The 56863-nt window shown below is 37.2% G+C and carries 60 protein-coding genes (1 of these 60 cut by a window edge); 33 read left to right on the top strand and 27 right to left on the bottom strand.

The features are described from left to right. Nucleotides 1–522: the 3' portion of a PorP/SprF family type IX secretion system membrane protein gene (locus EYS08_RS17910; RefSeq protein ID WP_131031391.1), read on the top strand. Its footprint begins 489 nt before the window's first position; 522 of the gene's 1011 nt are visible here — the last part of the coding sequence; the start codon falls outside the window, past its left edge; its stop codon occupies nt 520–522. A gap of 414 nt (nt 523–936) precedes the next feature. Here the strand turns inward: EYS08_RS17910 and rpoN are convergent, their stop codons facing one another. After that, complete coding sequence (gene rpoN / locus EYS08_RS17905) at nt 937–2409, bottom strand: RNA polymerase factor sigma-54 (RefSeq protein WP_029280404.1); 1473 nt, start codon at nt 2407–2409, stop codon at nt 937–939. Between the two features lie 167 nt (nt 2410–2576). Here rpoN and mscL point away from each other — a divergent pair, with 167 nt between their 5' ends. Further along, nucleotides 2577–2960, top strand: a complete 384-nt coding sequence (gene mscL / locus EYS08_RS17900; RefSeq protein ID WP_131031390.1) for a large-conductance mechanosensitive channel protein MscL — start codon at nt 2577–2579, stop codon at nt 2958–2960. A 186-nt stretch (nt 2961–3146) separates the two neighbouring features. Here the strand turns inward: mscL and EYS08_RS17895 are convergent, their stop codons facing one another. Next, entirely contained in the window at nt 3147–4019 is an 873-nt protein-coding gene (locus EYS08_RS17895; RefSeq protein WP_131031389.1) for a ChaN family lipoprotein, read from the bottom strand. A gap of 131 nt (nt 4020–4150) precedes the next feature. On the opposite strand from EYS08_RS17895, the gene EYS08_RS17890 reads away from it, so the two are divergent. The 8 genes from EYS08_RS17890 (at nt 4151) to tsaB (ending at nt 9905) form a co-directional block, all read left to right on the top strand. After that, on the top strand, nt 4151–4915 hold the full coding sequence (locus EYS08_RS17890) for a LiaF transmembrane domain-containing protein (protein WP_131031388.1): 765 nt from the start codon (nt 4151–4153) through the stop codon (nt 4913–4915). Nucleotides 4916–4938: 23 nt separating this feature from the next. Further along, entirely contained in the window at nt 4939–5286 is a 348-nt protein-coding gene (locus tag EYS08_RS17885) for a DUF4288 domain-containing protein (protein WP_131031387.1), read from the top strand. After that, nucleotides 5276–6337, top strand: a complete 1062-nt coding sequence (locus tag EYS08_RS17880; protein ID WP_244215989.1) for a sensor histidine kinase — start codon at nt 5276–5278, stop codon at nt 6335–6337. The genes EYS08_RS17885 and EYS08_RS17880 overlap by 11 nt, the downstream gene beginning before the upstream one ends. Further along, a complete protein-coding gene (locus EYS08_RS17875) occupies nt 6315–7049 on the top strand; it encodes a LytR/AlgR family response regulator transcription factor (RefSeq protein ID WP_131031386.1) in 735 nt (244 codons plus the stop codon). The genes EYS08_RS17880 and EYS08_RS17875 overlap by 23 nt, the downstream gene beginning before the upstream one ends. Before the next feature lie 1038 nt (nt 7050–8087). Then, on the top strand, nt 8088–8246 hold the full coding sequence (gene rpmH / locus EYS08_RS17870; RefSeq protein WP_010601723.1) for a 50S ribosomal protein L34: 159 nt from the start codon (nt 8088–8090) through the stop codon (nt 8244–8246). Between the two features lie 67 nt (nt 8247–8313). Further along, complete coding sequence (locus tag EYS08_RS17865) at nt 8314–8712, top strand: ribonuclease P protein component (protein ID WP_131031385.1); 399 nt, start codon at nt 8314–8316, stop codon at nt 8710–8712. Further along, a complete protein-coding gene (yidD, locus tag EYS08_RS17860) occupies nt 8696–8926 on the top strand; it encodes a membrane protein insertion efficiency factor YidD (protein ID WP_029280774.1) in 231 nt (76 codons plus the stop codon). Before EYS08_RS17865 ends, yidD begins: the two co-directional genes overlap by 17 nt. 283 nt (nt 8927–9209) lie before the next feature. Continuing rightward, nucleotides 9210–9905: a tRNA (adenosine(37)-N6)-threonylcarbamoyltransferase complex dimerization subunit type 1 TsaB gene (gene tsaB / locus EYS08_RS17855; RefSeq protein WP_131031384.1), complete on the top strand. Its 696-nt coding sequence runs from the start codon at nt 9210–9212 to the stop codon at nt 9903–9905. A 5-nt stretch (nt 9906–9910) separates the two neighbouring features. Here tsaB and EYS08_RS17850 read toward each other — a convergent pair whose 3' ends face one another. Beyond that, nucleotides 9911–11317 (bottom strand): DUF5723 family protein, encoded by a 1407-nt coding sequence (locus EYS08_RS17850; RefSeq protein ID WP_131031383.1) that lies wholly within the window; start codon nt 11315–11317, stop codon nt 9911–9913. Between the two features lie 30 nt (nt 11318–11347). Continuing rightward, nucleotides 11348–12916: a hypothetical protein gene (locus EYS08_RS17845; protein ID WP_131031382.1), complete on the bottom strand. Its 1569-nt coding sequence runs from the start codon at nt 12914–12916 to the stop codon at nt 11348–11350. Between the two features lie 90 nt (nt 12917–13006). Between EYS08_RS17845 and EYS08_RS17840 the strand changes: the two genes are divergently transcribed. From EYS08_RS17840 to EYS08_RS17830, 3 genes are all read left to right on the top strand, one after another. After that, entirely contained in the window at nt 13007–13393 is a 387-nt protein-coding gene (locus tag EYS08_RS17840; RefSeq protein WP_029279875.1) for a DUF423 domain-containing protein, read from the top strand. Next, nucleotides 13393–15873 (top strand): replication restart helicase PriA, encoded by a 2481-nt coding sequence (gene priA / locus EYS08_RS17835; RefSeq protein WP_131031381.1) that lies wholly within the window; start codon nt 13393–13395, stop codon nt 15871–15873. The genes EYS08_RS17840 and priA overlap by 1 nt, the downstream gene beginning before the upstream one ends. 92 nt (nt 15874–15965) lie before the next feature. Beyond that, the gene (locus EYS08_RS17830) at nt 15966–16622 is read left to right on the top strand and encodes a protein-L-isoaspartate(D-aspartate) O-methyltransferase (RefSeq protein ID WP_131031380.1); all 657 of its coding nucleotides are present in this window, start codon (nt 15966–15968) and stop codon (nt 16620–16622) included. Nucleotides 16623–16847: 225 nt separating this feature from the next. On the opposite strand, the gene smpB is transcribed toward EYS08_RS17830, so the two are convergent. Further along, nucleotides 16848–17297, bottom strand: a complete 450-nt coding sequence (smpB, locus tag EYS08_RS17825; RefSeq protein ID WP_208745894.1) for an SsrA-binding protein — start codon at nt 17295–17297, stop codon at nt 16848–16850. Nucleotides 17298–17903: 606 nt separating this feature from the next. Here smpB and EYS08_RS17820 point away from each other — a divergent pair. After that, nucleotides 17904–18383, top strand: a complete 480-nt coding sequence (locus tag EYS08_RS17820; protein ID WP_131031378.1) for a TlpA family protein disulfide reductase — start codon at nt 17904–17906, stop codon at nt 18381–18383. A 105-nt stretch (nt 18384–18488) separates the two neighbouring features. Here the strand turns inward: EYS08_RS17820 and EYS08_RS17815 are convergent, their stop codons facing one another. Together EYS08_RS17815 and EYS08_RS17810 are read right to left on the bottom strand one after the other, a co-directional pair. Then, nucleotides 18489–20354 (bottom strand): Nramp family divalent metal transporter, encoded by a 1866-nt coding sequence (locus EYS08_RS17815; RefSeq protein WP_131031377.1) that lies wholly within the window; start codon nt 20352–20354, stop codon nt 18489–18491. Further along, on the bottom strand, nt 20341–21003 hold the full coding sequence (locus EYS08_RS17810) for a metal-dependent transcriptional regulator (RefSeq protein WP_131031376.1): 663 nt from the start codon (nt 21001–21003) through the stop codon (nt 20341–20343). Before EYS08_RS17810 ends, EYS08_RS17815 begins: the two co-directional genes overlap by 14 nt. Before the next feature lie 127 nt (nt 21004–21130). Between EYS08_RS17810 and EYS08_RS17805 the strand changes: the two genes are divergently transcribed. Further along, a complete protein-coding gene (locus tag EYS08_RS17805) occupies nt 21131–21601 on the top strand; it encodes an Lrp/AsnC family transcriptional regulator (RefSeq protein WP_025142637.1) in 471 nt (156 codons plus the stop codon). Nucleotides 21602–21732: 131 nt separating this feature from the next. Here the strand turns inward: EYS08_RS17805 and EYS08_RS17800 are convergent, their stop codons facing one another. The 3 genes from EYS08_RS17800 to EYS08_RS17790 all read right to left on the bottom strand — a co-directional run bounded on the left by EYS08_RS17800 (nt 21733) and on the right by EYS08_RS17790 (nt 23723). Further along, a complete protein-coding gene (locus tag EYS08_RS17800; protein WP_131031375.1) occupies nt 21733–22398 on the bottom strand; it encodes an alpha/beta hydrolase in 666 nt (221 codons plus the stop codon). Then, on the bottom strand, nt 22398–23078 hold the full coding sequence (gene ung, locus EYS08_RS17795) for a uracil-DNA glycosylase (RefSeq protein ID WP_131031374.1): 681 nt from the start codon (nt 23076–23078) through the stop codon (nt 22398–22400). The genes EYS08_RS17800 and ung overlap by 1 nt, the downstream gene beginning before the upstream one ends. A 126-nt stretch (nt 23079–23204) precedes the next feature. Further along, complete coding sequence (locus EYS08_RS17790; protein WP_131031373.1) at nt 23205–23723, bottom strand: thioredoxin family protein; 519 nt, start codon at nt 23721–23723, stop codon at nt 23205–23207. Nucleotides 23724–23838: 115 nt separating this feature from the next. Between EYS08_RS17790 and EYS08_RS17785 the strand changes: the two genes are divergently transcribed. Continuing rightward, nucleotides 23839–24378, top strand: coding sequence for a DUF2892 domain-containing protein (locus EYS08_RS17785; RefSeq protein ID WP_029280631.1), 540 nt, complete (start codon nt 23839–23841; stop codon nt 24376–24378). 115 nt (nt 24379–24493) lie between these two features. After that, nucleotides 24494–26515, top strand: a complete 2022-nt coding sequence (locus EYS08_RS17780; RefSeq protein ID WP_131031370.1) for a M3 family metallopeptidase — start codon at nt 24494–24496, stop codon at nt 26513–26515. 99 nt (nt 26516–26614) lie between these two features. Here EYS08_RS17780 and EYS08_RS17775 read toward each other — a convergent pair whose 3' ends face one another. Next, entirely contained in the window at nt 26615–27112 is a 498-nt protein-coding gene (locus EYS08_RS17775) for a YdeI/OmpD-associated family protein (RefSeq protein ID WP_131031368.1), read from the bottom strand. Between the two features lie 156 nt (nt 27113–27268). Here EYS08_RS17775 and EYS08_RS17770 point away from each other — a divergent pair, with 156 nt between their 5' ends. Continuing rightward, nucleotides 27269–27823 (top strand): pyridoxamine 5'-phosphate oxidase family protein, encoded by a 555-nt coding sequence (locus EYS08_RS17770; protein WP_131031366.1) that lies wholly within the window; start codon nt 27269–27271, stop codon nt 27821–27823. A gap of 79 nt (nt 27824–27902) precedes the next feature. Here the strand turns inward: EYS08_RS17770 and EYS08_RS17765 are convergent, their stop codons facing one another. The 3 genes from EYS08_RS17765 to EYS08_RS17755 all read right to left on the bottom strand — a co-directional run bounded on the left by EYS08_RS17765 (nt 27903) and on the right by EYS08_RS17755 (nt 30568). Next, nucleotides 27903–28115, bottom strand: a complete 213-nt coding sequence (locus EYS08_RS17765; protein WP_029275714.1) for a hypothetical protein — start codon at nt 28113–28115, stop codon at nt 27903–27905. 138 nt (nt 28116–28253) lie between these two features. Continuing rightward, nucleotides 28254–29963 (bottom strand): lysine--tRNA ligase, encoded by a 1710-nt coding sequence (gene lysS / locus EYS08_RS17760; RefSeq protein WP_131031336.1) that lies wholly within the window; start codon nt 29961–29963, stop codon nt 28254–28256. A 278-nt stretch (nt 29964–30241) separates the two neighbouring features. Beyond that, the gene (locus tag EYS08_RS17755; protein WP_131031334.1) at nt 30242–30568 is read right to left on the bottom strand and encodes an MGMT family protein; all 327 of its coding nucleotides are present in this window, start codon (nt 30566–30568) and stop codon (nt 30242–30244) included. 230 nt (nt 30569–30798) lie between these two features. Here EYS08_RS17755 and EYS08_RS17750 point away from each other — a divergent pair, with 230 nt between their 5' ends. After that, entirely contained in the window at nt 30799–31488 is a 690-nt protein-coding gene (locus EYS08_RS17750; protein ID WP_131031332.1) for a DUF2461 domain-containing protein, read from the top strand. Nucleotides 31489–31512: 24 nt separating this feature from the next. Here EYS08_RS17750 and EYS08_RS17745 read toward each other — a convergent pair whose 3' ends face one another. The 4 genes from EYS08_RS17745 to EYS08_RS17730 form a co-directional block, all read right to left on the bottom strand. Next, a complete protein-coding gene (locus tag EYS08_RS17745; RefSeq protein WP_131031330.1) occupies nt 31513–33429 on the bottom strand; it encodes an AMP-dependent synthetase/ligase in 1917 nt (638 codons plus the stop codon). 110 nt (nt 33430–33539) lie between these two features. After that, on the bottom strand, nt 33540–33866 hold the full coding sequence (locus tag EYS08_RS17740; RefSeq protein ID WP_025142623.1) for a HesB/IscA family protein: 327 nt from the start codon (nt 33864–33866) through the stop codon (nt 33540–33542). Between the two features lie 79 nt (nt 33867–33945). After that, nucleotides 33946–34359: a Fe-S cluster assembly scaffold IscU gene (gene iscU, locus EYS08_RS17735; RefSeq protein ID WP_025142622.1), complete on the bottom strand. Its 414-nt coding sequence runs from the start codon at nt 34357–34359 to the stop codon at nt 33946–33948. Between the two features lie 105 nt (nt 34360–34464). Then, nucleotides 34465–35676, bottom strand: a complete 1212-nt coding sequence (locus tag EYS08_RS17730) for an IscS subfamily cysteine desulfurase (RefSeq protein WP_029275719.1) — start codon at nt 35674–35676, stop codon at nt 34465–34467. 117 nt (nt 35677–35793) lie between these two features. On the opposite strand from EYS08_RS17730, the gene mce reads away from it, so the two are divergent. Beyond that, nucleotides 35794–36201, top strand: a complete 408-nt coding sequence (gene mce, locus EYS08_RS17725) for a methylmalonyl-CoA epimerase (RefSeq protein ID WP_131031328.1) — start codon at nt 35794–35796, stop codon at nt 36199–36201. Between the two features lie 278 nt (nt 36202–36479). Then, complete coding sequence (locus tag EYS08_RS17720; protein WP_131031326.1) at nt 36480–36764, top strand: hypothetical protein; 285 nt, start codon at nt 36480–36482, stop codon at nt 36762–36764. A 10-nt stretch (nt 36765–36774) separates the two neighbouring features. Here EYS08_RS17720 and EYS08_RS17715 read toward each other — a convergent pair whose 3' ends face one another. After that, nucleotides 36775–37464 carry a hypothetical protein gene (locus tag EYS08_RS17715; protein WP_131031324.1) on the bottom strand — a complete coding sequence of 230 codons (690 nt, stop codon included), beginning with the start codon at nt 37462–37464 and terminating at the stop codon, nt 36775–36777. Nucleotides 37465–37473: 9 nt separating this feature from the next. Further along, nucleotides 37474–37641, bottom strand: a complete 168-nt coding sequence (locus tag EYS08_RS25810; protein WP_165456496.1) for a hypothetical protein — start codon at nt 37639–37641, stop codon at nt 37474–37476. Nucleotides 37642–37961: 320 nt separating this feature from the next. Between EYS08_RS25810 and EYS08_RS17710 the strand changes: the two genes are divergently transcribed. The 8 genes from EYS08_RS17710 (at nt 37962) to EYS08_RS17675 (ending at nt 44501) form a co-directional block, all read left to right on the top strand. After that, on the top strand, nt 37962–38210 hold the full coding sequence (locus EYS08_RS17710) for a type B 50S ribosomal protein L31 (RefSeq protein ID WP_025142617.1): 249 nt from the start codon (nt 37962–37964) through the stop codon (nt 38208–38210). Between the two features lie 73 nt (nt 38211–38283). Then, nucleotides 38284–39450, top strand: coding sequence for a putative sugar nucleotidyl transferase (locus tag EYS08_RS17705; RefSeq protein ID WP_131031322.1), 1167 nt, complete (start codon nt 38284–38286; stop codon nt 39448–39450). A 48-nt stretch (nt 39451–39498) separates the two neighbouring features. Further along, nucleotides 39499–40260, top strand: coding sequence for a triose-phosphate isomerase (gene tpiA, locus EYS08_RS17700; RefSeq protein WP_131031320.1), 762 nt, complete (start codon nt 39499–39501; stop codon nt 40258–40260). Continuing rightward, nucleotides 40261–41100, top strand: coding sequence for a 50S ribosomal protein L11 methyltransferase (prmA, locus tag EYS08_RS17695; protein ID WP_131031318.1), 840 nt, complete (start codon nt 40261–40263; stop codon nt 41098–41100). 88 nt (nt 41101–41188) lie between these two features. Further along, nucleotides 41189–42541 carry a UDP-N-acetylmuramate--L-alanine ligase gene (locus EYS08_RS17690; RefSeq protein ID WP_131031316.1) on the top strand — a complete coding sequence of 451 codons (1353 nt, stop codon included), beginning with the start codon at nt 41189–41191 and terminating at the stop codon, nt 42539–42541. Between the two features lie 103 nt (nt 42542–42644). After that, nucleotides 42645–42965 (top strand): helix-turn-helix domain-containing protein, encoded by a 321-nt coding sequence (locus EYS08_RS17685; RefSeq protein WP_131031314.1) that lies wholly within the window; start codon nt 42645–42647, stop codon nt 42963–42965. 119 nt (nt 42966–43084) lie between these two features. Continuing rightward, on the top strand, nt 43085–43564 hold the full coding sequence (locus tag EYS08_RS17680) for an Lrp/AsnC family transcriptional regulator (protein WP_131031312.1): 480 nt from the start codon (nt 43085–43087) through the stop codon (nt 43562–43564). A gap of 4 nt (nt 43565–43568) precedes the next feature. Continuing rightward, nucleotides 43569–44501 (top strand): EamA family transporter, encoded by a 933-nt coding sequence (locus EYS08_RS17675; protein ID WP_208745893.1) that lies wholly within the window; start codon nt 43569–43571, stop codon nt 44499–44501. Nucleotides 44502–44620: 119 nt separating this feature from the next. Here EYS08_RS17675 and EYS08_RS17670 read toward each other — a convergent pair whose 3' ends face one another. The 5 genes from EYS08_RS17670 to EYS08_RS17650 all read right to left on the bottom strand — a co-directional run bounded on the left by EYS08_RS17670 (nt 44621) and on the right by EYS08_RS17650 (nt 50689). Next, entirely contained in the window at nt 44621–45739 is a 1119-nt protein-coding gene (locus EYS08_RS17670) for a GNAT family N-acetyltransferase (RefSeq protein WP_131031310.1), read from the bottom strand. 72 nt (nt 45740–45811) lie between these two features. Next, nucleotides 45812–46003 carry a hypothetical protein gene (locus EYS08_RS17665; protein WP_057935224.1) on the bottom strand — a complete coding sequence of 64 codons (192 nt, stop codon included), beginning with the start codon at nt 46001–46003 and terminating at the stop codon, nt 45812–45814. An 87-nt stretch (nt 46004–46090) separates the two neighbouring features. Next, the gene (scpB, locus tag EYS08_RS17660; RefSeq protein ID WP_131031308.1) at nt 46091–46657 is read right to left on the bottom strand and encodes an SMC-Scp complex subunit ScpB; all 567 of its coding nucleotides are present in this window, start codon (nt 46655–46657) and stop codon (nt 46091–46093) included. Nucleotides 46658–46908: 251 nt separating this feature from the next. Beyond that, a complete protein-coding gene (locus EYS08_RS17655; protein WP_131031307.1) occupies nt 46909–49914 on the bottom strand; it encodes a ligand-binding sensor domain-containing protein in 3006 nt (1001 codons plus the stop codon). Beyond that, a complete protein-coding gene (locus EYS08_RS17650; RefSeq protein WP_131031305.1) occupies nt 49904–50689 on the bottom strand; it encodes a LytR/AlgR family response regulator transcription factor in 786 nt (261 codons plus the stop codon). Before EYS08_RS17650 ends, EYS08_RS17655 begins: the two co-directional genes overlap by 11 nt. A gap of 124 nt (nt 50690–50813) precedes the next feature. Here EYS08_RS17650 and EYS08_RS17645 point away from each other — a divergent pair, with 124 nt between their 5' ends. Continuing rightward, on the top strand, nt 50814–51539 hold the full coding sequence (locus tag EYS08_RS17645) for a ferritin-like domain-containing protein (RefSeq protein WP_131031303.1): 726 nt from the start codon (nt 50814–50816) through the stop codon (nt 51537–51539). A 19-nt stretch (nt 51540–51558) separates the two neighbouring features. Beyond that, nucleotides 51559–52455 carry a ferritin-like domain-containing protein gene (locus EYS08_RS17640; RefSeq protein WP_131031301.1) on the top strand — a complete coding sequence of 299 codons (897 nt, stop codon included), beginning with the start codon at nt 51559–51561 and terminating at the stop codon, nt 52453–52455. A 179-nt stretch (nt 52456–52634) separates the two neighbouring features. Here EYS08_RS17640 and EYS08_RS17635 read toward each other — a convergent pair whose 3' ends face one another. After that, nucleotides 52635–53759, bottom strand: a complete 1125-nt coding sequence (locus tag EYS08_RS17635) for a CofH family radical SAM protein (protein ID WP_131031299.1) — start codon at nt 53757–53759, stop codon at nt 52635–52637. A 245-nt stretch (nt 53760–54004) separates the two neighbouring features. Here EYS08_RS17635 and EYS08_RS17630 point away from each other — a divergent pair, with 245 nt between their 5' ends. Both EYS08_RS17630 and EYS08_RS17625 read left to right on the top strand, forming a co-directional pair. Continuing rightward, nucleotides 54005–55249 carry a M16 family metallopeptidase gene (locus EYS08_RS17630; protein WP_131031297.1) on the top strand — a complete coding sequence of 415 codons (1245 nt, stop codon included), beginning with the start codon at nt 54005–54007 and terminating at the stop codon, nt 55247–55249. After that, nucleotides 55242–56513 carry a M16 family metallopeptidase gene (locus EYS08_RS17625; protein ID WP_131031296.1) on the top strand — a complete coding sequence of 424 codons (1272 nt, stop codon included), beginning with the start codon at nt 55242–55244 and terminating at the stop codon, nt 56511–56513. Before EYS08_RS17630 ends, EYS08_RS17625 begins: the two co-directional genes overlap by 8 nt. Nucleotides 56514–56581: 68 nt before the next feature. Here the strand turns inward: EYS08_RS17625 and EYS08_RS26095 are convergent. Beyond that, nucleotides 56582–56863: hypothetical protein (locus EYS08_RS26095; RefSeq protein ID WP_208745856.1), on the bottom strand; the 282-nt coding region annotated here is incomplete at its 5' end.

Raw genomic sequence — 56863 nt, 5'->3', positions numbered from 1 at the left:
TTCGATACGCCGATAGATCCGGTTATGAATAGGGCATTGATTAACCAGGTAAAACCCGATTTGAGTATTGGTTTATGGTTATATAGCTCTAGGATGTTTGCAGGTTTATCTGTACAGCAAATTTTACCTCAGAAGTTAAGTTTCACCGGTGATAATAACTATAATCTGGGTAAAGAAGTCCCGCATTATTTTGCTACGGCAGGATATAAGTTTTTCTTAGATGATGAAATTGCCGCTGTACCATCGGTAATGGTAAAGTATGTATCACCTGCGCCGGTTTCTGTTGATGTAAACCTGAAACTGGCTTTTAAAGATAAAATCTGGTTCGGGGGGAGTTATCGTAAAGACGATTCGTTCGCAGCAATGGCGGGTTTCAATGTCGGAAAAATGGTTAATTTAACTTACTCGTACGATTTTACAACTTCACAACTAAATCAGGTGAGTAACGGCAGCCATGAAATTGTATTGGGCCTATTGCTGAATAATATCTATAAGGTGCCGTCGTATATTAAAATGTGGTAATATGCTGGCATTAAGGTTGTTGTGGTGTAATAGCTCATAGAGATCGGAGCGCAAAACCTGTATAAAACAGGAAGTTTCCTCCCGTCTTTCGCTTTTACGCTTCGCTTCCTCGTACCTCGTTGCTGCAGGGTAATGCTTCAGCCGGGGCTAAATGGCCAAGGCAGTTTTTTATTTTTGAGGTTGCAGGGTGCACAAACTTTGTGCTTAAACCCGATTGCAATGCAAAGCCCGTAAGCGAGGAACGAGTGCGGACTTGGAATGGAAAGCGGGCCTGCAAACCGCCAAGCACGCAGAACTGCTCATTTCCCAATCACAATGAATACACTACTTATATTTGGAACGCAACACTTTCTTTGGCAATTTACAATTCTATACTTTAGATAAGTAACTGTAAACTAATAACTGCCAACTGATCTAAAGTTCTTTTCTTAACCTTGCCACAGGGATATTCATCTGCTCACGATATTTCGCAACAGTTCTTCTGGCAATGTTATAACCTCTTTCTTTTAAAATTTCAGTTAATTTTTCATCCGCCAAAGGTTTGCGTTTATCTTCGTTGCCAATACAGTCTTCCAATATTTTTTTAACCTCTTTATTCGAAACTTCTTCACCGTTTTCTGTTTGGATAGCTTCTGAGAAGAATGATTTTAATAAGAAAGTACCGAATTCAGTCTGAACATATTTAGAGTTTGCCACCCTTGATACGGTTGAAATATCCATATCGATTTTATCGGCAATATCTTTTAAGATCATTGGGCGCATTTTACGCTCATCGGCCGTTAAAAAATATTCATATTGATAGTGCATAATGGCGTTCATCGTTTTTAACAAAGTCTGTTGTCTTTGTTTAATCGCATCGATAAACCATCGTGCAGAATCTAATTTCTGCTTCACAAACTGCACGGCTTCTTTCAGCTTTTTATCTTTTGATGAAGCTTTATCGTAATGTTCAAACATCTCCTGGTAAGATCTGCTTACCTTTAGTTCTGGGGCATTTTTCGAGTTTAGCGTCAAAATCAATACGCCATCATTATTACTGATGTGGAAATCAGGAATAATCTGCATTTGTTTGGTGGTAACCTGATTGGCATCACCTGGTTTCGGGTTTAAACGCAAAATTTCGTTTACAACCTCTTTAAGTTCTTCACTATCTAAACCTAAACTTTTTTCTAATTTATCGTAATGCTTACGCGTAAACTCATCCAGATAGTTTTCTACAACATTCATTGCTTTAACTATAATCGGATTGTTCGGGTCTTTCCTTTTTAATTGGATCAGTAAACATTCTTTCAGGTCTCTTGCACCAATGCCTGGAGGATCGAAACTTTGGATCAGTTTTAACATTTCCAATACATCCTCCTCCTCAACCATAACATTCTGAGAAAAGGCAAGGTCATCAATCATAGAGCCTAGCGGACGGCGTAAATAACCATCATCATCTAAACTACCGATAATCTGTTTGCCAATAATAAAATCCTGATCGGATAAGGGAATAAGGTCTAATTGCTCCTGTAAACTCTCAAAAAAAGTACTTTCAATGGCAATCGGAGTTTCTTTTTTCTCCTCGTCATCATCACCATTATTGTAGTTGGTACTATAATCGTTGGTAGAATCGTCCTGTAAATAATCATCTACATTAAATTCATCCATGCTGGTATCTTCTGATGATTGTTCGTAATCTTCAGGCCCATCGTTTAAATCATCATATTCGCTTTTTGGCTCATCCTGAGTCATTAAGCTTGGGTCTTCAAGTGCTGGGTTTTCTTCGAGCTCCTCTTTTACGCGGGTATCTAAAGCAACGGTTGGCACCTGCAACAGCTTAATAAACTGTATTTGTTGTGGTGATAACTTTTGTAATAATTTTTGTTGTAAGTGTTGCTTTAGCATAGTAAATATAAAAGAATAGCGCAAAAATAAACAATAGATTTCAGATATTCTGCTGATTTGACCTAAATGCTATCGATATGTTTGGTTTTAAAAATTTTTGCTAAACATTTGTATTGAGTTTTAATGTTTGCTACTTTAGTAATAAAAAAACTAAAACTTAATGAAATATGGGCATTATAAAAGAATTTAAAGAATTTGCAGTTAAGGGAAATGTACTCGATTTAGCTGTGGGTGTTATTGTTGGAGCTGCCTTTGGTAAAATTGTAAGCTCGCTGGTCGAAGATATCATCACTCCATTGTTATTAAATCCAGCTTTGAAAGCCGCTGGAGCCGAAAATATTGCAACACTTACATGGAATGGCGTTAAGTATGGTAGCTTTATTGCAGCTGTAATTAATTTCATATGTATTGCCTTTGTTCTTTTCTTAATTATTAAAGGTGCCAATAATTTAAAAAAGAAAGAAGAAGCTGCGCCTTCAGCTCCTCCCGCACCTACAAAAGAAGAAGTGCTTTTAACCGAAATCAGAGATTTATTAAAAGCAAAAGCATAATATATCAATAGCCGTCTCGATGTAAAATTTGGACGGCTTTTTTGTTTTAATAACTTCTTTTTCAGGAACTTTCGTCATGCTGAATTTATTTCAGCATCTTTCTTCTTGCAAAATAGACCCTGAAATAAATCCAGGGTGACGACTCGAGTAATAATTATCTGCTGAACATCTTTTAACTGATTCAGATTAATAACTTCTTTTTACACTTGGATCGGTTATAATGATATAATCGCCGAGTTTTTTAAATTGCTGCCAATTCGGATTTGTAAAACTTTCATCAGAAAATGACGAAATGTTAAGGATTTTTAATCTTGGATTGGCCTGAGCCAGTTTCGCCAATGTTCCAAGTCTTTCGTCGCTGTGGAAACGGCCATTAAGCTGAAAAACCTTAAAGCCTCTGTTTGCCTTAAGAAACTTACTTATTGACCATGACATGGTCGCATCCCATAAATTTTGGGTATGGTAAATCTTCATCGAACCCATGTTGTGGCCACCCAAAGTTTCTGTGAATTTTTCATAATACCTACCCTGAGCCGTATCAATAGGTAAGGGAGGTAAAAAATTAAATGATGTTTTTGGGAAATTTTCTAAAACTTTAAGCCCTCCCATGGTAACAGCATTGCTGTAGCGAGTTGCCGCGTTTGAGGCAATAACTTTTAATTTGTTTTGTTTGGCGTACTCTATTAAAGGCTTATAATCTTTGTAATTACCCCAGGCTCTGCCTTCTTTAACAAAGTTCTTTTCTGAGATTAATCCTGCCAGGTATTCATCTAACTCAGGTTGTACATCGGTATGGAACATTTCTAAAGACAGCGCTGTTTTTAACGGATATTTTAAATGAAGCCTTTTAAAAAGCTCCGCTTCCAGGTAATGACCTACAGAATCGTTGTGGTCTTCGCCAAAGAATAAAACATCTGCTTGGTTCATATCAGCAACAATGTCGTCTATTGATACGGATTTCTGTTTTTTTACATCGTAAATCTTGTAATGGCTACTTATTTCCTGCGCATACAAGCCAGTAGAAATAGTAAGAACAAACATTAATAGGGGAAATTTCATGCCATCAAAATAACAAAATAATTTTCACCGATAAAATAAGGGTACTTACCGCCTTTTACCGGGTTTTTGCAAGCCAGGTCTATTATGCCCCAGTGCTTATCAATACTTTTGAGTATTAAATATAAACACAAATGGAAAATATTAATAATAACGATAACAACCAGCTTAAAAACTCAGGAAGGGTTTGGAGCGGTTTCATCATAGTCATCATCGGATTTGCATTTCTATTGAACAATATGGGATTAGATATTCCTAGATGGATATTCAGTTGGTCTAATTTTTTAATTGTATTAGGTGTATTTATCGGCGTTCGTCGTAACTTTAAAGGCATAGCCTGGCTGATCCTGATTTTGATCGGTGCTTACAATACATTAGATAATATACCAGGGTTAGATCTTGATTTATCTAAATACGCTTTAGGTATTGGTTTGGTTATAGTAGGCGGCTTTTTAATCTTTAGACCAAAGGATGCCTTGGGTTTTAAGAAAAAACGTAAAGATAAAAACAAAGCCGATTTTGATTTTGACGCAACTATCGATAATAAGACTGTAAATAATAATGATGTTATTGAGGTAGTGGCCGTTTTTGGAGGAAGTAACCAAACCGTCTACTCTAAAAACTTTCAGGGGGGAGATATTACCGCAGTATTTGGCGGAGCAGATATTGTAATGACCCAGGCTGATTTTCCTGAAACAGCGTCGCTTGATGTAACAGCAGTTTTTGGAGGGATTAAATTAATTGTACCGCAAAACTGGGCAATAAAATCGAACGTAACGGCATTATTTGGTAGCGTTGAAGATAAAAGATCGCATGTAATGCCAGTAGCAGAGATGAAAAAAACATTGATTTTAGATGGAACGGCTTTATTTGGAGGGATCGAGATTAAAAGTTTCTAAACATTTATTATAAAACATCGCCTATGAAATGGTTTGCAGTAAATTGTATCTATCAGGTAATTTGTGGTGAGGGAAAACATGCGCCTCAGTTTAATGAACAAACGCGTTTAATCCAGGCAGGTGGGATTGCGCAGGCTTTAGACAAAGCTAAATTGAATGCTGTACATTTTAACCCTTCTTTTGATAATTGTAACGGCGATAAAGTTGTATGGAAGTTTGTAGGTGTAGGTGGAATATCGGCAGTGGAAGAACTTGCTGATGGTGTAGAAGTAAGTTCGAAGATTGTTGAGCCTAAATCGGTTACGCAATACCTGGAAAAGCTATCGCACCGCAATAAATCATTAACTAATCAAAACCATTTTGACAACTAGACCTTTATCCGTTCCGCAAATACAGAAAATATCGTTCACCATTGCAATAGTGTGGACGGTATTGTGTGGTGCAGGATTACATTATGTAGTTAATTTTTCTTGGTGGATATCAATAACCGACAGCTTAACCAATAATTTTTTATTGGCTTTGGCCTGCATTGGTATCAGTAACATGCTTGGGTATTACCAGCCAAAAAATGAGCGGATATTGTACGTACTGATCATCACCCTTGCGCTAACTTTTGTGATTATTTTTGCATCAAAATATGTTGTGCTCTATATTTTTTCTGATTATAAGGAGTATAAAGATTTTTACAACTTCTCTTTTGCCTTCAGAGGCTTAATTTCTTTTATGTGTTTAGCCTGGTGTGCTTTAGCTAATATTTTATGGTATAGATTAGAAGAACAATCAGAAACACACGAAAGACTATCGGCAGCCAAAAGTTTAGCCAAAGAGGCCGAGTTAAATAAGTTAAGGCACCAATTACAGCCGCATTTTCTTTTCAATAGCTTAAACTCGGTATTTGCACTTACCATGGTTAATCCGAAAGAGGCAGGCGTAATGATAATGAAATTAGCTTCTTTTCTTCGTGGAACCTTAAAACGCGATGACGAATTGTGGGTTTCGGTAGAAGAAGAAATGGAGTATATTCAATTGTATCTTGATATTGAGAAGGTGAGGTTTAGCCACAGGTTAAATATCGAAGTTAATGTGGCTGAAGATACTTTAAGCCTTTGTTTGCCAGGTACCTTGTTGCAGCCCATTGTAGAAAACGCCATTAAATTCGGACTTTATAATACTTCAGCAGGTATTACCATCAAGATAGATGTTACTGTTGAATATAATATTTTGCAATTGCGTGTGCAAAATCCTTTCGACCCGGAAATGAAGGCTGCCGGAGGGACAGGATTTGGTTTAAGTGCCATTAAACGCAGGTTATATCTGTTATTTGCGAATACCCATCTGTTACAAACCGATATTGAGGCAAATAATTTATATATTACCACCCTAAAAATTCCACAAAAAAATGATCAGAACAATACTAATTGATGATGAGCCTTTAGCAAGAGATATTGTAAAATATTACCTTTCAGATCATGCAGAAATAGAGATTGTAGCCGAATGTGGTGATGGGTTTGAAGGTTTGAAAGCCATTACCTTGCATAAGCCTGATTTAATTTTTCTGGATATCCAAATGCCTAAAATAAGCGGCTTCGAAATGCTCGAACTGGTTGAAGATAAACCTGCAGTAATTTTTACTACAGCTTTTGATGAATATGCCATTAAAGCTTTTGAGGTTAATGCAGTAGATTATCTGCTTAAACCCATCGATAAATCGCGCTTTGATGCGGCCATTAAAAAACTACCTAACAAATTAAATCAAATCGAAAATACGGAGGCTGTTTTGGATGCAGCAGCTTTAAGTCCGGCACAAAATAATAGGGTAGTGGTTAAAAAAGATGGCGTAATTAAAATTATTCCTGTTGCCGATATCAATTATTTAGAGGCAGATGATGATTATGTGAAATTAAGTACCGTTGATGGTGCTTTCTATAAGAACAAAACCATGGCTTATTTCGAACAAACACTCGATGTGAGCCAGTTTATCCGTATCCACAGGTCTTACATCATTAACCTGGCCCAGGTGACCAAAATAGAGCTAAAAGAGAAAGATAGTTATGTAGTGCTGTTAAAATCTGATATCTGGTTGCCGGTGAGTAAAACAGGTTACGTAAAATTGAAGGCCGCGCTGGGCTTGTAAAAAGTAATGTTTTATAACTGGCGTCACCCTGGATTTATTTCAGGGTCTTCATTGCAAGGAAGATGTTAGCTCACTAAGTAGTCATTTGTTTTTTTGGAAAGCAATTGAGTGCTAACATTATTGTTAGCCCTGCTTTCCGTTACAATCTTTTTGCCCTTCGGCTACGCTCTCCGTAGGAGTCCTTTGGACAGGGTGACAAAAAGGATTTCCACTCCAATCAGGTTTGTTCTACGGCTGTCGTTGCTGCTATTTGGGGCATTTCCCTTCTACCGTTTCACGATACTAATTTAGGTACCTCTCTCTTCCATTGGGGGTAATATCGTTTAGTTAAGCGTACGTTTGTCAGTCTGATCCTGTCGAAGACATTTAGTTGAAAACAAAAACATTTTCCCTTCCGACTACGCTATCACCGACGTTATTCTGTAGTCATTAAATATATACGCTTTATGCCGATTTCGTATTTCCGTCCAGCTAGGCCGTAGCACTATATCCCCGTTTTACTTAAATCCGGCCTAACAAATTTTTCGGGCTGCACTACCCAAGCTAACCTACTAGCTTCAAAAGAAAAATTTTCAGCCGGTGTTTTTTGTTTTTTCATAGGTCCTTATATTTTCAACGGCATTCAAGCTAGCTGTGCTGGTCTTTTTGACACCAAAAAGAAAGAGCCCATCGGCGGCGGCGAGCCGAGGAAAGCATGGGCTGTTGGGGGGATAATCAATTATATACATCATTTATATTGATTTTTATACAATAAATTAACCCTCAGGATGACAATGTTTTTTGTTCTTCTTAACTTAATGACATTGCATCGGATGGATTATGGGTGGAAAAACTAGTTATATTTTCGTTTCGCAGCAACGTTTGGTGAAACAATAAAACATACAAACAGATATTTATAAATATCCATAGGGCATCTTTTTCAAAAGAATTATTACATTTGCATTTAAATAGAAAAAATAATAATTAATCACTCTTGCATTTGTAGAGAAATCGCTTTATATTTGCACCTCTTAATTTTACAATAGATAATATACAGTCATGAAAAGAACATACCAACCTTCGCAAAGAAAGAGAAGAAACAAACACGGCTTCCGCGAAAGAATGGCAACAGCTAACGGCAGACGAGTATTAGCATCACGTCGTGCTAAAGGAAGAAAAAGATTAACAGTTTCTGACGAACGCAAGCATAAAGCATAATTTTTGATTGCTTTTCCGTTAATTCGGGATCGGCAGATCAAAATCTGCAGTTATCAATCAAAAATATATGTACACATTCAGGAAAGAAGAACGGTTATGCAGCAGGAAACATTTAGACCTGTTGTTTAAAAACGGTTCTTCTTTTTTATTATACCCTTTTCGGATTTCCTATCTTTTTGTCGATCAACCAGCTGATGTGCAAGCACAGGTGGTAATCAACGTTCCTAAAAAAAGATATAAACGGGCGGTAGACCGTAATCTGCTCAAGCGCCGCATACGCGAAGCTTATCGCCTCAATAAACAAGATAAATTATACATGCCTTTACCTATCGACAGGGGATTGCTTTTGATTTCTATTCAGTTTGTGGGTAAAGAAAAATATGATTTTACCTTTATCGAGAAAAAACTGATTGCTACTTTTAAGCGTTTTCAAAATTTAATCCAGCCAAATGAAATTCATCAATAAAATTTTCGGATGGTTTTTTTTAGGTTTAATCAAGGTGTATCAATATGCCATTTCGCCAATGCTGGGCGCAAATTGTAGGTTTACCCCAACTTGCTCGCAGTATGGGATAGAAGCCATTAAAAAGTATGGACCATTTAAAGGTGGTTGGCTCGCGCTGAAACGCATTGGCCGTTGTCATCCATGGGGCAAACATGGTCACGATCCTGTTCCTTAGAGGGGTTTATTAGTTCGTTTGTTCATTAGTCATAGTTCATACTACATTCGTCGTTTCGAGGTAGGGGAAGTTGAGCGAGTGCAAGAATCTTTTGGATTGGATTGATGCCGAATTTCAAGCTAATTCAATCAAAAATCGAGTAAAGATCCTTCGACTACGCTTAGGATGACATGTCACGAGGAATAATTGCACCAGTTAATTGCTTAAATCGGTTAATTGACTCCAAACGCCAAACTCTCAACTCCAAACTTATCTTCTCTTTCATTTTACTTATCTTTGCGCAATGGCTAAAATACTTCAAATAGAAACTGCTACTTCAATTTGTTCGGTAGCGTTGTCTATCAATGGCGAAACGATTTCATTTAAAGAAGAAAAAGGACAAAACCTGCATGCTGCTAATTTAACCCTGTTCATTGATGAGGTGCTTAAAACGGCAGGTGTAAGTTATCAGGAATTGGATGCTGTTGCGGTAAGTAAAGGGCCAGGGTCTTACACGGGGCTTCGTATTGGTGTTTCTACAGCTAAAGGCCTCTGTTATGCACTAGATAAGCCATTAATCGCTATTGAAACGCTTGAGATGATGGCTGCAGGTTTCTTAACGAAAAACTCGGATTACTCTGGTTTAATCTGTCCAATGATCGATGCACGTAGAATGGAAGTATATACCTCAATTTTCGACCGTTCTTTAAACGTCATCACGCCAACTGAAGCAAAAATTATTGATGAAACAAGTTTTACTGATTATCTCGCACAGCAAACTGTTACTTTTTTAGGTGATGGGGCTGCCAAGTGCGCTGAAGTTTTAACACATCAAAATGCAAAGTTTGATGAGGCCAATTTCAATGCTGCAACATACATGTCGCGGTTAGCTTACGAAGCTTTCAGCAACAATAAATTTGAAGATGTAGCTTATTTCGAACCTTTTTACCTGAAAGATTTTGTCGTTACGCAATCTAAAAAACAACAAGCACAGGGTTAAACCGTTTATTTTCTCTTAAAGATCGAAAACAAACTTTTAAAGAAACTCCCACCTTTATTATCATTTATGCCGGGTATTACATCGGCAAACTGCGGATGATTAACCACGTTGCCGAATTTAATACCTACACCCATATAAAAAGAAGCGCCATTGGGGCCATTGCCTACAGTAGCATTTTTTTTAATTAGTCCATAAGTTTGGAAACTGGTAGCCACTAAATTATCGGTACCCATAAACAACTCGAAATTTGGAGTCTGGTATTTCCCTTGCAACCCGACCATAAAAACACCATTTAAGTTATACAATGGAGTAACACTGCCAGAAAAATCGTTGGCAATAAAAGTATTTACAAAAGCAACATCTCCGCCTTTGTAAAACAGGTTTTTCGAAACGGCTAATCCTGGTTTGTAAAATCCATACCGTTTGGATAGGTAAACATCCAGTTTGGCATTTGTTGGTGCCAAAAACTTTTTACTTTGCTCTGAAAGCAGAAAAATATCCTTTATTTCCTGGTTGGTATTAGATCGGTCCTCTAAATTTTCAATTATTTTAGATTGATCTATAGTAGTGCGCTGTGTGTTGCTCCGCCACCAGATAAAACCTAAATCTTTAATATTGGCCATCAAAAACAGGCCTTTTTTAGTGGTGTAATTTGTTCCAAAACTTAATGATAAGCCAGGATTTTTAAAGTTGGGAAAGAAGTTTTTCTTACTTACCTCGTCAAAATCCGAGAAATTGCTGGAGTAGGTGCCATTAAGCCCGATCAATAATGCAGAAGCATCTGGATCTATATATAAATAAGAATCAGCTATGTCGAGTTTGTTGTATAATATCCCGCTCAATAAACTGGCTTTTAGTCCAAAAGCAAGTCTTTTATTCCAGTTTTCCCTGTAGGTAAAGCTAAACTGATGGTAACTTTGTTCATACCCTTTAGAATCGAATATTCCTGTATATTGCTGTCCTTTGTTAAATCTTTCAAAAGAATCGAAAATAGCAAGGCTTTCATTCGTGTAATCGATATGTGCATCAGACCTGATCTGCCATGAAAAACCCATCTCCTTTTGATACTTATAAGATTTGAAAAGTCTGAATGCAGCTACATAAATATTGCTGTTTTCGAAAAAATGGTTCACTTCTCCAGTACCAATCGGTAAACTTCTTGTATCAAAAACACCTTCCTGTGTTAATTTTCTTATGGCAAACTTAGAGCTTCCTTTATTAATGGCATTTGTTCCAAAATAGGGTAGAAAAAAATTGGAAGAAAATCTTCGTGATGAATCTAAGGTGAAAGATTTTTGAGATGGATTTTCGAAGGCATCAAACATTGTTTTGGTGCCAAAAAGTGCATATTGTTGCGCATTTGCAACCCCGAAGCTGGCTAATACCAGTAACGCAAGTAAAAGTTTCTTCATGTAAAATAGTTTTCTGGGCTTATTTCCTTATTAACGGTTACTTAACGAATCTGGTATTTCCGGCTTTAAATATTTGTTTAAAAGCAAGTTAGTGATAAACTTGTTTTTGTCTGCACTCATCTGGTAATAAAAAGTGTCGAAACTTTTTAAACCGCTATCGGCCCTCAAATGTTTATAAAATGGAAGCTGAATATTGTTCCTGAAAATATCTGTCGAATTTTTGGTGTTGATGTAATAACTCACATTCGAAGTAGTTGAAATCTGATTTACTGCATCTAAATATTGTGGGGTCTGTATTAAGAGCCTGTTATGTTTATAATCATTTAGAAATGATTGCACTGTGCTTGCATTATTGGCCACAATCAAATTATTATCTACAATGGTATAATATGGCCTGCCGAATTTTTTAAATGGTTCGCCAAAGTAACTATACAGGATATCAGATGATTTAAAGAGCTTAATGTCTTCATTGTAATCTGCACTTACATCAAGCAACAACTGTTTTACTTTTTCTCCATTTGATAATGAAATTGCACCTAGTTTTTCGCTGGTACTTAACTGAAAAAGAATAAATTGATTTTTTGTATAAATGGTGAATATCGAATTTAAATCTGTTCTGTATTCATCTTTTACCTTTTTTATTACCGCATTATTTTTTGAAAGTATTTTTGTCTGTTCCTGCCAGCTATTCAACTTTTTAAGCCATTTGCCGTAATCATCATAAGCATAAAGTGCATAGTTTGCTGTATTATCAGGTAGGATATTTTGGATGGATGTATTTTGAGCAGCAATGTTTTCGAACAGTTTAAGGTAATTATACTGATCTTTTAACTCTGTATTGCCGCTGAAAAGGATTTTTTCTCTGCTAAAATTATAATTAAGTACAGCAAAACTGTTCTGCTTATTAAAAATGGCAATTTCTCCGTTAATGTTACCTGCAATAATATTTTTGAGCAATAAGGGTGCCTGGTTAAAATTGATATAAACATGGGTGAGCACATTTTTAATTTGACGGTTATTCTCCTTAATATACTCGGTAAAGGGATTTTCTGTTAAACGTACATTGGCATCATTGATCAGTTTGAGCGATGTTGAAGCTGTTAATACCTGGTCATGTATGCCTAAATAAACCAATAAGCTGTCATTGAGCTTCACCGTGTACAGGTCTTTAGCATTTTCGCTGATTGCTTTTTTAAGTTTTAACTGTTCATAGAATTTTTTGATGTCATTGTCACGTTGTATCTGTACGGTAATTAAGAAGTTCAGGGTTTTATTCGAGTCGGGCAGCACACTAATATAAACCTGCTGATCTTTCAGGTATCGGTTTAGGAGATTATCATCGATGATACTTGTTTTTAACTGTTTTAAAAGGTTCATTTTATCCTTCCCTAAAACCTGTTGGATAAGCTGTTGCCCTTCAATGATATCGTAAAAACCTTTGTCGTTCTGAAAAGAAAATACCAATGCGGCATTATTGGTTGCCGATTGTAGCGCCAGGTCTTTCGCATCATTATCAATTCCCAATTTCGAAAAATAGACATAGGCCATAAAGGCTACACCTAAAAATAATGCACTTGTTAGAATTACGATTTTTTTCATCTGCTGTGCAACAAATTTAATTTATTACATTGATTAGTGAGAAGTTCTTTGTCAATTTATTAATTTAGCGATTGCTACTAGCAAATAACTATGAATAAACGAATAATTCTTACTGCTTCTTTTTTTGGTGCTGTTGCTGTTTTGCTGGGCGCATTTGGTGCCCATGGACTAAAGGCCTTAATTGATGGACCATCATTAGAAATTTGGCAAAAGGGTGTTGATTATCAGTTCTATCATACATTTGCATTATTGTACCTTTCTACCTTTGCACGTTACAGAAACAAGCTCATTAATATCGCTTATTTCTGCTTTACTTTCGGTATCATTCTTTTTTCAGGGTCGTTATATTTGTTGGCTACCCGAAGCATATCGCATTTAGGATTTACTGAATTTATTGGCCCAATAACGCCAATTGGTGGGCTTTTATTTGTATTGGGATGGATAATGCTCTTTTTTGCGGCATTTAAAGATAAATAATGAATACTTTCGAAAACGATATTTTTGCAGAAAGAGAAACACTTTTTGTTGAAGTTATTTTGCCATTATCTTTGGCTAAAAACTATACTTATCGGGTACCTTTCGATTTAAACGATCAGGTTGCCGTCGGAAAACGTGTGGTTGTCCAGTTTGGAAAGCATAAAATTTATACGGCTTTAATCAGTGGCATCAGCACCGTGCCACCAACGGTTTATGAAGCAAAATATATTATCGATGTAGTAGATACTGAGCCTGTAATTACACCCATGCAGCTTAAATTCTGGACATGGATGACCAATTATTACATGTGCAATGAAGGTGATGTAATGGCGGCTGCTTTGCCTGCAAGTTTAAAGCTGGCCAGCGAAACGATCTTGATTCTTCGTGAAGATTACAATGAAGATACGGAACTTACCGATAAGGAAGAAATCATTATTAATGCACTGAAACAGCAGCAGAAACTTACTGTTAATGATGTTTCCAAGCTCCTTGGGCAGAAAACCGTATATCCGATTATCAATCATTTGCTCGATAAAGAATTGATTCTGGTAGCCGAGGAGGTGGTGCAGAAATATAAACCATTGCTTAAATCGTTCATCATATTAAATGATTTTTATAGCGATGAAGAAAATCTGAAACAGCTTTTTAATGTTTTGGATAGGGCACCTAAACAATTAGACGCTTTACTGGCTTACCTGAAATTACAAAAATCAAATCTGCCGATCTCTAAAGAACAGCTTTTAGAAGAAAGTAATTGTGGACCAGCGGCATTAAAAGCTTTAACCGACAAAGATATTTTTGTGGTGATGAAAAGGCCGGTTAGCCGTTTGGCGGCTCACGATGAAGAATTCAGTGTGGATTTCGAACTGAACGAAGGGCAGCAGAAAGCATTAGGCCAGATTAATCAATATTTTGAAGAGAAGGAGGTGGTTTTGCTGCATGGTGTTACCGCATCTGGAAAAACACAGGTTTATATTAAGCTGATTGAAAAAATCATTCAAAATACAGATGATCAGGTATTGTTCTTGCTGCCCGAAATTGCCTTAACGACACAGATTGTAGAACGGATTAAACGCTATTTTGGTAATTCAATAGGGGTATACCACTCTAAATTCAACAATAGCGAAAGGGTAGAAATCTGGAATAAGGTACGAACAGGTGCGTATAAGGTAATTCTTGGTGCACGATCGGCCGTTTTTCTTCCTTTTCAACACCTTAAATTAATTGTTGTTGATGAGGAGCACGAACCATCTTACAAACAGTACGACCCGGCGCCACGCTACCAGGCAAGAGATGCAGCCATTTATTTAGGTTATCTGCATCAGGCCAAAGTGGTTTTAGGCTCTGCCACACCATCACTTGAAAGTTATTATAATGCCTTACAAGGTAAGTATGGGCTTGTAGAGATGAAAGAGCGTTTCGGTGGTGTTCAGCTTCCAAACCAGCAGGTGGTGAGTATTTCGGAAGAAACGAAGAAAAAAACAATGAGCTCGTATTTTTCGAGTGTATTGATCAAAGATATCGATCTGGCCCTTTCTAAAAAGGAACAGATTGTGTTATTTCAGAACAGAAGAGGGTACGCTACTATTCTAATCTGTGCTACCTGTGGTTATACCCCAAAATGTGTAAACTGCGATGTAAGTTTAACCTATCATAAAAGCAGTGGCAAATTACATTGCCATTATTGTGGCTATCAACAAAGTAGCATAAATATCTGTCCGGCATGTGGTTCGGTGCATGTAGAGCAAAAAGGATTTGGTACCGAGCGTATTGAAGAAGAACTCAGGTTACTTTACCCAGAAGTTACCATTGCCCGGTTGGACATGGATAGTACAAGGACAAAAAATGGGCTTCAACAGATCTTAAACGACTTTCAAGAGAAGAAAACCGATATTTTAATCGGCACACAAATGGTAGCCAAAGGATTGGATTTCGATAACCTGAATCTTATTGGTGTAATTAATGCCGATACACTTTTGGGCTATCCCGATTTTCGTGCTTACGAAAGAAGTTTCCAGCTACTGGCTCAGGTTGCCGGTAGAGCAGGTAGAAGGGCTGATCAGGGTAATGTCTGCATTCAGACTTACGATGCCGAAAATCGAATCATAAAACAAGTAGTAAATAATGATTACGAGGGGATGTATAGCGATGAAATTGTTGAACGCGAGAAATTTCTTTATCCGCCGTTTTCGCGAATGATATTTTTGTACATCAAACATAAAGATTCACATGTTCTGGATCACGCCGCATTTACTTTGGCCAATATCCTTAAAGGAAAATTTGGTAAACGGGTTTTAGGTCCAGAGCAACCTCTAGTAAGTCGCGTTCGCAATCTTTATATCAAACAGATCATTATCAAAGCTGATAAGCATACTGCCATTCAAAAAGTTAAAGACGCATTAAGAGAAACCCTTACCCAATTTAATGCTACCAAAGAATTTAAAGGCATTTTTACACAAATTGATGTAGATCCGTATTAATTACTAATTTAAGTTTTGATTTAGTGTTACTTACACTAATGTGGATTTCTTTATCTTGTTTCACCGTTTAAGAAACGCTAATTTTGAAGCTCATGGCGTATAAATTTGTTGATAATTACCGAGAACGTGGAGCGAGAAAAAAACTGGTTGAGTTGTTAAAATCTCGCGGAATTGAAGATGAAAATGTGTTAACAGCCATAGGTAAAGTTCCACGTCATTTCTTTTTTGATGAAACTTTTTGGAATCAAGCCTACAAAGATATTGCTTTTCCAATAGGTGATGGCCAAACCATATCCCAACCTTACACCGTTGCTTACCAAAGTGAGCTTTTGCACATTAAAAAAGGAGATAAGGTACTCGAGATCGGAACGGGTTCGGGCTATCAAACCTGTATTTTAATAGAACTAGGCGCAAATGTTTTTACCATCGAAAGACAAGAGAATATCTACAATAGAACCATTCAGGTTTTACCCGGAATGGGTTACCGGCCTACTTTTTATTGTGGCGATGGCTCGAAAGGAATTGCTGCACACGCGCCGTACGACAAAATAATAGTTACTGCAGGTGCCCCTTTGGTTCCGGAGATATTATTAAAACAATTAAAAATCGGCGGTATTCTGGTCATTCCGGTAGGAGATGAGAAAACCCAGAAAATGGTTACTGTTATTCGAGTAAGCGAAACAGACTACGAAAAAATTGTGTTGGATACCTTTAGGTTTGTGCCTTTGGTGGGCGACCAAGCCTGGTAAACGAGTTGTGAGTTTGGAGATCGGAGTTTTGAGTAAAAAATTCAACTCCTAATTTTAAATGTGCAGTCAGATTGTAACATCTGACTAATAAGTATATTAAGAAAAGATTGGGCTATTAGGTGAATCAGGAGCAAAAGTAGGTTTAGTGTCAGATAGGAATATCTGACACCACGAAAATTTAAAGTTAAATACCTCCAAACCCTAAACCCTCAACTCCAAACTAACCTATCTCTTCATCGCTCTATCCAACTCACGTTTGGTATCTCTATCCTTAATGCTGTCGCGTTTGTCGAACTCTTTTTTACCTTGGGCCAAAGCAATTTCTATTTTAGCGAAACCTCTTTCATTGATGAAAATGCGTAAGGGAACTATGGTATAACCTTTTTCTTCGCCTTTAAGCTTTAATTTTCTGATTTCTTTCTTCTGCAGTAATAAGGCGCGGTCGCGTTTAATATCGTGATGATAGAAAGAGCTGTGTGAGTATTCCGAAACATGAAGGTTGCGCACGTACAGGTTCCCCCCAATAAACATGCAAAATGCATCGGTCATGTTGGCTTTACCTTGTCTGATCGCTTTTATTTCAGTTCCTAAAAGGGCAATGCCTGCTACGTATTTATCTAAAAGATTGTAGTCGAAATATGCTCTTTTATTCTTTATGTTGATGTCGTTTTTCAAAATTGTAATAAGTATATGTTGTTGTAATATTCAGCAATGGTATAAATTATACATGCCGGGTTGCAAATATCCTAAAAATTGATGTGATAATTTAGTTTTAATCACATTAAGTTAAGGCTTGTAGCGGTCACAGTTTATTTTTATGCAAACTGCAATATTTTTTAGTTTCTTATGATTTGGAAATGTACGGGCAGTTCTTTTGGCAGCCTCAGTCCCGCTTTTTGCTGCAACAAAAGCAGAAAAAGCTTTTGGTTTCCGCGTCAATCGGGTTTATTTAACTTTGGGTGCTGCAAGAAAATAAATCTTTCACATTCCGATAAATAAGGACGGTACTGTTTGGTAACAGCCCTTTGTTCTCTAAACCCGACAGGAGCGAACACGCAGTGTAACGAAGTAAAGCGGATGGCGGGACTACAACAGCTATTAAAAACTGCCTTTCGTTTTCTAATTATAATGCTTGAATTGGAGAGAAGTCAAGTTTTATGTGCAATTGCCTGTTTAAACTTGACTTCTCTTGGATAAAAAATGTTCATCTGTTTGTAAAAGCTAAGGATATATTATTATGTTCGTATTTATTCGTTTAAGTTTGGACTTTAAATCTCAAAAATGAAATTCAGGAACCTACTTTTAATCTTATTGTTAGCCGTTACTTTTCAGGCAGAAGCACAGCAACCTACTTTATTGCCACAATTCACCTTTTACAAACTTGATGGAAAACCATTTTCAAATAATGATATTAAACAAGGAAAAAAGAACCTTTTTATCTTATTTGATTGTACTTGTGAGCACTGCCAGAGGGAAAGTAAAAACCTGAACACCAATTATGCCAAGTTTAAGGACGTTAATATTTACATGATTACCATGGATGAGGGGTATATCATTCCGCAGTTTTTCAATTCTTATGCCAAGGGTTTAAATACCAAGCCTAATGTACTGGTATTGCAGGATAAAAAACGCATGTTTATCCCGACCTTTTTGCCAAAGCAATACCCATCAATGTACTTATATTCTTCAGCTGGTAAACTGCTGATGTACCAATCGGGAGATGGTGGCGTAAAAAAGCTAATGACGGTAGTAGGTAAATAATCTTATTTTTTAGCCATAGATTGTACAGATAAACAAGGATTTTGATATCTGTGTTCATCCTTTTGATCTGTGGTTAATTTTATGTTATAAAACGATGAGTAAGTTTTACCGGATAATCAAAACCGGAATATTTACCTTATGCCGTACAGAATCGACGGTGGTTCCGAAAATAAGGTCTTTTAAGCCTTTATGACCATGTGCACCCATTACCAATAGCTCCATCTCATTTTTGTTGCTGATATCTGCTATGGCTTTACCGGTACTGCCAAAACCTATAAAAGGCGTAGAATCATATCCAAGATCTTCCAGGTTAGCCCTATATTTCTCTAGGTTAGCAGCATCGCTCTGTGTTTCATGGTCCATTACTTCATTACCAAGATAGCGGGCTGCAGCAGTTTCTACAACATGGATAAGGTAATAGTGTGCATCTTTACCACCTTGAATTAAAGCATGCCTGATCGTGTTTCGATCGTTTTTAGAGAAATCTACGGCAATTCCTATTCGCTTATAACTGATTTTGTCTATTTTCCCAATATCCAAAGCATTCCCATGAGGTACTAGCTGTTTTGATGCATTCTTTTTCTTTTCTATTAACGGGTGGAAGAAAACATAAAGCAAGAGTAAAACGACAAGGATTAATGCTGGTATTACAATCACGTAAATCCACCAGTTATTGGCCTCTTTTGCCCAGCCGCTTATTTCTTCAATTACCAGTTTTACATTCAATGCGATAATAGCTAAAGCACTTGCCCATGCCAATATCTTAACCCATGGTTTAATTGCAAAATCTTTCATCAGTTTTTTATCTGATGTAAAATGAATTAATGGAATAATGGCAAAACCCAATTGCAAACTTAACACCACCTGACTCAGCACCAACAAGCCACCAAGTGCGTTTTCGCCGTAGTGTAATATAGTGAAAAATGCAGGGATAATGGCTAAAAGACGTGTAATCATGCGTCGTAACCAAGGTTGAATCCTTAAGTTAATGTGGCCTTCCATAATAATCTGTCCTGCTAAAGTTCCGGTAACAGTAGAACTTTGTCCGGCGGCGATTAGCGCTATAGCAAATAGGGTTGGAGCAACATTGCCAAAAATGTTCGAAAGTAGTTTATGTGCATCCTGAATTTCGGCCACCTCGTGTAATCCATTTTTATAAAAGGCGGCTGCTGCAAGAATTAGTATAGCGGCATTAACAAAAAAAGCAAGATTTAACGCAACCGTTGTATCAATGAGGTTAAATTTTAAAGCCTCCTTAATTCCTTTATTACTACGCTCAATCTTCCTGGTTTGTACTAAAGATGAATGCAGATACAGGTTATGCGGCATTACGGTGGCACCAATAATCCCGATGGCAATATAAAGCGCGTCGCCATTTAGTATAGAGGGCTCAAAACCTTTGGCTACCTCTTTAAGCGAGGGTTCTACAATAAACATTTCAACCAGAAAAGAAATACCTACAATAAAAACCATCGAAACGATAAAGCCTTCCATGGCCCGCATGCCTTTATTGAGTAAAAAGAGCAGTAAAATGGTATCGAAAATGGTAATCGAAATCCCCCAGATTAAAGGCAATCCGAAAAGGAGCTGTAAGCCAATGGCCATCCCGATAATTTCGGCTAAATCGCAGGCTATAATTGCGGTTTGTGCTAGGCCAAATAATGGAATATTGGCCCAGCGCGGATAAGCTTGTTTAGACGCCTGTGCTAAATCCAGACCTCTCACAATCCCCAAACGGGCGCTTAACGATTGTAAGAGTAACGCAATGAGGTTCGACATCAGTAAAACCCAAATTAATTGGTAACCGAATTTACTACCACCAGCTAAATCGGTTGCCCAGTTACCTGGATCCATGTAGCCAACACTAATTAAATAAGCAGGACCAATGAAAGCTAAAATTCTCCTCCAGCCTTTTCTTTTATCTGTATTTACACTTTGATGTACTTCACTTAACGATTCAGTTTTTGCCATTACTGCTGATTAAAATATGTTTTGCAACTTCTCTACTAATATTAACTTGTTTATCGGATAACAGGATTTCTACTGAACCATCGAAATCTGTCACATCGCTAATCTGAATTTTTTTGCCTAAGGTTAAGCCTAATTTTTCTAAATGTTTTAAAAATGCTGAACTATGCTGGGTAACACCTGTAATGGTGCCCTGATCGCCAATTTTTAGTTCGATTAATTTTATAAACTGGGTTTTGGCAAATCTTCCGTTTTTATCGGGAATGGGGTCGCCATGAGGATCGGCTTTCGGAAAGCCTAAAAACTCATCTAGTCTTTCAATCAGCTCAATTGATTTAATATGTTCCAACTCTTCAGCCACATCATGTACCTCATCCCACTTAAAGTTTAATTTATCAACCAGAAAAACTTCCCATAAGCGATGTTTTCGTACAATATCTATTGCTGTATTCTTTCCTATTTCGGTTAAAGTAACGCCTTGGTATTTAATATAATCAACTAAACCTTTATCGGCTAATTTCTTGATCATGTCAGTTACAGATGCCGGTTTGGTTTGCATTTGCTCTGCAATGGCATTGGTTTGAACGTTTATTGTTTTCTCTGCCAGATGGTAAATAGTCTTTAGATAGTTCTCTTCCGTGTAACTTTGCATTTATATTTATCTAATTTTATTTTTAGGTAAATCTAAAAATTTTTATTTAAAATATATATGATAAATTATGTTAAAATTTAGAATATAATTTGGTTATGTTTGTATTCTCAAATACCTTTAACACCATATGGCATCTGAATTAGATAAAATTGACTTTAAAATTTTAAGAATTCTTCAAGAGAATGGAAGAATTACCAACTTGCTTTTATCCCAAGAAATTGGTTTATCACCTGCGCCAACTTTAGAACGTGTACGCAAGCTTGAAATGGCAGGATATATTAAAAGTTATCATGCTTTGGTAGATGAAGAAAAACTGGGCTTAGGTATTAAAACCTTTATTCAGATTCAACTCGATTTTCATAAAAACAATACCATTCAGATCTTTTTGGATGAGGTAAATCAAATCAAGGAAATCACAGAGTGTCACCACGTTACTGGTCAGGCCGATTTTTTGTTAAAGGTTTATGTGAAAGACATTAAAGCGTACGAACGTTTAATTATGGATAAAATCAGTAAGATTTCTGTGGTTAAAACTTTCCAAACGATGATGATCATGTCGACCACTAAGAAAGAACCAATTGTGCCGCTGGAGTATTAACCCCATACCCCTAAAGGGGCTTTTAAGCATGATCGTCATCGGAATGTGGCAATCTTTTGTGGGAAATTGTACTGTCGTCACCCTGAATTTATTTCAGGGTCTTTCATCTCAATAAAGATGTTGAAATGAATTCAGCATGACGTGCGATTATCCAATATTATTTTATCAATAATTCCCGAAATTTCCTCAGCATTTTGATAAACCATAAAGTGCGTTCCGTTTTCAATCACAAAATCGGGTTGTGCGATTTTTGAATACAAAATTTTATCGTTGGTACCGTGGATATGGTAAGTGTTTTTAGGTTTGATTTTATTTTCCCAGCTTAAAATACTTCCGATTGCCCATTTCAAAAAATAAGGGTCTGTATCTTTTATAATTTTGCTCAACAAAGTTTTCTCACTACTGGAACGCGTACCGAAATAATAATTTTGAGTGAGCTTGTTCGATGATTTTAAAAACTGAGCGGGGATAAATTTCAGTAGACCTAGCTTGCCTGCGAAGCGATATAATGCTGGTAGATGAGCACTCAACATGGTACTCGAAATGATAATCGTTGTTGCAGGTTTTAATATTTTAGCAATTTCTACTGCAATCATCCCTCCAAAAGACACGCCCACCAAAGCAAACGGTTGGCTTAAGTCAACCACCTTACTTAGTCGGTCGGCGTACGAAGCTAATGACTCGTTTTTATTCGGAATAATCCAATCGATATGAATTATATTGATATTTTCAGTAAGCTTTAGCTTAGAAAAAATCCTTTTATCGGCACCTAAACCGCTGATAAAATAAGTATTCATTAGGCTGGTAAGTTCCAGTCGATAGGGCTTAAGTTGTTCTGTACTAAAAGCTGATTTGCTTTAGAGAAATGTTTCGATCCAAAAAAGCCATTGTAGGCAGAAAATGGTGATGGATGGGCAGCTGTAAGTACATAATGTTTTTTCTGATCAATTAAAGCCGCTTTTTGTTGCGCATATTTACCCCACAAAAGAAATATAATATGTTCGCGTTTTTGAGATAAAGCTTTAATAATTTCATCAGTGAAAATTTCCCAGCCACGGTTTTGATGCGAGCCTGCTTCCGAAGCACGAACAGTTAAAGTTGCATTTAACAACAATACACCTTGTTCTGCCCAATGTGTTAAGTGCCCATGATTTGGCGTTTTAAAACCTTCAATATCAGTTTCCAGTTCCTTGTAAATATTTTTTAATGATGGAGGAACGGCTACGCCGCGTTGTACCGAAAAGGATAGGCCATGAGCCTGGCCAACACCATGATAGGGGTCTTGACCTAAAATTACAACCTTTACCTGGTCAAATGGCGTGGTGTTTAATGCGTTGAAAATATCAGTACCTTTTGGGTAAACTGTGGCTCCTTTGTCTTTCTCCTCCTGTAGAAAAGACTTAAGGCTTTTTATATAGTCTTTTTTAAATTCTTCCTCTAAAACGGCTAACCAACCTGGTTCTAATGCTGCAGACATGTTTTTTATGTAAGATATGTAATGTAAAATGAAATTTGTGCTTGGTCAATGGTTTGGGCGTTCATTTGGCCGGTAGGCTATTAACCATAAACTATCAGACGATGAACCACAAGTCGTCTCAAAAGTTTAAGATTTCTTCTTATATATCGCTAGTAAATCACCCTCGAGTGTTGTTTTTGGCCCCTCTATAATCCGTTCCAGTTCTTTTCCTTTTTTATCAAGAACAATAAAAGTTGGTACCCTTACAATATCCAGGCCGTCTATAATGCCATTTTCAGCTTTTTTATTTCCGTCAACTGCAATAATTTCTACGTTTTTCCCTTTAAAGTGCAAGGCATCTAAAATTTTAAAGAAGTTTGGTACGTTTGCTTTGCTATCGCCGCACCAGGTGCCCAAAACAATTTTTATTTTCTCGTTTTTAACCAGTTTTTTCAGTTCGATCATGGTTGCTGCATCGGGTACATATGCCGTGTAAAGTGGATCGTACATTTCTTTAAATTCAGGAAAAGTGGTAATTCCTTCACGCGTACAGGCGTTAATCAGAATATCTTTATTGTGGACTTGATCGTGTATTTTTTTATTAACTTCTTGTGCAGAAACATTCATTGCAAGTACGATTAGGGTGAGGGATAATAGGATTTTCATATTTAAGAGACGGTTTTTGTGAGCTTTTAAATTTTTAATGAAATTATTGTTTTAAAATCTAATTTCTGCCATTTAAACACGATATTTGCAAAAAAAAATAATTAGAATAAAATTTATGCCAAATATTATCAGATTAATTGCGGGGTTTGCTTTACTGGGTGGCGCAGTAGCTTTATTTATTTTCGGCTTTTGGCCTTGGGGCATTGTTGCCATTTTATTGGGAATAATTGTGCTTGTAACTTATTTCTTTAATGAGAACATGCTTTTAGCACAATGGTTTCTTAGAAAAGATAACATGCCTAAAGCAAAAATGTTTTTAGATCGGATTACCAATTACGAAACGCAGTTGATCAAAGTTCAACATGGTTATTATAATTTATTGATTGGGTTAATTGAAAGCAGAACAGCACCGATGCAAAGTGAGAAGTATTTCAAAAAATCGCTTGCATTGGGCATGCAAATGGATCATAACATTGCTTTAGCAAAATTAAGTTTAGCAGGTATTGCAATGGCTAAGCGTAACAAACGCGAAGCGACCATGTACCTTGCAGAAGCTAAAAAAGCAGATAAAAATAAATTACTGGCCGATCAGATTAAACAAATGAAAGATCAGATGGGCATGATGGATAAGCAACAGCAAGTTCGTTACAGATAAAATTTTAAAGCCATTTCTTAACTTGGATGGCTTTTTTGTTTCAGCTCAATTTTGTTTATTGAAAATTGCAGCGTATAAATTGCTATTTTTATGGATAACTAACTTTTAAATATTCATGAAAAAAGTATCTTATTTACCCATACTGGCTTCCTTAGTCATTCTAGGTGCTTGCAATAACAAAAAAGATGCTGAAGAAAGCAATGAAAGCTTTTCATCGGCTAATCCTTTTTTTAAAGCAAGCGAACTTGCCTTTCAGGCGCCTGCCTTCGACAAAATTAAAACCGGCGATTTTAAACCCGCATTGGAAGAAGGAATGAAGCAGCAGATGGACGAAATCCAGAAAATTGCTGATCAGACTGAAGCACCTAGTTTTGAAAATATCATTTTGGCCATTGAAAAAAGCGGACAATTGCTGAACCGGACAAGTATGGTTTTTAACCTACTTACAGGTGCCAATACCAATCCCGAATTGCAAAAGGTTAAAGAAGAGGAGGCTCCTAAATTAACTGCAAATACCGATGCCATTTATTTAAATACTAAACTTTTTAACCGGGTAGAAACCCTTTACAAAAAGAAGGATCAGCTGAAACTGGATGCCGAATCGTTGCGCTTACTAGAGTCTTATTACCAAAAATTTGAATTGGCAGGAGCAAAGCTATCTGATGCTGACAAAGATAAGCTTAAAGAGCTGAATAAAGAAGAAGCTACTTTGGGTGCAAAGTTTACTGCACAGTTACAGGCAGCCGGTAAAGGTTTAAAAAATACTACTCAACAGCCTGAATTGCAATCAATGGCCGATCGTGCCAAGCGAGAAGAACTTTTTAACAAATCATGGAACAGGGCCGAAAAAGGCGATGCAAATGATACCCGTAAAATAATTTCAAGAATTGCACAGATCCGTTCTGCTCAGGCTGCATTGCTTGGCTTTAAAAATTATGCGGCTTGGAAATTGCAAAATCAGATGGCTAAAACGCCCGAAGCAGTTGAAGATTTTTTTAGTAAAGTTATTCCGGCTGCTACCGCTAAAGCAAAAAGTGAAGCGGCAGATATACAAGCCGTAATCGATCAGCAAAAAGGTGGCTTTAAATTAGCTCCTTGGGATTGGGACTATTATGCCGAACAAGTCCGCAAAGCAAAATTCGATTTAGATGAAAATGAGGTTAAGCCCTATTTCGAGTTAAATAAAGTACTCATCAATGGTGTTTTTTATGCTGCAACACAACTTTACGGTATTACTTTTAAGGAACGTAAAGATTTACCTGTTTACCAGGAAGATGTTCGTGTTTTTGATGTGATAGACAAAGACGGGAAACAGCTAGGTCTGTTTTATTGTGATTACTATAAGCGTGATAATAAAGATGGTGGTGCCTGGATGGATAACCTTGTTCCCCAATCTAAGCTATTCGGCACGATACCCGTTATTTATAATGTCTGTAATTTTACCAAACCCGAAGCCGGAAAACCAGCATTAATTAGTTTTGATGATGTTACAACCATGTTTCATGAATTTGGACACGGTTTACATGGTCTGTTTGCCAACCAGCAATATCCCAGTCTTTCTGGTACAAGTGTAGCCCGCGATTATGTGGAATTTCCTTCCCAGTTTAATGAACATTGGGCTTCCGATCCAAAAATATTAAAGAATTATGCCCTTCACTATCAAACCGGAGCACAGATGCCACAGGCTTTGTTAGATAAAATTAAAAAGGCGAGTTCATTTAACCAGGGGTATATTTTTACTGAAGCATTGGCAGCAGCTGATCTGGATATGCAGTGGCATACGATTTCTCCTGGTTCACCATTGGAGGATGTCGACAAATTTGAAGCCGAGGCTTTAAAGAAAACCAATCTAAATTTATCGTATGTGCCGCCACGTTACCGCTCCAGCTATTTTCTGCATATCTGGAGTAATGGTTACGCCGCAGGTTATTACGCCTATAGCTGGACTTCTATGCTAGAAAATGATGCCTTTTCTTGGTTTCAGGAGAATGGAGGATTGACCAGGGCAAATGGTCAGCGTTTTAGGGATATGATTCTGTCCAAAGGAAATACCGAAGATCTTGGCAAAATGTTTTTTAATTTCAGGGGACATAATCCTGATATTAAACCAATGCTTAAAAAACGCGGATTATTATAAGAGAATATTATAGTACAAAGGACAGTTAACAATTGTCCTTTGTACTATAGTCAATAAGGGGTCAGAATGGGGACGCTGTAGTTATGGTACTATTTTCCATTAAATCCCATCTCTGGCGATGAACCTTTCTTTACCCAAAAGAAACTGAATAGCCTTTTTTACATTGCGGTTTACCGATTCTTCCGTTTTGAGGTTGGCAATATAACGTATAATTTCCTTCTGTAAATGGGGGGCAAGGCCGTCAAATACATCCTTAGCTTGTTTATTTTCTACTAAAGCCTGTTCTAACTTAGGATTTATCCTTATTGTTCGTTCTTCAGTATCAAATTCAATTTCGAAGCTTGCAGTATCTCCAACATCTTTGCCTGCCGCTTTTCTCATAGGCGTATTCAGGTACAAACGCCAATCGCCTGCATACCTTACCAGTGTTTGTTTAAACCCATGTCCATCAATTTTCATCGTAATCGCAAGTTGACCTTTGTCCTTCCCAGCTTGATGGAAAACATAGTTTAATGCTTCTTCCGGTACAAATACAAAGGGATTGATGCCAATAATCTTAATTTCAGCAGTAAATGGCACAGGTTTCTTATTATCCATTAATTAAAGATATTGTCTTTGATTAAAACTCCATAATTTTTTGCCAATAAATCAGACGCTATGCGCGCTGCTTAACTCCATTCGCCAATCGTTCATCGCAAAAAAAATCAAAACCAAACGCTATTTTCCATTGTAGTTTATATAAAATCTAATACTATGGCAACATCACAAGAAGGGAGTACCAACAATACTCAGGAAGAAAATAATATTAAAGATTTGGGTGGTAAAGCAGCCATCGAAAAACTTAGGAGCTTGGCTGAAAAGGCCGAAAGCTGTTTTTTCTGTACCAATATTAAAACTGGTGTACCCTTATCGGTAAGGCCAATGGCCATTCAGCAGGTCGACGATGAGGGGAACATTTGGTTTATGAGCATGAAAGACAGTCATAAAAATGACGAAATTTCTAGTGATCCTTTTACTCATCTGTTGTTTCAGGCAGGTGCACACTCGGGTTTTGTAAATATTTATGGAATTTCGGAAATCATTAGAGATCAGGCTAAAATCGACGAGCTTTGGAGCCCGTTTATTAAAACATGGTTTCAGGGAGGGAAAGACGATCCAGATATTACCTTGATTAAGGTTATCCCTTCGGAGGGATACTATTGGGATACCAAACACGGCACTGCAGTTGCATTTTTAAAAATGGCAGTGTCGGTAATTACAGGAAAAACAATGGATGATTCGGTAGAAGGAACTTTGGAGGTTGATTAAAAGGGGTAACTGCTGGAATCGGTTAACTGGTTAATTGTTGCAATCAACTATCAACTGAGAATTCCCAACTGCAAACTGATTATTTATCTCCTAAATAATCGAATCCTTCAAATTCTTCTCTTTGAGCTCTTTTGCTTAAGATATCTTCTTCTTCGGCCTGTACTCTTGAGAAGAATAAGGCTTCGGCCTGGATTCTTTTTATTAACTGACGTACCAGCGTTAAATCAAAAGCATCTTTGCTTAATTTAATGCAGTACTCTCTTTCGTTGATTTCTAAACTTGACGTATTCATATCGCAATGATTTTAATTATCGATTGCTGTAAATATAGAGAAGGCTTGCTAAACAATTGTTAGCAAGCCTTTTAAGTTTATGTTATGTTTTTGTTAAAATCAAATCCGCAATCGCCTTTTTTCAGGCATCAGATTCGACTATTTATGCGATAAGAATAAGCCATCATCTGTTTTGGCAACTTTTAAGATTCCTTTTGCAGTTAAAGCTTTTAAGGTTGTATCCCATTTCTTATTACTCCAATCAGCCAGTTTCCCTTTTACTTCAGTTAACAGATATTGTTCGCCTTCTGAAACCAGTGCATATAATTCTGTTTCTTCAGATGTCATTTCTATTTTCTTTTTCTCAGGACGCATCTGCGGGAAGAATAAAACTTCCTGGATGGTGCTTTGATTGGTCATTAACATCACCAAACGATCAATACCGATACCCAAACCTGAAGTAGGCGGCATGCCATATTCTAATGCACGTACGAAATCATCATCCATGGCCATGGCCTCATCATCTCCGCGTGCAGCTAACTTTAACTGATCTTCTAAACGCTCTTTTTGGTCAATAGGATCGTTTAATTCTGAGTAAGCATTCGCAATCTCCTTACCATTAACAAATAGTTCAAAACGTTCTACCAAACCTTCTGCCGTACGGTGCTTTTTAGCAAGCGGTGTCATTTCGATTGGGTAGTCGGTAATGTAGGTTGGCTGAATTAAATTCGCTTCAACTTTAGCACCGAAAATTTCATCAATTAGTTTACCGCGGCCCATCGTATCATCGATTTCGATACCTAAATCTTTACAAGTCTGCGCAATTTCTTCTTCTGTCATTGCGGAAACATCAATTCCAGTATATTTTTGGATCGACTCGTACATGGTTAATTTTTCGTACGGTCCTTCAAAATTAATTTCGTTGGCACCAACTTTAACTACACTTGCACCAGTTGTTGCAATAGCTACTTTTTCTAAACATTCTTCAACCATTGCCATCATCCAGATATAATCTTTGTAGGCAACGTAAATTTCCATTGAAGTAAATTCAGGGTTATGCGTACGGTCCATCCCTTCGTTACGGAACATTTTACCGAATTCATATACACCATCAAAACCTGCAACGATTAATCTTTTTAAATAAAGTTCATTTGCAATACGCAAATAAAGCGGCATATCTAAAGTATTATGATGTGTGGCAAAAGGACGCGCCGCTGCGCCACCATGAATCGGCTGGAGGATAGGCGTTTCTACTTCCATCCAACCCTGGTTATCAAAATAATTGCGCATGGTGTTAATCACCTTGCTACGTTTGATAAAGATCTGTTTAAAATCAGGGTTCACCGTTAAATCCACATAACGCATGCGGTAACGCAATTCCGGATTGGTAAATCCATCGTAAACATTACCTTCATCATCGCGTTTAACGATTGGTAGAGGACGCAGTGACTTAGAAAGTACCTTAAATTCAGTAACATGTACAGAAATTTCTCCCGTTTGCGTAGTGAATACGTATCCTTTAACGCCAATGAAATCGCCGATATCTAAAAGTTTTTTAAATACTGTGTTATATAAGGTTTTATCATCACCAGGACAAAGTTCATCGCGCTTTAAGTAGATTTGAATTCGGCCGGTAGAATCCTGTAACTCCGTAAACGAGGCAGCGCCCATAATATTACGGCTCATAATTCTACCTGCTAATACTACGGTCTTGTATGCTGTCTTATCTACTGCATAATTAGCTAATATATCTGCTGCATATGCATTTACTTCATACGCTTCTGCAGGATAAGGCTCAATGCCTAATGCGCGTAATTGTTTTAGCGACTCACGTCGTAATACTTCTTGTTCTGATAATCCTATACTCATTTCAGGTATTTTTTGCAAAAGTAATGCTCTTGCATTTTTTGTTATTGTTAAATTTTGGTGCTTTAATGAAAAAGAAATAATTAGCTGATTAAATTTTGAATTAATATTGGAAAAAATTCAATTTTCAGGACTAATTAGCTATCCACTTAAAACAGATGGTTGCAAAGATAAGAAAGCTATTGTAATTACTAAATGCTTTATTAGATATAACATCGCATTTTAGCATGTTAAAAGCCAATGAGATAAAAAATGGATGATGGGAAACTTACCAGCAGTATTTATTCCATATCAATTAACGGATCCCAGAATACCTTTTTAAGGTTTTGAACTTTCAGGTTTTTAATTTCAACGCCTTCGCGTTCGAGGAGTTCCTGTCTTTTAGCTGTAGATGATGGATCGCCGCTGAGCAAGCCATTGCTGCTGATTACTCTATAATAAGGAACAGGAGGCTGTGCTGACCCGCAAGCACCAATGGCTCTGGCAACCATTCTCGATAAATTAGGCGTGCCAATGGCTTTTGCAATTGCTCCGTAAGACGTTACCCTTCCTTTGGGTATTTCCCTGGTTAAATCCCAAACCTGTTCAAAAAATAAATCGTGTTTCATCCTTTTGGCAAATGATACATAAAGCTATTAAATATATCTGTTTCATAATTCGTCATTGGAATTTATTTTATTAAGGACTTTTCTATAGTTTCATTGGTATAATAACTACTCCATGGTCAGATCCCTTCTGAAGTTTTTAAGTATTTAATCGGGTAAATTTTTCAACGATATGAATTTAGTGTTTTACAGATATTATATTTGTTTGGATGTGAATAGCCATTTAGAAAACGATGCCCGATATAAAACAAATACCGCCTTCTAGTTTTGAATTTTTAAGGTTATTAAAAAATAACAACGAACGTGAGTGGTTTAATGACCATAAAACAGCCTACCAGAAAGAACTTGCATACATAGAAGCTTTTGCACAGGATTTATTAGACCTCATGAATACTCACGATGTGATTGAAACACCATCGGGAAAGAAAAGTTTATACCGGATATACCGCGATACCCGTTTCTCAAATGATAAAACGCCTTATAAAACACATTGGAGCGGAAGTTTTAAACGGGCAGGTAAACAAAGAAGGGGTGGTTATTATTTTCATATCGAACCAGGTAATAGTTTTGTGGCTGGTGGTTTTTTCGGGCCTTCTCCTCAAGATTTGAAATTGATAAGGGAAAATATAGCTTTTGATGCCGGACCCTTGAGAGACATATTAAGTGATGAAACTTTTATTGCTTCCTTCGAAACTTTGAAAGGCGAGCAATTAAAGACTGCTCCAAAGGGTTTTGATGGAGATCATCCGGATATCGATCTGTTACGATATAAGCAATTTCTTTTGGTTCATCGATTTACTGATGAGCAAGTTATGAGCAAAGAATACCTGGGGTATTGTAATCAGGAATTTAAAAATATGCGACCTTTCTTTGATTATATGAGCGAAATATTAACAACCGATGCAAATGGATTGGAACTGTAATTGATTTTTGTATCAGTTATTTAATTATGATTCGGCTTCTATACCTTCCTCATACATTTCGTTAATTGCTTCGGCATATTTCTTTTCTACAATACGACGTTTAACTTTCATGGTAGGGGTAATTTCTCCTTCATCTATATTGAAAGGATTACGCTTGATCTTAAAGTTTTTAATGCGCTCAAACTTAGCCAGCTCGTTTGATATTTTTTTAATATCCTGTTCCATCCAATCTATAATTTCCTGATCGCGGATAAAAGGATCAGCCTCTTCAAAAAATGATGGTTTGAGTTTAAAGGTTTCTTCCAAAGTTTCCCTGTTGGGGATAATAATTGCTGTAATAAACTCACGTTTATCTCCAATTAAAAAAAGCTGATCAATTTTTGGGCTTTTTAAGTAGATATTTTCTACCGGGGTAGGGTAAACATTTTTGCCATAGGCATTTACGATCATGTTTTTTAGGCGGTCGGTGATCTGTAAATTACCTTTATAAAAACGGCCAATATCTCCGGTATGGAACCACATGTCTTTATCTATCGCTTCGGCTGTTTCTGCAGGTTTGTTAAAGTAGCCTTTCATTACGCAGTGACCGCGTACAATTACTTCACCTTCAGCACATTCAAATTCTTCGTTAAAAGTATTGTGCGTTTGGATACTGAGCATTTCTTTAGTTTCGACATCTTGTATACCCACTTCAATTCCTGGAATTACGCGGCCTACAGTGCCATAAACCTGCCTGTGGTATTCGGTAACCGACATTACGGGCGAGGTTTCTGTTAAGCCAAATCCTTCTAATATTTTAATACCTAAATCACCAAAAAATTCACCCACATTTTTAGGTAGAGCGGCACCGCCCGAAATCATAAACTTTAAACGGCCACCTGTTTTTTCTTTGATTTTACTGAAAACCAGTTTCTCTGCTACTCCTTTTTTGGCTGATAAAATGAAGCCTGGGTTTTTGCCAGCTTCTTTTGCTAAACGGTATTTGTTACCAGTTTCTAAGGCCCAGGTAAATATTTTTGCTTTTGTACCTCCACCAGCAGTTCCTCCTTTTATCGCTTTATCGTGTATGCGTTCTAAAAGGCGCGGAACGCAGCTCATTACGGTAGGACGAACTTCGCCCATGTTTTTAGCCAATAATTCTAAACTTTGGGCAAATGCAATTTTACAGCCCTGTGCGCAGCAAACATGGTAAGTTGCTGTACGCTCGAATACGTGCGATAGCGGTAGAAAGGAAAGGAAAGTTTCCGTTTGATCAATCACAGGGATCTGTTGCAGGCAAACCTCCACATTCTTAACAAAGTTATAATGGGTAAGCATTACGCCTTTTGGGGTTCCTGTTGTTCCCGAGGTGTAAATTAAAGAGGAAACATCGTCAGGTAAAACCAAACTTCTGCATTGGTCTATATCAGCCCTTTCGGCAGCCGTAACCTGATGTTTAAGCGCCAGGATATCAGAAAAGGCAATAACTTCTACATGTACGTCCTCTGGAATAACAACTTTTTCAAAATCTTTAAAAGCAGGAATAATATATTTTAACTGTTTGCAATTGGCTGCTACCTTTAATACTTTACGGTATAAAAAGTTGTTCCCGATAAGAATAGCTTTTATGCCAGAATCGTTAATGATGTAAGCTACTTCCTGTTCAGAAAGCGTGGGGTAAATAGATACGTTAATTACACCAATCTGCTGTATTCCCTGATCATAATAAACGTATTCAGGAGAATTCTCGATCATTAATCCTAATCGGTCGCCTTTTTTTATTCCTTTCTCTAAAAAGAAAGCAGAAACAGCGTCGGCTCTTTTTAAAGTATCTTCATAAGAAATTTCAGTCCATTCTGTACCTTGTTTATGGATCAAAAAGGTTTCTTGAGGTTTATGGATGTTTTTTACAACATTCCGCAACAAGGTAGGAACAGTTGAAAATTCGTTTATTAATGGCATGCTCGTATTGGTTCGCTAATTATAATTAACAATTATAAGGCTTTTTGGTTTAAAAATACAAAAGGGCCCCGAAATTTTCGGGGCCCTTAAATAATATGTTTTATAAGATTTTAAACAGAGAAGCTTTCGCCACAGCCACAGCTACGACTGGCATTTGGGTTTATAAAGTTGAAACCTTTTCCATTTAAACCGTCAGTGAAGTCGAGTTCAGTTCCGGCTAAATAAAGGAATGATTTCATATCCAAAGCAATTTTGATTCCTCTGTCTTCAAAAAACTGATCGCCTTTTTGTTCTTCGTTATCAAAATCTAAATTGTATGATAAGCCCGAACAGCCACCACCTTTTACGGAAACGCGTAAAAAGTAATCAGAACCCATTTCCGAATCCTGCATTAAGTGGGTGATTTTTTCTTTTGCTTTATCTGTTATTGTGATCATAGTATCGAGTATTTAGTATCTAGTATCAAGATTGAATTATTATAGTCTTGATGCTAGATACTTACTGTCTAGTTACTTATTAATGGTGCGATTTTTCTAACACAATTGCTTCTAAACCATTTTTAACACGGTAATCGTTAATGGCTGATTTAATTGCATCTTCTGCCAAAACCGAGCAGTGAATTTTCACTGGAGGTAAAGCCAATTCTTCAACAATATCCATATTGTCAATAGATAAAGCCTCGTCAATTGTTTTTCCTTTTAACCATTCTGTAGCTAAAGAAGAAGAAGCAATAGCAGAACCACAACCAAATGTTTTAAATTTAGCATCAGTGATTACATTATCTTCTCCAACTTCAATCTGCAAACGCATTACGTCGCCGCATTCAGGTGCACCAACTAATCCTGTTCCTACAAATTTGCTGTCTTTATTTAAAGTACCTACGTTACGTGGGTTATTGTAATGGTCAATTACTTTTTCTGAATATGCCATGATTTTATTTTTTTATCTCCTTACGGAGCAATTTTGTTTTTAGTTTTCAATTACCAATTTTCAATTACCAGTTTGCCTACTCAAAACTGCCAACTCCAAACTGGCTTAGTGTTCCGCCCACTCAATTTTACTCAAGTCAATTCCTTCTTTAAACATTTCCCAAAGTGGAGAAAGTTCTCTTAAGTGATTAACTGCTTTTTGAGTCACTTCAATAGCCTGGTCGATCTCTGCTTCAGTTGTAAACCTTCCTAAACCATAACGGATAGAAGAGTGAGCTAAATCATCAGATAAACCCAAGCTTTTTAAAACGTATGATGGTTCTAAAGATGCTGAAGTACAAGCCGATCCTGAAGATACTGCTAAATCACTCATCGCCATCATTAAACCTTCACCTTCAACATATTTAAAAGAGATATTGGCTACGTGTGGTAAACGGTGTTGTGTATTACCATTAACATAACTCTCTTCCATTTTGTTCAAAGTAGTTTCTAACTTATCACGTAAAGCAGCTAAACGAACTGATTCGCTTTCCATCTCTAAACGGCAAAGTTCGCAAGCTTTACCTAAACCTACAATACCAGGAACGTTTAATGTACCAGAACGCATTCCGCGCTCGTGGCCACCGCCGTCCATTTGTGCGGTAACTTTAACTCTTGGGTTTTTACGGCGAACGTAAAGTACACCAACACCTTTCGGACCGTACATTTTATGTGCCGAGAAAGCCATTAAGTCAATACCATCAGCATTTACATCAACCGGAATTTTACCGACTGCTTGCGTAGCATCAGTCATAAATAAAGCACCGTGTTTGTGTGCAATTGCTGCAATTTCTTTAACTGGTTGAATTACACCGATTTCGTTGTTGCCATACATAATCGAAACTAAAATAGTTTCAGGAGTCATAGCAGCTTCTAATTCAGCTAAATCAATTAAACCGTCTTCTTTAACGCCTAAATAAGTTACACGTGCACCGTTTTTCTCCAGGTGTTTGCAGGTATCTAAAACCGCTTTATGTTCAGTAACCGCAGTAATAATGTGGTTACCTTTTTCTTTGTACATTTCAAATACACCTTTAATAGCCAGGTTATCGGCTTCAGTGGCACCTGATGTAAAAATAATTTCTTTTTCAGTACAGCCGATTAGTTTGGCTACCTGCTCACGGGCATAATCTACACCCTCTTCAGCCACCCAGCCAAACGCGTGATTACGACTTGCGGCATTTCCAAATTTCTCTGTAAAGTAAGGTAGCATTGCTTCCAACACCCTTGGATCTAACGGGGTGGTTGCATTATTATCTAAATATATCGGCTGTTTCATCTCTATTCTGTTAATTATAATACAAAGATACGAAAAAACTTATTTAACAATTATAAATAATAGCTATGACCTTATAGAGAAAAGCTGCATTTTTACATTCACATAACCTTATAATCCATGAATAAGATAGAACACATCGGCATCGCGGTAAAAGACCTTAACAGTTCTATAGACATTTATCAGAAACTGCTCAATACCGATTGCTATAAAACTGAACAAGTTGCATCCGAATTTGTAAATACGGCTTTCTTTAAAACTGGCGAAAACAAGGTAGAATTACTTCAGGCTACTGCGCCAGATAGTGCAATTGCTAAATTTATCGAAAAAAAAGGAGAGGGGATTCATCATGTCGCTTTTCTGGTTGATGATATCCTGGCCGAAATGGAACGCCTGCACAAAGAAGGTTTTGTGCTGCTCAGTGATTCACCAAAAAAGGGGGCAGACAATAAAATGGTGTGTTTTGTACATCCAAAAGATACCAATGGCGTACTGATTGAGATCTGCCAGGAAATTAAATGGATTTAAAAGGATAGAAGATGGAGTTTAGTTTTTCGATACCGTCATCCTCGCGCATGCGGGGATCTTAAAGCGGTTAAATAACTTCATTGTAATTTTGAAAACGATTGGTTCCGCATTCCATTGCATTTTCAGTCCTGCTAACCGCTATAGTCCCGATGAAGAATCGGGAGCTGCCGCTATTATCAGGTTTATTTAAATTGGCCTGTGGTTCTTTGGTTAGTGCAAAATTGCTTAAAATATAAAACTTAACCCCTAAAATCCTGTAATCCTAAAAATCCTATTCCATGTCATTAATTAGTATCATCAACAAAGATTTCGATATGCCAGATGATCTTTCCGAAACTCAGTTGCGCGATGCAATGGTTGATGCATTTGCTTATTTAATCGATAACGACTTTCCAAAATTGATCCAGATATTATATAAGGCAGATGTAGATCAGTATAAATTAAAGGAGCTGCTGGAAACGGTTGAAGGCTCTAGTTCGGCTGAAGTAATTGCTGATGCCTATCTCGTCCGTCAGAAGGCCAAAATAGAAACCTGGAAAAAATATAGTCAAAAGAAAGATTAGGAATGGAAGCTTATTCTTGCGAAGGGTTAAAACGGTTGTACATATCCATATCAAAAAACGAAATGGAATTGATCTTATCTGCTTTTAATACGAGGTCGGTTTTTAACTCATCTGTGTTTGCAACAGAGCCATCTTCGATATAACTGGCATAAACTGTTAAATACTGTGTGGTAAAAACCAGTTCTTTATCGTCAGCCTTACGGTAACCGCTAAAAGCAGGCGTAATGCGGATATAACTGGTGGTAAAGGGTTTTGGTAATTCTTTAACCCAGCCAATATAAAACTTTCCGCTATCCATTGTAAATTGTAAGAGGTGGGCATCAAAAAAAGACGAACTCAGTAGAAGTTCAAATTCATTTCCCGAAGTCGCTATGGCCCTTTTTATTGCTTTAAGGCGATTAATAAAAAGATTTGCGATTTCTGTAGCACCTACAGCCACAAATAACGACATGCTGGTGGTTCCGAAATATGGCGTGTGGATGGGAAGTAATCTGCTTAGTTGTTCAACGGTTTCAGGAAAGATGGCAATGAATAATCCTCTTAATAAAAAGCATACGCCTAAAAGAAGGATGCCTGCAAAAGCAGAATTTAACAGTACACGTTGGTTTTCTAACCGATATTGTACGTATCTAAGGTATCTGAATCTAATAAGAATATAGTAGCCGCCTACAAGAGGGAATAAGAGCAGGTTAAAAGGCATCTATATTGGCTATTTCTTGTTTTTATCCTTTTCTATCTTTTTGAAGATACTCGATTCCATTAAAGCACCCACCATTTGTCTGATCCTTGGCTGCGCAAAGAAATCGGGGCTTTTAATATAGAGTTTTCCGTTACTGCTAGAATGGATAATTCCATCAAACTCGTTATCTTTTCTCATATATCAAATTTACACATATTTTTTAAATATCTCAAAAACAATATTCAGTCCAAAAAAGTTAGGTTTGCTGCATTATATGTGGATGGAGCAATCGTTTTACAGTAAACATTGTTTAAAATCAGTTTTACTAAAGCAGATGCCTGGAAATCTTATAATTTAAAATTTTAATTTAGGCTTGTAAATCAAAAATAAAATTAAGATATTTGCATCCTCTAAAATAGAGGTAGAAAGACTAATAGGAAATGTCATAAGCGTTGTTGCCAGCAAATTGCAAAAATGTTCTTGATGCTTTCACACAAATAACTAAAAATAATATTCAAATGAAAAAAGATTTGCACCCAACAAGCTACAGACCAGTTGTTTTTAAAGACATGTCTAACGAATATGCTTTCTTAACAAAATCTTGCGTAGATACTAAAGAAACAATTAAATGGGAAGATGGTAACGAGTATCCTCTTTATAAATTAGAGATTTCTCACACTTCACACCCTTTTTATACTGGTAAAATGAAATTGGTTGATACAGCAGGACGTATCGATAAATTCAAAAACCGTTACGCTAAGAAATAATTTTAGCAACAAAAAAGCATTTTTTGAAGTCCCTTTGCCAAAAGCATCGGGACTTTTTTTATTTTTGTTGCTTATGACAATCAATCTTTTTGATGATTCCTGCTGGGCATCTCTCCGTCCACTTACGTTTACCAGGCCAGTGGCCGATTTACGCATTGGTATTTTAACCATTGCCGAGAAATGGGCAAAATATTTAAAAGCCGATTTTGGCTTTCATACCCAAGATTACCTCTCTATAAAGTTTGCGCCAAAACCCAATGCCGATTTGTTTATAAACGGGTCTGTTTGTCCGGATGAAGCTTTGCTAAACGCCGTAGACAAACTTAAAGCAGGTGAAGTGCTTTACAAAAGAGATGTCATAATCGCATATATCGCAGATCGGCACGACTTAGAATCGGTTAAATCGCTAAGGCCGCTAGAATACACTGGTGATTTTATACAGATTGTTTATCCTGAACATATTTTCGGGAATAATCCCGTTGAGATCAGAAAAGATTTTAAATTGCTAACCGAAGGGCGTAGCTCAGCGAAGATAAGCAGTACGAACCAGCTTCTCGGTGATGATATTTTTCTGGAGGAAGGTGCAAAAGCCGAATGCAGTGTTTTTAATACTACTTACGGACCGATTTATATCGGTAAGAATGCCGAGGTTTGGGAAGGTTCTTTAATAAGGGGATCCTTTGCACTTTGCGATAACTCATCTATAAAAATGGGGGCCAAAATATATTCGGGTACTACCATAGGCCCGAATAGCCGTGCAGGAGGTGAAATTAACAATTCGGTAATTTGGGGCAATTCCGCTAAAGGCCATGAGGGTTATTTAGGCAATTCGGTAATGGGCGAGTGGTGTAATATTGGTGCCGATACCAATAATTCGAATTTGAAAAATAACTATGCCGAAGTAAAACTGTACGATTACGAAAGTAAAAAAATGCGTAATACTAACCTGCAGTTTTGTGGTTTAATTATGGCCGATCATGCTAAAACTGGCATAAATACCATGTTTAACACTGGCAGTGTTGTTGGTATTGGAGCAAATGTTTTTGGTGCGGGCTTCCCTCCAAACCACATACCCGATTTTAGTTGGGGAGGTGCCGGTGGTTTCGATGCTTATAAATTGAATAAAATGTTCGAAACAACCGAAAAGGTATATGCCCGAAAAAATATAGTTTTTGATGAGGTAGAAAAGGATATTGTTACTAAAGTATTTGAATTAACTGAATCGTATAGACGATTTTAATATAAAAACCCGATCTGGAAAGATCAACCAAGCATTAAATAATACAAAATGAGAAAAAAGATTGTTGCCGGTAACTGGAAAATGAACTTAGATTATAACGAAGGTGTTTCGTTATTCAGCGAAATCGTTAATATGGTTAAAGATGAGCGCAAAGGCGATCAGCTGGCTATTATTTGCTCACCGTTTATTCACTTAAACAGCTTGGCAAAATTGGGTGGTAACGATGTTAAAATTGGCGCTCAAAATATTAGTGATAAAGAAAGTGGTGCATATACAGGCGAAACTTCAGCTAAAATGGTGAAATCTGTTGGTGCAGAATACGTTATTTTGGGTCACTCAGAACGCAGACAATATTTTGCTGAAAGCGATGCTTTATTAGCTGAAAAAACTAAAGTTGCCTTGGCGAATGGCTTAACACCAATATTCTGCATTGGCGAAACTTTAGACGAGCGTAACAACGGTAGCTATTATGAAGTATTAAAAAAACAGTTGGTAGAAGGTATTTTTAGTTTAACTGAAGAAGACTTCAGAAAAATAGTTATTGCTTACGAGCCAGTTTGGGCTATTGGCACAGGTTTAACGGCTTCTCCAGAGCAAGCGCAAGATATTCATGCTTTTATCCGCAGTGAAATTCAAGCTAATTATGGTTTTAATGTGGCCGACGATACAACCATTTTATATGGTGGTAGCTGTAACCCAGGCAATGCTGCAAGTTTATTTTCTCAAAACGATATTGATGGCGGTCTAATTGGCGGTGCATCGTTAAAATCACGCGATTTTATAGATATTATTAAAGCATTAAACAGCTAAATGCAATACACAAAAGCAATATTTACATTCAAAAGTATCGAAGATTATCAGCAGGATCTGCTTATCAGTGATCTTGCCGATTTAGGCTTCGATACTTTCGAAGATAGTGAGGGTGGTTTTACGGCTTTCGTAATCAAGGATAATTTTAATGAGCAAGAATTAAAAAACCTCTTGGCAAATTATAGTGAAGAGTTTGCAACTGATTATACTTTAGAAGATGTTGCCGATGAAAACTGGAATGCCGAATGGGAGAAAAATTTTAGTCCGCTAATTATTGATGATGTATGTTATGTGAGGGCAACCTTTCACGAGCCACAGCCATCATATCCGTACGAGATTGTAATCGATCCTAAAATGGCTTTCGGTACTGGTCATCATCAAACAACCACCATGGTAATGCAGTATATTTTAGCGGCCGATTTAAAGGATAAAAATATCCTGGATATGGGCTGTGGTACCGGAATTTTGGCCATTCTGGCTGCAAAACTAGGTGCTAAAAGCTTGGTGGCTATTGATTATGATGATATCTGCTATGAAAGTACGCTAGAAAATGCCGCACTTAACCAGGTAGATAATCTAAAAGCGATTTGTGGTAGTAAAGAGGTGATTCCTAACGATGAATATGATGTTATTTTTGCCAATATCAATAGAAATATACTTCTGGATCAGATTCACCGTTACGCCGAGGTATTGAAAGCTGGAGGCAAAATTTTCTTCAGTGGATTTTATTTAGATCCTGATTTAGGAATGATTACCGCTGAATGCGCTAAATACGGCATCAAATACATCGATCATAAACAAAATGGCGATTGGGTTGCGGCTCAGTTCGAGAAAAAATAATGGTTGAATTTTGAATGAGCGAATGATTGAGTTTTAACACAACATCCATTCACACATTCAGTCCTTCTCTCATTCAAAATTAATTAATATGCGCATACATTTTATTGCGATTGGTGGAAGTGCAATGCACAATCTGGCCATCGCCTTACATAAAAAAGGGTATCAAATTTCGGGATCTGATGATGTGATTTTCGAACCTGCAAAATCCCGTTTAGATAAGTACGGACTATTACCGACTGAAATGGGTTGGGATGAAAACCGCATTTCAAACAATCTGGATGCGGTTATTTTAGGCATGCATGCGCGCATGGACAATCCCGAGTTGTTGAAAGCGCAACAATTGGGCGTTAAAATCTATTCTTATCCTGAATATATTTACGAGCAAAGCAAAAATAAGTTACGCGTAGTAATTGGCGGTAGCCATGGTAAAACAACCATTACCAGTATGATTTTGCATGTGCTGAATTACTATAAACGCGATTTCGATTATTTGGTTGGTGCACAGCTGGCCGGCTTCGAAACCATGGTAAAGGTTACCGAAGAAGCACCCATAATGATTATTGAAGGAGATGAGTATTTATCTTCACCGATTGATAGAAGACCTAAATTTCATCTTTACAAGGCAAATGTGGCTGTAATTAGTGGTATTGCATGGGATCACATCAATGTTTTTCCAACTTATGCCGATTATACTTCGCAGTTTGATAAATTTATAGATACCATTGAGAATAACGGAACTTTAATTTATTGTGAAGCAGACGTTGATTTAAATGAAATTGTAACGCAATCGAAAGCCAATGTTTCAAAAATTGCTTATGCTATTCCAGCGCATGAAATTAGAAACGGAATAACCTATCTGCTCCCAGAAGAAACGGCTTTAAAGATATTTGGTGACCACAACCTGATGAACCTGAATGCAGCTAAATTAGTGTGCAAACAATTAGAAATCGATGAAGCCGAGTTTGATGCAGCTATTTCTTCATTTACTGGTGCAGCTAAACGTTTAGAAGTCATCTCAGCTGATGAATCAACCAACGTTTACAAAGACTTTGCACATTCGCCATCAAAGTTAAAAGCTACGATTGATGCGGTTAAAGGACAGTTTGCCAACCGAAAACTGGTAGCTTGTATTGAATTGCATACTTTTAGCAGCTTGAACAAAGATTTCCTGAAAGAATATATAGGCGCAATGGATAAAGCCGATGAGGCAATCGTATTTATTGATATTAAATCTTTCGAACAAAAACGGATGGAGCCTTTTTCAGAAGATGATGTTCAGCAGGCTTTTGCTAATCCAAAACTGAAGTTTTTTAATGATGCAGCAAAGTTAAAAGCTTATTTACTGAGCTTGAATTATAAAAACGCTAATCTACTCATGATGAGCTCTGGTAATTACGCAGGTTTCGATTTGCCTGAACTGGCGGCTGCTTTAAAGAGATAGATAAGAGACGTGAGATTTGAGACGAATTCATTTGCTCAAATCTCGTAGCTTTGATACGTCTCTTGATATATATGTGTCTCAAATCTAATATCTAAAAAAAAATATGAAAAGCATCGGAGATCACATTAAGCAAAGCAGGCTGGCCTTAGGCTTAAGTCAGGCGGATGCCGCTAAAAAACTTAATATTTCTACTCCGGCCTTTTGTAAAATAGAGACAGGCCAAACCGATCTCAATATTTCCCGTTTACTCCAGATTTCCAAAACTTTTAAGGTTCCGGTAATGCAACTGATCGCTGGACAATCAGAAGGATCTAATTCATCTGAAGAACTAACCGCGCTTAAAAAGGAACTGATAGACAAAGAAGAAGAGATTAATAAACTTCGTAAAAAAGTGATCGATCTGTATGATAAACTGGGGATATAAAATTCGGTTTATCTATTGTTTATTCGATTAATTGTCATTATAAAATTCTATTAAAGAATAAAATTCATTTTTAATTAAAATATTTTGAATTTTATTCTAAAAATTTATAATTTTATAGAATGGCAATCGAAAACAATTTTAGTTTAGATCATATCGATCTGGCTATACTCAGACTTATGCAGGATAATGCGCGGATCTCGAATGTAGATTTAGCGAAAGCATTAGACCTGGTTCCTTCAGCTGTGTTGGAGCGGGTAAAGAAATTGGAAAAGAAGAATGTAATTACCCAATATAATGCCCGGATAAATCCTATTGCGCTTGATTTAAAATTACTGGCCTTTATTTCAATGAAATCATCTCAAAGTTTGGGCTGTAGTGATACGGCAAACGAACTGGCAAAAATACCTGATGTGCAAGAAGTACACGTAATTGCAGGAGATGATTGCTTTCTGATTAAGGTGAGGACAGCAGATTCTGCCTCATTAATGGCTTTACTGCGAGATGAATTTAGTAAGATTCCGAATATTTTGTCGGTTAAAACCACGATTGTACTGGAGACCGTGAAAGAGCAACAAAAATTAGTAATTCCTGAAAAATAAGCATATGGCAAATTTAAATAAAACAGCATCGCCGGTAATGGTTTACTTCGCATTTGCTATAGTATACATCGTTTGGGGCTCTACTTACTTTTTTATCCAGAAAGCATTGGCTGGTTTCCCACCTTTTATTTTAGGCGCTTTCCGTTTTTCTATTGCGGGAGTGCTGATGTTAAGCTGGTGCAAGATTAATGGTGAAGATATTTTTAACCTAAAAACCATCAAAATTGCTGCAGTAAGCGGCATTTTAATGTTGGGCCTTGGCAACGGTATCGTGATTTGGGTAGAGCAGTTTATTCCAAGCGGTTTAGTAGCCATTATGGTTGCCTCGGCAGCAATATGGTTCGTTATTTTAGATAAATCGCATTGGAAAGAAAACCTGAGCAATAAGTACATTGTATCGGGTTTAGTAATTGGCTTTTTGGGCGTAGTGCTCTTGTTTGGAGGCCAGATTGTACAAGCGCTTGATAAACCTCAGAGCAACTTGCAGATTATAGGCATGGTATTACTTGTTTTCGGGCCAATAGCCTGGGCTGGGGGATCGCTTTACTCAAAATATCATCCAACCACGGGTAGTTCGGTATCGGTAAATACAGGCTGGCAGATGTTAATGGCGAGTTTAGCTTTTTTACCTGGAGGTTTTTTGAAATCTGAGTTTAAATTACTCGATTGGAGGAATATTTCACTTGATGCCTGGCTATCTATTGTTTACCTTATTCTGTTTGGTTCAATTGTAGCATTTAGTGCTTATGTGTGGCTGTTAAAGGTGCGCCCGGCTACGCAAGTGAGCACCTATGCATATGTAAACCCGGTAGTGGCTGTTTTACTGAGTTTAACTTTTACCAACGAAGTGATCGGCCTTACGCAGATTATTGGTTTAGTGATTATTTTAGGAAGTGTACTTTTAATTAATCTGCCGAAATATAAAAGTGCAGGCTAAGTTCTCGGCAAAATCGTCATTGCGAGGAGGAACGACGAAGCAATCTTTCAATTAGATAAATACTACCGAATTAAGATTGCTTCGTCGGCTGAAAAGCCTTCTCGCAATGACGATTTAATTTAAAAGATTTTCCGCATGGTAAGGTGCTTTTTACCAAAGGTAGCACCGGTGGCTTTATGGATGGCAATCATCTGTTCGTTAAAATCACCTACCCAACTCAATTCAAGCTCTTTGTACTGGTTTTTAGGAAGTACGTATTCGCCTAAACGGATAAAAAGTACCGATTCCAGGCCATGTTTTTGGAACTTAGGTTTGGTACCCATTACAATTGCCCTCATGCGGGTAACGCCCACCCAGCGGCGGTAAGCAAACTTTAATTTTTCAATTAAGCCAAGTTTTCCATCAAAACCTTTAATCATCTGGTTCGCATCGGGAATCAATACCACAAAAGATGCCGGTTCGCCATTAAAGTAGGCAAACTGGATCAAATGTTCATCCATAATAGGTTCCATGCTTTTAAAGCTTTCTTCGAGCGTTTCTTTTTTAATAGGCACAAAGTTTTCGAAATCCTGCCAGCCATCGTTATAAATTTCCATTAAATCGTTAATGTATTTGCTCGAATTGGTTTTACTGAAATATTCGAAAGTATAACCTGGTTTATTTCTTACCCAGTTGGCAATTTTTGTAAAACGTTCTGGGAAGGGAATAGTTAGGTTAATATGGTTGGTCAATTGTTCGTATTCGGTAACAAAGCCATATTTTTCGAAAAATTTCTGATAGTATGGAAAGTTATAGTTCATTCCGAAAGAAGGAGGGGTAAAGCCCTCAACCAATAGGCCCCAGAAGCTATCGTTTTCGCCAAAATTAATCGGACCGTCCATTGCTTTCATTCCGTTTTCGGTTAACCAGGTTTTGGCTGTATCGAATAAAAGAAAGGCAGCTTTTTCATTATCAATACATTCAAAAAATCCCATACCACCGGTTGGTTGGTCGTTGTGGTAGGCTTTTTTTTCATTAATAAAAGCTGCAACACGACCGATCAGTTTTCCTGCATCATCTTTTAAAATCCAGCGTGTACATTTTCCATGCGCGAAAAAGGTGTTTTTTTCTGCGTTAAAAACATTTTCTACCTCACTATCCAAGGGACAGATCCAGTTTTTGTCGTTTTTATATAGGATTTTGGGTGTGTTTAGAAAGTCTTTTTTTAGTGATGGATTGCTTACTGGTATAACTTGCATGGGCAGATTTTAAAATTAAAAAGCATCCTACCAAGCGGGAGGATGCTTTTTCAAATATATGTTTTTTAAATATTAATAGTCGTCGTCGTCATCGTCGAAATTATCGAAGTTGTCAAGATCATCTAATGGCATATCAAAATCATCATCGTCATCATCTTGAGGCTTCTTTTTCGTTGTTTGAATATCGTCATCTTCAAGATCATCATCTTCGTCTACCTGTTTCTTGGTAGTCGGCTTAGTTGGTAGTTTCTTTGGCGCTTTCATAACACAAAAATAAAAATTGCTTTTATAGTTTAAAAATACAAAAAAACTTTTTTTAATAACAATCTGGAAGCAAAGAAATTAATTTATTTATTCCACATTTTCTCCAACAGTATTTTCCTCTTTTACGATGTCTTTCAACTGAGGAAGCTGGTTTAGGTTATTTAAACCAAAATAATCCATAAATAATGTGCTTGTGCTGTACAGGATGGGCCTGCCGGGAGTTTCTGCTTTTCCATCGATACTGATTAGCTCTTTTTCCAGCAGGCGTTGCACTGAATAATCTGAGTTTACTCCTCTAATCTGTTCGATTTCCAATTTGGTTATCGGTTGGCGGTAGGCAATAATGGCAAGGGTTTCCATTGCGGCCTGACTTAATTTTTTCTTCGAGCGGTGTAACTGAAGTTGATTAACCGTTTCATGGTAATCTTTTTTGGTGAGAAACTGATAACCATTGTTTAAGAATACCAATTCGATGGCAAAATCATCATGGCTATATTTTTCTTTAATCTGCTCTATGCTTTCGAATACCTGTGTTTCGGTAAATTCTTCATTGAAAACAGCATTTAGGGCAAGTATAATTTCTTGCATACCGATGCTTTGGCTTGAAGAGAATACAAGGGCTTCGATGTGTCTGGTAATGTTGTGATTGAGCATATACAAAAATAGAATTTTTGGGCATAAAAAAAGCGGTCTCGCTTTTAAAAACAAGACCGCTTTCAACACACAAATGAAACCTGAATTAAGATATAGTTTTAGGTTAGGTTATTAAATATCTATATCAATTCTATAAGAACGTCTTTGATAAACACTATCGTTTATTTCTAACACAAGTTTAAGGCTAAACAGGGTTCGATCAAGATTCTATTTAGTGAGTGGTATTAATAATTGAGTAAACGGTAAATTTTCTATTTTAATGGTATAGAAATCGATACTGTTGTACCATTTGTGGTATTCTGCCTAACGTTTAAGTGTATAGGTTTTGCTCCAATCTGACCTAAAAGGTGCAATCTTTCTTTGGTTAACTGCATTCCTTTACTAATGTGGGTTTCCTTTTTATCCTTTAAAGAGTTGTCAATTCCAATCCCATCATCAATAATTTCGATGTTAAGGTAGAATTCATCTTTCAGTTTAATGTTGATCAGGATTTCGCCACCGGTTTCTTTTGGCATAATGCCATGCCAAATTGCATTTTCTACGTAGGGTTGCAACAGCATAGACGGGATAAAGGTTTCTTCTTTATCAATTTCTTCATCAATATTAAAAATGTATTTTAATTTATCGCCAAAACGGTTCTTCTCTAGCTTTAAATAAAGATTTAAGTATTCTAGTTCTTCTTCTAAAGAGATGTAGCTTTTGGTACAGATCTCCAGGTTCTTTCTGATCAATCTGGCAAAGCCCGTTAAAACCTTATTTGCTGAAGCCGTATTTTGCGTATTGATATAATGCTGGATCGAATTCATCACGTTGAAAACAAAATGTGGATTCATCATCGCTTGTAAGGCCTGTTGTTCGAGCATCAGCACTTTGTTTTTTAACAACAATTGCTCTTGCTCTTTATCTTTTTGCTTACGGGTAATATAAACAGCCACTTTATAAAAAATATAGGCTACCAGCAATATCAAAATAGATAAGAACCATAAGCTTTGCCAAAAATGCTTTTTAATGGTAAAGGCGATTTTTGCCGATTCGCCCCAATTACCGTTTTGGCTTTTGGCACTTACCTCAAATATGTAATCGCCTGATTGTAGTGAAGAAAAATCTAACCGCCTTGTGCGGGTTTCTACCCATGCTGAATTTTCATTTAAGCGGTAACGATAAGTTATGTCACTCGTGGTAAAATCGACTGCACTAAAGGTAAATAGAATGGTATTGTTACCAGTTTCGAAAGTAAAATTACCTTGATCAATCGGCAAACGCTCATTATCTTTAATAATAGAAGTAACGTAAACCTTAGGAAGATTCTTAACTATGTTTTTATTGTTGTACTTAAATAGGATCAGGCCTTTGTTTGTTGCAAAATAGGCCGTGCTATCATCAATAAACAAGCTGTTGATGTCATCACTCAAAAGATCCTTACCATAGTCGAAATTGGTCACGCTGAATTGACTAGGATAATCGGCTATTTTATTTACACCTTTGTTTGTTAATACCCATATTTCGTTGTTTTTTACAAATATTTTGGTGCAGATATTATTGGTTAGGCCATCTTTTTGGGTAATCTGTCGGGTAATCTGCCTGTTCTTATAGAAAATTAAACCGTAACCATCTGTTGCCAAGATCAAAGTGCCGTCTGCAAGCTGCTGAATATCGTTTATCCTTTTGGTAAGCAGTGGATGATTTTCGTAATGTTTAATTAATTTCCCTTTCGAAAATTGAGATAGGCCGTTAATATTCGAAAACCACAAATTCCCTTCGCGGTCGTAAAAAACGTGATAAGATCTGTCTTTAAAAAAATCTTCCTTTTCGCGGTACTTAGCAGCGTTAAATTCGAATTTATTTCTTCTGTCCGATAAGAAAACAACACCTGATGAAAGGGCTAAGGCGAGGTGATTGTTATTTTCGCCCACGCTAAAGTGTTTAATTACGAACATGGAGTTGTTCGATTCTTTTAAATAACTTACTTCATTACTGCCGTTATAAATGTTCTTAAAAACACCCATTCCATAATCGGATGCAAAATATATAGATTGATCTTTTGGGTCGAAAGTAACCTGTTTAATGGTTTTGTATTTCTTGAAATCGTCTAAACCTATTTCGTCTACCTGGTAATTATTGATGGTTAACACATCGATTACGGCATCATCGGTGCCTAGCCACAGGCGGTTTTTTCCATCTTTGGTAATGCTTTTAATTACGTTGCTGCTCAGGCCCGATTCGGCATCAATGATGGATAAGCGATTATTTGCATTAGGGAGCATGTAAATTCCCTGATTGGTGGCAAACCACATGTTCTGGTTATTATCCTTTATGACCTGGTTAACAGAAATATCCTGAAGATATTGTACTGTTTTTCCGCTTTTATTGAGCGCGAAGGCTCCATTGGCATTCGACAACCAAACCTCTTTGGCAGTAACATCGTAATAAAAATATCCCGACATGTTTTTGATCAGATTCTGAGGAATCGGTATGAGATCGTTGATACTTCCATGTCTATATTGTTTTAAGCCGCCAGCATCCAGATAAAATAAAGATCTGTGCGTAGAATTGACAGCAGTCATGTAGGAAATGGGCTGCACTTTTGATTTGACCATCGAAAAAGTTTTTCCATCAAACTTTTGAACGCTTAAGTCACTATAGGCAAATATGTTTCCATGCTCATCTTCGTGTATAAAGGCATTGATAAACTTGTCATTTAGATTAGGCGAAATATACTTTTTGATCGTTTTACCGTCCCAGCAAACAATCAGGTTGGCGTTTGTTCCGAGCCAAATTCGGCCAAGTTTATCTACTAAAAAGGAAACAATTACCGTATTAAAGTTCAGCTTTTTAAGCAGTTCGTCGTTATCCTGGTTGTAAAACTTTCCTTCTTTTAAGTAGCTGAGCTGGCCGTTTAAGGCAAAAAACCACAAGCGTCCATCTTTGTCTTCTTTCATCTGAAGGATCTGGGTATCGGGCAGTCCATCTTCGATCGTAAAATTCTGGAAATTTGTACCATCAAAACGGCTCAATCCATTATCCGTTGCAATCCAGATAAAGCCTTTTTTATCCTGTAAAATGTAATAACAGTTGTTGCTGGCCAGCCCATTTTTAGTATTATAATGGGGGAGGTAAGTGGTTTGAGCAAGCAAGGTTTTTGGAGCGTTAAATGTAATAAGCCCGAATAAAAAAGCAATAAAATAGCGGCTGAAGTTTAACTTCAGGATTGCTTTTTCAGCAAATAAAAGCGCTTTTTTGCTTAGTTTAGTGGTCACTGTTCGCCTTTGTAAATAATTTTATTTTTTCAAAAAAATCGCTTGCTCTTCTGCGCGAGATATTAATACTTTCTCCATTTTTTAAGAAAACCTGAAGTCCGTTTTTAGAATTATACTCTTTTAAATGGTTAAGGTTGATAATGCTCGACTTATGGATCCGTACAAATTGGTCGCTCGGTAAAAGTTCTTCAAATTCCCGTAAAACTTTCGAAACCGTTATTTTATCATGGTTATTTAAGTGTACAATAGAGTAATTACTATCGGCTTCGATATAGATGATATCATCTATATCAATCATTTTAAAACCTTGGCCATAGGGAAGGGTAAGCTTCTTGATTTCGGATCTTGAGCTTAAACTGGAAGCCAGGTTGTTGATTCTTTCATCATTCTCATTCTGACCTTTAAAGCGCTTAATATGCTGAAAAACCTTATCTACAGCGATTTTAAGCTCATCAATATCAATTGGTTTTAATAAATAATCGAGTGCGTTAGCTTTAATCGCTTTCAGTGCATATTGATCGTAAGCGGTAGTAAATATAACTGCTACATTATGTTTTTGAGCATCAGGAATTAATTCGAAACCATTCCCTCCGGGCATTGCTATATCCAGAAAGATTAAATCAATAGGATGGTGTGCCAGAATATCTTTTGCTTCCGCTACAGATCTTGCAATACCGGTAATTTCTACCTGTGGACAGTTCTGTTGCAGTAAAAAAAACAATGATGACCGGGCAAACTCCTCATCATCAACAATAATGGCTTTTAATGTTGTCATAACTATAGGTTGGTGAATGTATTAAAATGCGCTTATAAAAAAAAATGCAAATCAAAAAAACCAGTGATCTGATTGTCACGTATGTATCATCAAACGAATTCAAAACCACTAAACATAGATTACTATGAAACACAATGAACTAGAAACAAAAAATGAACTTCAGGAAAAAAGTTTATTTGACAAAACTGTAGGCAGAAGATCTTTTCTTCAGTATGCAGGTGCAGGCGCTGCTGGCATTGCCTTGGTAGCAGCAGGTTGTAAAAAAGATCGGGGTTATGAGAATCCTATGATGGGAGGTGCTACGCTAGATTTTAAAAATGATTTCGGTGTGTTAAACTATGCGTACGCTTTAGAGCAATTAGAAGCTGCATTTTACGTGAAGGTTGCTTCTGCTCCGCCTGCAAGTTTCACAGCAGCTCAAAAAGCATACTTCCAGGATATCCAGTTCCATGAGATTGCACACAGGGAGTTCTTTAAAGCTGCTTTAAGTACCGCCGCAATCGGAAGTTTGGAGGTAGATTTTTCATCAATTGATTTTACAAGTTCTACTAGTGTTTTAGGAACGGCAATGGCTTTCGAAGATTTGGGCGTAGCGGCATATAATGGTGCTGGACCAAGACTTAAAAGTGCAACTTTTTTATTATTAGCTGGTAAGATTGTTTCGGTTGAAGCCCGCCACGCAGCTTATGTACGTGATCTGATCTCGAATGGAACATTTGCTGATCTTAATAGCCTTGCTCCATTGGGTGCCAATAACGCAGGTGGTTTAGATGCAGCTTTAACACCAGATAAGGTGCTAGCCATTGCTGGAAAATATATCAAAACCAAAATTAATGTTATCAATCTTTAATTTTTAAAATCAGAAAATCATGAATATCGTAAATATATTAGAAGAACTTGAAAAAGTTGACGGTGAAATCTATGAGAGATTAAATCCGAGAAGAGCCGCAATGAAAAGCTTTTTCAATATGGGAAAAAAAATCTCTTTAGCTGCTATGCCGCTAGCCCTAGGTTCAATGTTTCAAAAAGCATATGGACAAACAGCATTACCTGCTGCAGTTGTTGATGTATTAAACTTTGCATTGGCATTAGAGTATCTGGAATATCATTTTTATAATCACTGTATTGTAGGGAAGACTCCAGGATCATCAGTGACTGATGTTACTTTTAATTTTCCCAATGCAGCTAGCCAAGCAGCCATTACTACCATTCGTGATCATGAAAAGGCACACGTTGATTTATTAGTAGGCGCTTTGGGAAGTTCGGCACGGGCACCTATTGCCTATGCGGATACCGATTTTAGAGCAGGTGGAACATTTGGTACCGTATACTCTGATTATGGAACCTTCTTAGCGGTAGCACAAGGTTTTGAAGATACTGGAGTTAGAGCATATAAAGGTCAGGCTGGAAACTTATTGGTAAGTCCGGGAGTATTGCAAACTGCTTTACAGATCCACTCGGTTGAGGCACGCCATGCTGCACATATTCGTCAAATGCGTACAGCAGCTGGTACAGCAGTATATAAACCATGGGTTAGTCTTGGTGCTTCAGGTCAGGCAAATGATTCTGGAGTTCCGCAGGTAGATGCTGTTTATGCTGGCGAAGATTTAACTGTACAGGCAAATGTTAACATTGCAAATATTACTGGTGCGCCTAATGCAACTGCGGCTAAATTTGCTGCTGTAGAAAGTTTCGATGAGCCGTTAGATAAAGCTAGCGTAATTACCATTGCTAACTTATTCTTGAAAGATGGTAAAAAGCTTTAATAGCAAAAGTTTTTACATTATTATTAATTAGGTAATGTTTAGTTTAAGGTAAGGGAGGTAGAACGTAGTTTTACTTCCCTTTATTTATTAAGATGATAGGATTTCAAGATCAATGTGTATAATAAAATATATTTCCATCCTACATATTCCATTTCACATTATCCATCCCTTATCCATCTCTAATACATGATCACCTGTTCTTCCAAATGCTCTGGTAAATCTCTGTAGTTGTATTTTTGTCCGCGTAACTGAGGTTCGAAACCGGCAGCTTTAATAGATTGCTGAATGCCATTTGCTGTAAAACGGTGTGGTGCACCAGCAGCCGATACTACATTTTCTTCGATCATAATCGATCCAAAATCATTTGCACCTGCATGTAAACAAAGCTGTGCGGTTGCTTTGCCAACGGTTAACCAACTAGCCTGAATATTTTTAATATTAGGCAACATGATACGGCTCAGGGCAATCATTCGGATATATTCATCAGCTGTTACATTATTGCTGATGCCGCGAAGTCTTTTTAATAAAGTACCGTCGTCCTGGAAAGGCCAGGGGATAAAAGCCAAGAATCCGTTTGCATCAGCAGGCTTTTCGCTCTGTACCTGACGGATCCATACCAAATGTTCAAAACGCTCTTCAATGGTTTCTACATGTCCAAACATCATTGTTGCTGATGTGGTAATATCTAATTGATGGCATGCACGCATTACATCAAGCCATTCCTGTCCACCACATTTTCCTTTTGAAATTAAACGCCTTACACGGTCATTTAAAATTTCGGCACCTGCACCGGGAAGTGAATCCATTCCGGCTTCTTTCAAAGCTTTTAATACCTCAGTATGCGTGATGCCCTCAAGCTTTGCAACATGTGCAATTTCCGGCGGGCCCAAAGCGTGCAATTTTAAATCAGGATATAATTCTTTTAGTTTTTTGAAAAGATCGGCATAAAAGGCTAAGCCTAAATCCGGATGGTGACCGCCCTGTAATAATAACTGATCTCCACCTAAGCGGAAAGTTTCTTCAATTTTTACCTTATAGGTTTCAATATCAGTGATATAACTCTCATCGTGACCAGGCCTGCGGAAGAAATTACAGAATTTACAGTTGGCAATGCAAACGTTAGTCGTGTTAACATTACGGTCGATCTGCCAGGTTACTTTGCCACTGGGTACCTGGATTTTCCTTAATTCATTTGCTACAAACATCAACGATGCCGTATCGGCATGATGGTATAAATGTACGCCTTCTTCAAGGCTTAAAAAATCGAAATGTAATGCCCTTTGCAGTAAATCGGCTGTATTCATACTACAAAGATAAGGAAAAGGGAGGGAAGGTTGAGGGGCTAAGGTTTAAGGTTTGTCAAAAAAAACGCAGTAAGCGTTAGGCGATTGGCGAATAGCGGGAAATTGCCATCATCCATTTCCGTCTTACATCATGGACCATCCATTTTCTATCTTAAATTGTCCACGATTTGCCATTTTACATTCTTCATCATTTTCCATCTTTCAATTTCCCTTAAAACAATATCTTTACGGTTCTAAAAATTAATATGGTAGATTTTAATCGTTTTACACTTGCCAATGGTTTAAAAGTTTTGGTGCATGAAGATGCGACAACACCAATGGCAGTTTTAAATATTTTATATGATGTTGGTGCACGTGATGAGGATCCGGAAAAAACGGGTTTTGCACACTTATTTGAGCATTTAATGTTCGGCGGATCGGTAAATATTCCAAATTACGATGAGCCTTTGCAGCGCGTAGGTGGTGAGAACAACGCTTTTACGAGTAATGATATTACCAATTATTACATCACGTTGCCTGCAGAAAACATAGAAACGGCATTTTGGTTGGAAAGCGACCGTATGCTGAGCCTGGCTTTTTCTGAAAAGAGTTTGGATACACAAAGAAATGTGGTGAGTGAGGAGTTTAAGCAACGTTATCTTAACCAGCCTTATGGCGATGTTTGGTTAAAGTTGCGTCCGCTGGCTTATAAAAAGCATTCTTACCGTTGGGCAACTATCGGAAAAGAGCTTTCGCATATCGAAAACGCTACAATGGACGATGTAAAGGCATTTTTCAAAAAACACTATACACCACAAAATGCAATTTTGGTTGTGGGGGGAAATGTGAAAACCGAAGATGTGAAAAAACTGGCTGAAAAATGGTTCGAACCGATCCCCGCGGGAGAGAAGTACAACCGTGATTTAGTTCAGGAAGAACCGCAAACAGAAGCGAGACAAGAAACTGTGAAGGCAAATGTGCCTTTAAATGCAATTTATATGGCTTTTAAAATACCAGGGCGGTTAAATCAGGATTATTATGCCTTTGATTTATTATCTGATATTTTATCACGTGGGCAGTCTTCGCGCTTGTACAATAGCTTGTTGAAAGAGCAGAAACTTTTTAGCGATATTAATGCCTACATCTCGAGTAGTTTAGATCCGGGTTTGTTTATTGTTGAAGGTAAATTGGTGGAAGGAATAACAACCGAGACTGCAGAAAAGGCCATCTGGGCAGAGCTGGAAAAATTAAAAGCCGAACTGGTTTCTGATAACGAATTAATCAAGGTAAAAAACAAGGTAGAATCTGTACTTGTTTTTTCTGAAATGAGTTTGTTGGACAAAGCGATGAACCTGGCTTATTATGAGCTTTTAGGTGATGCCGCATTATTAAATCAAGAAACAGAAGAGTTTTTAAAGGTTAAAGCAGAAGATATTAAACGGATATCCAATGAAACTTTCCAACCAAATTCATCATCAACTTTATATTATTTAACTGAAGAAAATGCTTAACAGACAACAGGCGCCTGATTTTAAGCAGGTATCGAAAATAAATTTTATCCATCCAGAAAAAAAAGTATTGGATAATGGTGTGCCCGTTTTTACAATCTATTCCGGAGAACAGGATCTTGTGCGTATCGAATTTATTTTTGAAAACGTAAACTGGAAGCTCGAAAAACCATTACAGGCTATTGCGGTAAGCACGTTGATCAATAATGGAACAAATAGATTATCGGCGAAAGAAATAGCCGAACAAATTGATTTTTATGGTGCATTTTTCCAAACAGAATATGCCCAGGATCAATCTTCGGTTACGCTGTACACTTTAAATAAACATTTACACTCAGTACTGCCGATTGTGAAGGATGTTTTATCAGAAAGCCAGTTTCCACAGCATGAACTTGATATTTATATTCAAAACCAAAAGCAAAAGCTACAGGTAAACCTAAAGAAAAACGATGTTCTTTCGAGAAAAGAATTTGCACAGGCTTTATTTGGCGATACGGCTTACGGCGTAAATATACAAGCAGCGCATTACGATGCATTGAAACGCGAAGATCTGGTTGATTATTTTAAGGCCGCATACGCACCAAATAACTGTACCATCATTGTTTCAGGTAAGTTTGATGATGTTAGCTTTAACCTGTTGAACGATGCTTTTGGGCAAGATTGGGAAAAAAGTAATGCGGTAAAGAACAGTTTCAAATTTACTTCAACAAAAAAACAGTTTGTTTATACGGAAAAACCAGAAGCTTTACAGTCTGCAATCAGAATTGGTCAGTTGGCCATTAACCGTAAACATGAAGATTTTTCTGGTCTTCAGATTTTAAATACCGTTTTAGGTGGCTACTTTGGCTCGCGTTTAATGAATAACATCCGTGAAGATAAAGGCTATACTTACGGTATTGGCTCTGGGGTTTCTTCACTACAACAGGCTGGTTATCTTTTTATTGCTACTGAAGTTGGTGCTGATGTTTGTTCGGCTGCATTAACTGAGATTTATAAAGAAATAGAGCTATTGAAAAACGAACTGGTAGGAGAAGAAGAGCTGGATCTTGTTCGGAACTATATGTTGGGTTCGATGTTGGGCAGTTTGGAAAATGTGTTCTCACACGCTGATAAATTCAAGAACATTTATTTCGCAGGATTGGATTACGATTACTATACTAAATATATAGAGAAGGTTAAAACCATTACTGCTGAAGAATTATTAGCCTTGGCGAACAAATACCTAACAACCGATCATTTTACCGAGGTAGTGATAGGGAAGAAATAATTATAATATCCCCCGTTATTCGTCATTTCGACTGAAGCGTAGTCCCGAACTTTCGCATGAGCGTCAAGTTAAGCTGAAAATAGTTGGTTTAAATTAATTCTGTGGTTTCTTTTTTCATATTTACAGTACTTATCTATAATATCTCTGAACTGTTTTCTACCTGTAGCGATTACCTCTTTCATGTTCAATACAAAGAACTTTACACATTTGATCAAGCTAACGGAGCCTTTGGCATATCTGACAACTGGCAAGAATATTTTTTGCATAAACAGGCATATAAACATCAACAGGAGGTATATATTCGTGCTAATCCGTTTTTCATTGGTACAACCATTATGTAGCAACTGCTG

Origin of the sequence: Pedobacter kyonggii (genome assembly GCF_004310665.1) — a bacterium.
Taxonomy (GTDB): domain Bacteria; phylum Bacteroidota; class Bacteroidia; order Sphingobacteriales; family Sphingobacteriaceae; genus Pedobacter; species Pedobacter kyonggii.
The sequence above is the reverse complement of the archived record's forward strand: the minus strand, read 5'-3'. Positions and strand labels throughout refer to the sequence as shown.

What these genes read in the sequence shown, in the direction of transcription:
- EYS08_RS17730 (WP_029275719.1), bottom strand. Translation starts at nt 35,676, where the DNA reads ATGAAACAGCCGATATATTTAGATAATAATGCAACCACCCCGTTAGAT.
- EYS08_RS17625 (WP_131031296.1), top strand. Translation starts at nt 55,242, where the DNA reads ATGCTTAACAGACAACAGGCGCCTGATTTTAAGCAGGTATCGAAAATA.
- EYS08_RS17650 (WP_131031305.1), bottom strand. Translation starts at nt 50,689, where the DNA reads ATGACAACATTAAAAGCCATTATTGTTGATGATGAGGAGTTTGCCCGG.
- EYS08_RS17685 (WP_131031314.1), top strand. Translation starts at nt 42,645, where the DNA reads ATGAAAAGCATCGGAGATCACATTAAGCAAAGCAGGCTGGCCTTAGGC.
- EYS08_RS17830 (WP_131031380.1), top strand. Translation starts at nt 15,966, where the DNA reads ATGGCGTATAAATTTGTTGATAATTACCGAGAACGTGGAGCGAGAAAA.
- EYS08_RS17875 (WP_131031386.1), top strand. Translation starts at nt 6,315, where the DNA reads ATGATCAGAACAATACTAATTGATGATGAGCCTTTAGCAAGAGATATT.
- EYS08_RS17890 (WP_131031388.1), top strand. Translation starts at nt 4,151, where the DNA reads ATGGAAAATATTAATAATAACGATAACAACCAGCTTAAAAACTCAGGA.
- EYS08_RS17640 (WP_131031301.1), top strand. Translation starts at nt 51,559, where the DNA reads ATGAATATCGTAAATATATTAGAAGAACTTGAAAAAGTTGACGGTGAA.
- EYS08_RS17710 (WP_025142617.1), top strand. Translation starts at nt 37,962, where the DNA reads ATGAAAAAAGATTTGCACCCAACAAGCTACAGACCAGTTGTTTTTAAA.
- EYS08_RS17645 (WP_131031303.1), top strand. Translation starts at nt 50,814, where the DNA reads ATGAAACACAATGAACTAGAAACAAAAAATGAACTTCAGGAAAAAAGT.
- EYS08_RS17780 (WP_131031370.1), top strand. Translation starts at nt 24,494, where the DNA reads ATGAAAAAAGTATCTTATTTACCCATACTGGCTTCCTTAGTCATTCTA.
- tpiA (WP_131031320.1), top strand. Translation starts at nt 39,499, where the DNA reads ATGAGAAAAAAGATTGTTGCCGGTAACTGGAAAATGAACTTAGATTAT.
- EYS08_RS17755 (WP_131031334.1), bottom strand. Translation starts at nt 30,568, where the DNA reads ATGAAACACGATTTATTTTTTGAACAGGTTTGGGATTTAACCAGGGAA.
- EYS08_RS17705 (WP_131031322.1), top strand. Translation starts at nt 38,284, where the DNA reads ATGACAATCAATCTTTTTGATGATTCCTGCTGGGCATCTCTCCGTCCA.
- EYS08_RS17715 (WP_131031324.1), bottom strand. Translation starts at nt 37,464, where the DNA reads ATGCCTTTTAACCTGCTCTTATTCCCTCTTGTAGGCGGCTACTATATT.
- EYS08_RS17885 (WP_131031387.1), top strand. Translation starts at nt 4,939, where the DNA reads ATGAAATGGTTTGCAGTAAATTGTATCTATCAGGTAATTTGTGGTGAG.
- EYS08_RS17800 (WP_131031375.1), bottom strand. Translation starts at nt 22,398, where the DNA reads ATGAATACTTATTTTATCAGCGGTTTAGGTGCCGATAAAAGGATTTTT.
- EYS08_RS17790 (WP_131031373.1), bottom strand. Translation starts at nt 23,723, where the DNA reads ATGAAAATCCTATTATCCCTCACCCTAATCGTACTTGCAATGAATGTT.
- EYS08_RS17750 (WP_131031332.1), top strand. Translation starts at nt 30,799, where the DNA reads ATGCCCGATATAAAACAAATACCGCCTTCTAGTTTTGAATTTTTAAGG.
- priA (WP_131031381.1), top strand. Translation starts at nt 13,393, where the DNA reads ATGAATACTTTCGAAAACGATATTTTTGCAGAAAGAGAAACACTTTTT.
- EYS08_RS17665 (WP_057935224.1), bottom strand. Translation starts at nt 46,003, where the DNA reads ATGAAAGCGCCAAAGAAACTACCAACTAAGCCGACTACCAAGAAACAG.
- EYS08_RS17670 (WP_131031310.1), bottom strand. Translation starts at nt 45,739, where the DNA reads ATGCAAGTTATACCAGTAAGCAATCCATCACTAAAAAAAGACTTTCTA.
- EYS08_RS17815 (WP_131031377.1), bottom strand. Translation starts at nt 20,354, where the DNA reads ATGGCAAAAACTGAATCGTTAAGTGAAGTACATCAAAGTGTAAATACA.
- EYS08_RS17785 (WP_029280631.1), top strand. Translation starts at nt 23,839, where the DNA reads ATGCCAAATATTATCAGATTAATTGCGGGGTTTGCTTTACTGGGTGGC.
- EYS08_RS17720 (WP_131031326.1), top strand. Translation starts at nt 36,480, where the DNA reads ATGTCATTAATTAGTATCATCAACAAAGATTTCGATATGCCAGATGAT.
- EYS08_RS17845 (WP_131031382.1), bottom strand. Translation starts at nt 12,916, where the DNA reads ATGAAAAAAATCGTAATTCTAACAAGTGCATTATTTTTAGGTGTAGCC.
- prmA (WP_131031318.1), top strand. Translation starts at nt 40,261, where the DNA reads ATGCAATACACAAAAGCAATATTTACATTCAAAAGTATCGAAGATTAT.
- EYS08_RS17740 (WP_025142623.1), bottom strand. Translation starts at nt 33,866, where the DNA reads ATGATCACAATAACAGATAAAGCAAAAGAAAAAATCACCCACTTAATG.
- lysS (WP_131031336.1), bottom strand. Translation starts at nt 29,963, where the DNA reads ATGAGTATAGGATTATCAGAACAAGAAGTATTACGACGTGAGTCGCTA.
- EYS08_RS17850 (WP_131031383.1), bottom strand. Translation starts at nt 11,317, where the DNA reads ATGAAGAAACTTTTACTTGCGTTACTGGTATTAGCCAGCTTCGGGGTT.
- EYS08_RS17630 (WP_131031297.1), top strand. Translation starts at nt 54,005, where the DNA reads ATGGTAGATTTTAATCGTTTTACACTTGCCAATGGTTTAAAAGTTTTG.
- EYS08_RS17675 (WP_208745893.1), top strand. Translation starts at nt 43,569, where the DNA reads ATGGCAAATTTAAATAAAACAGCATCGCCGGTAATGGTTTACTTCGCA.
- yidD (WP_029280774.1), top strand. Translation starts at nt 8,696, where the DNA reads ATGAAATTCATCAATAAAATTTTCGGATGGTTTTTTTTAGGTTTAATC.
- tsaB (WP_131031384.1), top strand. Translation starts at nt 9,210, where the DNA reads ATGGCTAAAATACTTCAAATAGAAACTGCTACTTCAATTTGTTCGGTA.
- EYS08_RS17775 (WP_131031368.1), bottom strand. Translation starts at nt 27,112, where the DNA reads ATGGATAATAAGAAACCTGTGCCATTTACTGCTGAAATTAAGATTATT.
- EYS08_RS17635 (WP_131031299.1), bottom strand. Translation starts at nt 53,759, where the DNA reads ATGAATACAGCCGATTTACTGCAAAGGGCATTACATTTCGATTTTTTA.
- EYS08_RS17805 (WP_025142637.1), top strand. Translation starts at nt 21,131, where the DNA reads ATGGCATCTGAATTAGATAAAATTGACTTTAAAATTTTAAGAATTCTT.
- EYS08_RS17765 (WP_029275714.1), bottom strand. Translation starts at nt 28,115, where the DNA reads ATGAATACGTCAAGTTTAGAAATCAACGAAAGAGAGTACTGCATTAAA.
- EYS08_RS17680 (WP_131031312.1), top strand. Translation starts at nt 43,085, where the DNA reads ATGGCAATCGAAAACAATTTTAGTTTAGATCATATCGATCTGGCTATA.
- scpB (WP_131031308.1), bottom strand. Translation starts at nt 46,657, where the DNA reads ATGCTCAATCACAACATTACCAGACACATCGAAGCCCTTGTATTCTCT.
- mce (WP_131031328.1), top strand. Translation starts at nt 35,794, where the DNA reads ATGAATAAGATAGAACACATCGGCATCGCGGTAAAAGACCTTAACAGT.
- EYS08_RS17840 (WP_029279875.1), top strand. Translation starts at nt 13,007, where the DNA reads ATGAATAAACGAATAATTCTTACTGCTTCTTTTTTTGGTGCTGTTGCT.
- EYS08_RS17865 (WP_131031385.1), top strand. Translation starts at nt 8,314, where the DNA reads ATGTACACATTCAGGAAAGAAGAACGGTTATGCAGCAGGAAACATTTA.
- EYS08_RS17745 (WP_131031330.1), bottom strand. Translation starts at nt 33,429, where the DNA reads ATGCCATTAATAAACGAATTTTCAACTGTTCCTACCTTGTTGCGGAAT.
- rpoN (WP_029280404.1), bottom strand. Translation starts at nt 2,409, where the DNA reads ATGCTAAAGCAACACTTACAACAAAAATTATTACAAAAGTTATCACCA.
- mscL (WP_131031390.1), top strand. Translation starts at nt 2,577, where the DNA reads ATGGGCATTATAAAAGAATTTAAAGAATTTGCAGTTAAGGGAAATGTA.
- EYS08_RS17810 (WP_131031376.1), bottom strand. Translation starts at nt 21,003, where the DNA reads ATGCAAAGTTACACGGAAGAGAACTATCTAAAGACTATTTACCATCTG.
- ung (WP_131031374.1), bottom strand. Translation starts at nt 23,078, where the DNA reads ATGTCTGCAGCATTAGAACCAGGTTGGTTAGCCGTTTTAGAGGAAGAA.
- EYS08_RS17820 (WP_131031378.1), top strand. Translation starts at nt 17,904, where the DNA reads ATGAAATTCAGGAACCTACTTTTAATCTTATTGTTAGCCGTTACTTTT.
- EYS08_RS17895 (WP_131031389.1), bottom strand. Translation starts at nt 4,019, where the DNA reads ATGAAATTTCCCCTATTAATGTTTGTTCTTACTATTTCTACTGGCTTG.
- EYS08_RS17690 (WP_131031316.1), top strand. Translation starts at nt 41,189, where the DNA reads ATGCGCATACATTTTATTGCGATTGGTGGAAGTGCAATGCACAATCTG.
- EYS08_RS25810 (WP_165456496.1), bottom strand. Translation starts at nt 37,641, where the DNA reads ATGAGAAAAGATAACGAGTTTGATGGAATTATCCATTCTAGCAGTAAC.
- rpmH (WP_010601723.1), top strand. Translation starts at nt 8,088, where the DNA reads ATGAAAAGAACATACCAACCTTCGCAAAGAAAGAGAAGAAACAAACAC.
- EYS08_RS17770 (WP_131031366.1), top strand. Translation starts at nt 27,269, where the DNA reads ATGGCAACATCACAAGAAGGGAGTACCAACAATACTCAGGAAGAAAAT.
- iscU (WP_025142622.1), bottom strand. Translation starts at nt 34,359, where the DNA reads ATGGCATATTCAGAAAAAGTAATTGACCATTACAATAACCCACGTAAC.